The organism is Longirhabdus pacifica (assembly GCF_004115085.1).
In the GTDB taxonomy this organism is placed as follows: Bacteria; Bacillota; Bacilli; order Paenibacillales; family DSM-105158; genus Longirhabdus; species Longirhabdus pacifica.
Map to the genome: position 1 here is coordinate 1 of NZ_QXJP01000010.1, position 57,671 is coordinate 57,671.

Consider the following 57,671-nt stretch of genomic DNA (forward strand, 5'->3'; position numbering starts at 1 on the left):
CCACTCTCATAAAGTTTTACCATCTGTTGTTTAAATTCAGGTGTAAATGTTCTTCTTGTTCTTTTGGTCATTGTAGAACTCGCTCCTCTAATATATTAATTCTAGTCTACTTGACCTTAATTTTTCTGTCTAGCTAAGTGTAGCCGATCCAATATGTTGTTTATAAACAAGTTCATGTTTTTCTTTAATTTCATACTCCCATTCATTTTCTGATGATTGAATTAATATTGCGTCCTGTGGAATTGAAAAATTATCTTGTTCTGACAGTTTCACAAAATTAATATATTTTTCTTGACTACATGCTGTTATGATCCATATCATTGTAAAAATAAATAAACACATTTTAATTTTAACGTTTGTCATAACATCACCTCATCATCATTGTCGTTTAGTTAGAAAGAAGCAAATGAGACAGCATCTCCACTGGATGATCCGTAGTTAATTTTTTTGTTTTAGTAATGTCATTGGAAATATTTTGAAATTTAAAAAGCTCGAAAGCCGTTGTGTGAAGTGGCTTCGGAGCTCTTTGTTGTTTATTTTTTTAAATTCATAATTGCTTTTTCTGAAAGTCCTGTAACTTTCTTGATAACGTTAATATCGACATCTTCTTTCAGCATATTTTCAGCTGTCTTCAAAATTCCTTTTTCCATACCTTTTTCGATTCCTCTTGCGATCCCTTTTTCCCAACCCTTCTTTTCAATCGCCTCATAAACTTTATTCATTTCCATCACCTCCAAAAATTCGTTTATTTGTTCATCGGATAAAAATTTATGTGACATAGCTAATATCATCGCCAAAATTCTAGATTGCATTTTCTCGCTTTTTTTTGTCTATTATATCATTTTCATTTGCTATTTTTTAGACATACATTAATATTATGTTTAACACGCTGTTTTTGCATTTGAGTCATAGCCTTGTAGCTCATAAAAGTGGCTAAACCTTTAAAACCATCCGGATTGTTTTCAAGATGTGCCCATCAAAATGATCATCAAACTCTTCTATTACTTCAAAGCCTTTTGCTTCATAAAAGCTTTTACCAATGGTATTCTCTTTTTCAACATTGATGTAAATTTCTTTTACATTATTCAGGTTTTTAATTCCTTCTTGTAGTAATGCCGAACCTATTCCTTGTCCTTGATACTGCGGATAAAGATAAATGGCAGCTAGCTCGACTTTACCTTGTTTTTTTACTGGTGAAAAATTTGCAAAGCCTACAATTTCTCCTTCCCGTTCAGATATTAGCATAAGGGTGTTATCTAAGCGTTTTTGCATCATTTCATCGCTATACGCAGATTTTAAAAAATTCTCTTGAATTTCGAAAGGAATAATCCCTTCATAAGTGGCATTCCAACTTGCTTTAGCAACTTGTTGAACTTGCTTTATATCTTCTTGTTTCATTTTACGAATGTTGTATTTTTCTGTGTCTGATATTCTCATGCTAAATATGTTGTGTACAAACGCTTCTTTGGCATCGGTGTACTCATTTATATTGCAAGCTGAATTTTCAACAAGAGATATTTTTAATTGCTCATACTCTTTTTTAAGTGATTGGTTACTGTTCAAACAGTCTCTAAAAAATTTTAAATTGCACCATTTTTCTCCTTTATATGGGACAAGGTGAACAAAGTGCGTCTTTACTTGATAGGTGTCGTCTTTAAATTTTGCTAGTACAATCTCATCCTCCCTCTCTACTTTTAATAATCTGTGAAAGCCAACTTCTTTAAGATTTGTGAAGAATGATGTAGAAATATTATGTATGTTGTTAACACCAACCATAATATCAATGATTGGCTTTGCTACGATGCCTTTGATTGCTGTACTTCCAATATGTATTATCTTCTCTTGATCTACATGTGTTGCTGCATGGATACGCTGCTGAACATGTTTGAATTCATTTTCCCACTTTTCATCCTGTGGTTGTACTAATTTGACTTCGCCTTTTTTTAGTCCTAGTTCCATCTCATAAGCCCCCTTTAAATTTAATTTTTTTCACTATGTAGTCATAGCGTTTCTATTTCATTGTTGGTCACCTTAGTAGTCCTTTTCCTTTTATTATATAATAACGGAGTTTACACATCACAACTCATTTTCTTTAATCTTTTCAATAAATGAAATTAGGATTTTATTTCCCTCCAGGTCTTTGCGTCGAACAAATTGTGTAGGCATATTCCGATATTTTTCTGGTAAAAGGGTAACGTGGTATGCTTCTCTTTCATCGTTATTAGTGATGACGGATGTAGGCAAAATGGCTGAAGCTAAGGCTAATTTAACACAGTTTAACAACGTGTGTAAGGCGTTTACTTCTATCACATTAGCTGCTTTCTCTCCTCTAACTTCTAGCCATTCCATCAATACACTTCACAATGGACATCCTTCTGGAAAAACAGCCCAAGTGTTTTTTCTAGTCTTTCCGCTGCTGGTGTAGATTATATTCACACTACACAATATAGAGCGTATAAACCAGCATTTGGGGAACATGGTCATACACTTGCTTATCTTGCGAAAAAGTATGGTAACGTACCTGTTATTGCAAATGGACATTTAGGAAACCCATCCAAAGCAGAAGAAATGATTGCAAATGAGAATACTGATTTTGTTGCATTAGGAACAAGTGCTTTAGTAAATCCGGACTGGCCGAATAAAGTAAAAGAAAATGAATCGCTAACTGCCTTTGATCATCGTGTGCTTGAGACCATTGCGGTTATAAGAGATGAGGAGCTGGATTCATTCTGATTTTTGTGTTTCACCTTATATTAATGGATGAAGAGCCCCCATTTTTCTTCTACATTAAAATATTTCAACGATAAAAGACAATCTCCTGCATAAAAAGGATACACCGAAGTGTATCCTTTACTATTGATTCCTTATGACTTTTTAAATGACTGTGAATGTTTACACATTATGGATTCACTTTGAAATTCACTTCGGGGTACTTCTCTCCTAGCTGCTGTAATGTATCTTCATCCTTACCTTTGATATAACGATCAAAAAATGCAAGCGTGAATTCGTTGATTAATCGATGATTGTACCTCGCATCTTCACCTTCTGCACGTATCATAGATCCATATAAGGTCATATCAGTGAAACTGCTATGTGTTGCATATGGCATGACTAATGACATGCCTCCATTTTCAACACTATTTTCCCAATCTGTAATTACTTTATAGTATCGTTTTTCTACCTCTTCCCGAGGTTCGCCCGTCTGTTCTGCTATCTTCAACCATTCTTCAAGACTATGAGGGATAGTCATAAAGAAAAATGGTTTATCTACACCTTCTTCAGGCACTGTTCCTCCGTACAACCCACCGTCCATGTTAATAGCCGCTTTCACGCGATCATCTTGTTCCAACATCCAAAATGATTTAGCTCCTCCAAAGGAATGTCCGAACATCCCTATGGAATCCATAATTAGCTTCCCTGTGAAACGATCATCTAAATTTCCATTGTTAAGTTGTTCAAGCTGATCAAGTACGAAGGAAGCATCTTCTTTCCATATGGTCATGAAAGTATTCAGATCTTCATCAGATGGTCTAGCCTCAACTGGCATTTTCACCGTTCTCCCATCTGGAAATACAGTTGCCAAAGCATGATACGTATGTTCAATGGAAACGACAATGTAACCATGACTTGCTAGTTCTTCCATTTGAAATGTATTTGAGTTGCGATACACACCCATACCATGAGAGAAGATGAGCACAGGGTATTGACCTTGCTCTAGGGAAACGGTGGCTTCTGGATAAGAGTTTGTTTCGATAAGATTTAGATGACTCATCGATCCTCCAACTGCTTGTGCCAATACTTCTGTCAATTGTTGTGTTAGGTAATGATCAGGATTACCGATTTCTGCTTCAGCTGGATACCATACCTGTACCATCAATTCACGTTTTGCGTCTGGATCATCGCTAAACGTTTCTGCGCGACTCTCATCTATCCAATGATACGTTTCCGTTCCTACTGGATATGTTCCTGTAGGCTCCTCAAATGAAAACATTGGGAATGGATCTTCAACAACTTGTCCGCCAATTAGATCATCAAAATGAGTAAAGTTTATGCGAATGGATTTCCCATTCAAAAAGTCAGGACTATCTGAAACTTGAAAGTGAAGGTGTGGTTGAGTAGATTCTCCTGAATTGCCTACTTGTCCTATTAAATCACCTACTGTAATCTCATCTCCTACATTCACCGCAACTGATCCTTGCTTTAAATGGACATAATAGCTGTATTCATTATTTCCATGATCGATAATCACGTGATTTCCTAATAGCTGTTCACTGTTTAGCTCCCCTGGAACGTTGTCTACAATGCCATCTTCTGCAACTACAATTGTACCGTTTGCTGGTGCGATGACATCTTCTCCAAAGACAAAATAGCTTTCATTGTTTTTGGCATCACCTTCATACGTCCATTCGTCTTCGACGATGATAAAATCATATGCATATCTGTTTAACTCGAAATTGCCGTAATGATGATTGTCTATGGCATTAGCGCCTCCACCGCTTACAAACATTTGTCCTGTAAAAGGAAGTTTAAAGTATGTTTCCGTTCGAATGGCATCTGTATCGGAATGTTGTTCACCAGATAACGGTAAAATATCTTGAACATATTGATTTTTATCAAAGAATATATACAGGACTTTCTTTTCTGATGAATCACTCCATCTATAGGATGATTCTCCGTTTAGCGTCATCGTTTTGCGCAGGTGATATTTCCCCTCCACTCCTTCATTAAGATAGTTTACGACTTCTTTCCAATCTTCATAAGGTATTACATCTTTGAGTTCTGTAGATAACTGAGCGTAGGTCTTTTTGTATTTTCCTTTCAGCATGGCATTTGCAAAATGTATCGGTTTAATAAGTTTCCCTTTAAACATCTCTTCTTTCGTTTGTTGTATTTGATCATCATCGTTACTTTGTATCTCTTCTGCTGCTGAATTGATTGGACTTACTATACTAATAAAAAAAGCGATGATGAGCGATATTGTTAATAAATTCTTTTTATTTAGAACAAACAATTGATTTAACACATACACATCTCCTCAGTTTTATTTTTATATAAGTGGAATGAACTTTTTCAATCAACTTATTTTGAACTAAAAGTTGGTTACAAATCAGATCTATAAAAGAATTACATGGCAACCTCCTCCTTTATGTGATATAAAACTATAATAATCGTTTGTATAATACAATTCTATAGACTATTGTCCAGTTTTTTCCTTAACTATGGTCTAGTCATTGAATTAGAGTAATATCAGTGTGTTTTAATAACGAGTATATAGAAGTGAGGGACTGAGAACCATCGATTTATATTACAATTGTGGGTTTAACCTTACAATTCTGTCATGTCATGTCTCGATGAAAAATGTTAACAATATGCCTTTATAAAAAAAGCTGTTCGCCAGCAGGATGTTTACAATCTGCTAGACGAACAGCAATCTTCTTTAACCTCTACCTCTTCCCCTTCTACCCGTATTTCTACTGTTTGCACTATTTCGCTTGTTGTTACGGTTTTGTTTGCGATCTTGAGAAGATTTAGATGTCGTGTTATGTTGATTTGACTTACTTTTTCGTGCGTTTGTTTTTGTTTTTGATGGCGATGTACGTTTTGTTCCACTGTTGTTTGGTTTATTTTTATGAAATGACTTGGATTTATCTCCAGCTGTTTTTCTCGGCTTACGGTCTGCCTTCTCTCTGTCTTCATTGGCGTCGTTTTGCTTGTTTTTGCGCTTCATGTTTTGTTTGATGGCCGTTTCAATTTCTTTTAAACGGTGTCGATCTCTTGAAGTTGCAAGTGTAATTGCGACCCCTTTTTCCCCTGCTCTTCCTGTTCTTCCGATGCGATGAATATATCCTTCCGTGTCCTGTGGCATGTCATAGTTGAAAACGGTAGTTACACCTTCCACATCGAGCCCTCTAGCTGCCACATCCGTTGCTACCAGTAGTTGTATTTTCATTTCACGGAAGCTTTTCATGACTTTTTCTCTTTTTGCCTGAGAAAGATCACCGTGTATCGTATCCACTAAGTATCCTTCTTCAAGCAAGGCTTCATATAGTGTCTGTGCTCTTCGCTTTGTTCTACAAAAGATGATGGCCAAAAATGGACGATATTCATCAATAAGATGACGAAGTGTTTGTTGTTTGGCTCTGTCTGTTGTTTCTACGACAATTTGACTAATTTGCTTTAATGTTACTTGCTTGTCTTGGGCCTGAATATGAATGTGTGCAGGTTTCTTCATGTAGCGCTCTGCCAGTGTACGAATTTGCGCTGGAATGGTTGCTGAAAACAGCATGGTTTGCCTTTTATCTGATGTATGTTGAATGATTTGTTCTACTTCTGGTAAAAAACCCATATGTAGCATCTGATCCGCTTCATCTAACACGAGTGTTTGCACTTTATACAAATGTATCGTTTCTCTTCGAAGGTGATCCAGTAATCTTCCAGGTGTAGCAATGATGATTTGTGCTCCACCCTCTAATTTACGAAGTTGTTTCTCTACATCTTGTCCACCATAAATCGCTAACACTTTTATTTTCTCTTGAAAAGCAGCATATTTTTTGCACTCTGCTGTAATTTGTAAGGCAAGTTCTCTCGTTGGTGCGACGATAAGCGCTTGCGGTTGTTTAGATGATACATCTATTTTCTGTAAAATAGGCAATACAAAAGCTAATGTTTTTCCCGTCCCCGTTTGTGCTTGTGCAATAATATCGTTGCCTTCTAAGGCTAATGGTATACTTTCTTTTTGCACAGGAGTGGGCTCAATTAGCGCATTTGCCTTCAATTGTTCATGTAGTTCAGTTTGAATGCCTAAGTTTTTAAATGTGCTCATGTTGACACCTCTTTCTTTTTCCATTCCTTCATCATATCATGTGTGAGATGAAAGTACGATATACAATTTGAAAAATAATGTGAATAACCGTACTTCTTGTTAGTTCAGGTTCACAAAGCTATTCTTTGTTAATTTTTTTGATTTGTTAACTTATTGTGGTCAGATAAAAATGCATGTAGCTTATTTCATAATGCTTTCGTGTCAATCCAAATACCTATTTAGTGAAAGAGGTTAGTTTGTTTATACTATTTATGATGTAAACTATTGTTTTATATATTTAGATTTAATATAATCTTTTCATGCATGTTAAATTAAAATATGTATTTTATGCATTTCAAACACATTTAAAGAGGTGAGGATAGTGAAGAAAGGTATTATTTTTGGTTTTATTTTGATGTTGAGTATCGTGTTAACTGCATGTGGTGGTAGCGAGGGTGTGTCCGTACAAGATGATTTAATATCTTTTGTGAATGATGGTATGGCCAAGTATGAAGAGGAACAAAGTGAAAATTTGGAAAAATTTGAGCAATCTACTGGGAGTGCTTTAGTATTAACAGATGAAGAATTTACTGAACTTAAAAAAGTACATGATGATATTATTTCACTTTTAGACAATATTGAAGTACCTGAGACCGATGAAGTAAAGAGTTTACATAAGAAATATGTTGAATTCTCTAAAAATACATTATCCGTTTCACTCGGTGTATTTGAGAGTTTTAAAAATGGAGATAAAGAAAAAGTTAAAGCTGAAACAAAATTAATGAATACATTAAGACAAGACTTATTTAACTTTATGACAGAGTTAAACATGTTAGCGGAAGAGCATGATGTATTTATTGAACAAGTAGTAGATGGAAATGCACACTTGAAAGCTTATAAAAAATAGCGAAGATAACATGACTTTTTTGTAAGACAATGCTATCCCCAGTTGGGGATTTTTTTATTTTTCAAGTTATGGTGTCTGAGGTAAAATATAATTAATTTACTGGTATATTATAGTTATTAGTAAAAATTATTTCATAAAACTTATTATTTAGATCTAAATACCTATTTGATTATATTATCTGGTCTCATTATACTATTTTTTATATAAACTATTGATTTAATATGTTTCGATCTAATATAATCATTTCATGCATATTAAATTGTTTTTTAAAGTGTGGGCTGTAGAGGATGAGGTGCATAGAGAGAGAACGTCATCTCAAGCATGATCGTGCTTAAATTAAAATATGTATAACAAACACATTTATAGGGGTGAGCATAGTGAAGAAAGGTCTAATTTTTGGTTTTATTTTAATGTTGAGTATCGTATTAACTGCATGTGGTGGTAGCGACGAGGTGTCTGTACAAGATGATTTAATATCTTTTGTGAATGAGGCGGCTAAGATTGATAAGGAACATGTGGAGAGTTCTGCTAAATTAGAAAACTTAATGGAACCAGTTCTAGCTACAGGTGTTTTTGATATAACAGAGGAAGAATACGATGACCTTGTCAAAACACTGGAAGAAATGATTTCATCACTCGATAATTTGTCAGAGCCTGAGACAGAAGAAGTAAAGAGTTTATACAACCAACATGTTGACTCTTCTAAAAAAATATTTACAGCTACACTAGGTATTTTTGAAGCAATGAAAAATGGAGATATGGTAAAAGTTACTGAAGAAACAGTAGTGATGACAGAAGCTACAAGTGAACTTTTAGATACGACATTGAAACTGAATACTTTAGCTGCAGAACATGATGTAATATTAGAGTTAGACGAATTAGGTGTAATAACGAAAGCTTCTAAAAAATAATTTAAACTACATTATTTTAAGGATACTATCCCCTTTTTAGGGGATTTTTTATGATTGTAACATAGTAGTGTGTGAAATGAATACAGTGAATCTGAATACCTATTTGAGAATATTTAGTAGTCATTAAATACTAAAATGTGTATAAAATATTGTTTAATTTATATACATTTAATATAATCATTTATGTACACTGTACCCATTTTTAAGTAATTAGATTAAATACATTTATAGGAGTGAGCATGGTGAAGAAAGGTTTTATTTTTGGTTTTATTTTAATGTTGAGTATGGTTTTAAGTGCATGTAATGGTGGGGTTTCCATCCAAGATGATTTGATATCTTTTGTAAATGACGGTATAGGAAAAGCTTCTGAGGAACAAAAAGAAAATCTAAAACAAATAGAAACTATGCAAAGCATTATAGAAGAGGTAAATGCTGGTACTATGGAGATAACAGAAGAACAATATGTAGAATTCGAACAAATAGCAAGTGAGGTTATTTCGTCTTTAGATAGTATACCAGTACCAGAAACAGAAGAGGTAAAAAACTTGCGTGAGGAGTATATTGAAATCACGAAGAAAGTATATTTTTCTACAGTAGGTATGGTGGAAGCAATAAAAAATGAAGATCAAGAAAAAATGTCAGAAGAAACAATGGTAGCGACGTCAGAAGCGATGAAAATAATTAGCTGGTTCTCAGAATTGAATAAGTTAGCGGAAGAAAATGAAGTATTGATCGAACAAAAAATGGTAGATGGATTAGGTACAATGACAGCTACTAAAAAATAATGTAAGCTGTATTATTTTAACGACACTATCCCCTTTTTAGGGGATTTTTTTATGATTGTACTATTTGTATCTTGTTCAGACTATTAAAATACATTTAATAAAATTATTGCTAAATTATGTATAATATGATATGAATATAGTATCTGAATAATTTATAGTTTGCTAGATAAGTTGAATTAGCTTGTTCAACCAACGTATTACCGATATGTTTAAGATGGGAAAATCTCTGTGAAATTAGTTGGTTATGAACTATAACACTTTAATTATTCAGAATATTCAAATTAAATTTAAAATCGAAAGGGGAATTTGTTATGTTTCATCATTTTAATCGTGTTAAGTTGAAAGCGCTTTTATGCTTGCTGGTATTGGCTCTACTATTTTCATTCCCATGGCCTTTACCTTCCATGGCAGCAACCGACACTTACACACTAGAAGCAAAGGAAACGATGTCATTAGATGTGGATTTTTCTCTATACGATTCTACTGATTTTTTAAGTATTATGCCACCTGGACAAAATGGATTTGTGAACACAGGAGATTTTCTCAAATATCAAATTTCAAAGAAATATCCAGATCATTTTAATGATCAGACAGCGATGTATAATAACTTAGCCGCTCGAGAAAGTGTAACAGAATCTGAGCTGCTGCAATATTTCAAAGTAGCTGCTATCGAAAATGAAGTGAGGTTTGAGGAAGAATATTCGCCAAAATCTGGTGTCGTTATTAAAAGAGATATTTATGGGGTCCCTCATATCTTCGGTAACACGAGAGAAGCAACATTGTATGGTATCGGTTATGCTACAGCGGAAGATCGCTTATTCTTAATGGACGTATTACGAAATTTAGGTAGAGGTAAATTGACAGAGTTTCTTGGCTCTAGTGAAAGTAATGAAGCACTCGATCGAGAACAATTGAGAAATGCACCATACAAAGAAGAAGAATTAACTGCACAGATAAATGCTATCTGTAGTCAAGGTGCAGACGGGAAACAAGCTTGTGCGGACATGGATGCTTATACCGCAGGGGTAAATGCTTATATTGATATAGCAAGAAGGAAATTAGGAAAACGACCAGTAGAATATGTCTCCATGTTCAAAAAACCACAACCGTGGAAAAATGAAGATGCTGTTGCCATCGCCTCTTTTATTGGTGGAGTGTTTGGTAAAGGTGGAGGAAATGAGGTCGCAAGTGGACTATTTTTATCTTCTCTCCAACAAAAATATGGAGAGAGCAAAGGTTTACAAATGTGGGAAGATTTTCGCTTTGCTAACGATGATGAAGCACCCGTTGTCACTTCTACCTCCTTCCCCTATCAAGCAGATATGGCACAAATTAATCCATCATCTACTGCTTTGTTAGATGTACCACTCTCTGCACTAGAGATGCAACAACAGATGAATGCTCGGAAAGGCATTCAAGCGGACGGGCCTTTTGGTCCAATGAATATTGCTATTCCTGATGAAATGAGCAACGCACTCCTCGTTGCTGGTGAACATACATCAAAAGGTGTTCCTATCGCCGTATTCGGTCCACAAACTAGTTATTATAGCCCACAGCTATTAATGGAGTTTGCTGCAAAAGGACCTGGTATAGAAGCACGAGGTGTTGGATTTGCAGGTATTAACTTTTATGTGCAAATGGGAAGAGGAAAAGACTATGCATGGTCTGCGACTTCTTCTCAGGCAGATAATGTGGATCAATGGATTGTGAAGTTATGTGAACCGAATGGTTCCTCCCCTACTCTACAATCTACGCATTATGAGTACAACAATCAATGTATGCCGATGGATCAATTCAATCATTCACAAGTAGCGACGTTGCTAGCTGGACAACCAGAAGTTGAAGTTGCTGACCAACATATGCAGCTCAATATTAACGTACAGCGCACCATTTATGGTCCTGTCGTTGGTAGAGGTACAGTGGATGGAGAGCCTGTGGCTATCACGAATCAACGTTCTACTTATGGCAATGAACTCAGTAGTATATTTGGCTTCATGAAAATCAATGATCCCGATTTCATGGCTGGTGGAACTCAGGCATTTTTACAAGCATTTGATCAAGTGGACTATACATTTAACTGGTTTTATGTTGACAACAAAGATATTGCTTATAAGCATAGTGGTTTAGTTCCCATTCGTGATCCAAGGAGTCATCCTGATTTGCCAACTTGGGGAACGGGAGAATATGATTGGGTTTCTTATTTAACACCGGAACAACAACCACAAGAAGTGAATCCTAGTCAAGGTTACTTCGTTTCTTGGAATAATAAGCAGGCCAAAGATTTTAGAGCTGCGGATCATAACTTTAGCTTTGGTCCTGTGCATCGTTCGGATTTGCTAGAGAAGAAAATACAAGCAGCGATTGATGCTGGCCAGCCATTAGATCGGGCAGATGTACTTAATGTTACTATAGACGCTTCCACAGCGGATTTAAAAGCGCAAGAAGTGCTGCCTTATGTGCTAGAAGTGCTCGGCCCAACAGCACCGAATAACGATAATCAACTGCAATTGATGCGGAATTATTTAGCAGACTGGGTTGCATCAGGCGGTCATCGTAGAGATGTTGCACCGCGAGATGGTTTATATGATCATGATGTAGCTGTTGCTATCGCTGATGCATCATTTGAGCCTATGCTGAAAGCAGCTTTTTCCAGTGTGTTGAACGGCACGATCCTACCGTTTACTTTTGTAGATTCTCCTACTAATCGAGTTGGATCCGCTTTCCAACAAGGTCTTTATGGTCACTTGCAAAAAGACTTGCGACAAGTGTTAGGGAAAGAGGTTGCTAATACCTGGAATCAAACATATTGCGGAAATGGCAATTTGAATACATGCAAACAGTTACTATGGGGTGCATTAGATCAGGCCGCAGATACATTAACATCACAATACGGCTCCAGTTCTCCACATGCATGGAAATACAACGCTGACCGAGATGATATCATTTACTCCGAGTTAGGTGCACTCGCTCCGCCTGTTTTAGAATGGGTGAACCGACCTACGTTCCAACAAATTGTACAGGTAGGGGTTCCCCTCCCTTAAGTATTTATCGTTAATAAAAAGAGTCTATCTCCTATCGTTTCCATTTCAGGAATGCTTCACGATATGTCAGATAGACTCTTTTCTCTTTTATTTTAATTTATAACATTATCATAATGATAGGATTAATTTTTAGTTTCCGCTAAGCTTGTTTGCTTTTTCAAGCGCACGATTAATTTCACTGGCCGCTTGATCTAAAGCTTGTTGTGGATCTGCACCTTGGTATAAACTTTCCATTGCACTTACCACTTTTTGACGTGCTTCAGGGAATACAGAGATTAATGCCCCTTGTGTTGCTGTAGAAGATTTAGTTTCACGTAATTGATTTACTGTAACTTTTAATTGTGGGTACGCTTCCCATACTTCTTTTACTACATCTAAGTCATAAGCAGCAGGGTTGATGGCGAAATAACCCGTTTGTAAATGCCAGTCTGCTTGAACTTCTGCAGAAGAAACATATTTCATGAAGTCCCATGCTCCTTGTTGAATCTCTTCGTCTAATCCGCTAGACATCCAAAGCGATGCACCACCGATGATGACGCCTTCTCTCTCTTTTCCATCTGGTATAGGTAAGTAAGATACGCCAACTTCAAATTCTGCACTATCTACCATGGCTTTTACACCTGCAGAGGAGTCTAAGTACATTGCCGTTTTACCAGAAAGGAATGCAGCGCGAATGTCATCCCAGCTCGTACCACTGTTGTAATATGTTCCGTCATTGTACATATCACTAATTAAAGTAAATACATTTAATCCTTCATCTTGATTGAAAGTCACTTCCTGTGCCGATGCAGTTCTTCCGTTATCATTATCTACGAAATGCCCACCTTGAACCGCCACTAATTGCTCAAAAAACCAACCATAGTTAAGAACGGAAAATCCATATTGTGTTGTGTTGCTTCCATCTTGAATCGTTAACTTTTGAGATGCTTCTTTTAATGCACTGTAAGTCATAGGAGGGTTTTCAGCATCTAATCCTGCTGCTGTAAAAGCATCTTTATTATAAATAAGAACAGGAGTAGAGGAATTGAACGGCATAGAATATTGTGTGCCATCTACATTATAGTAGTTAGAGATGTTTTTTTCCCATTGGTTAATATCATAACTATCAGCATCAATGAACTTTTGAACGGGTTGAATGTTTCCGCTCTCTACCATGTACTTTGTTCCAACTTCAAATGTCTGCATGATCGCAGGTGCATCGGATGTTCCTGCTACCGTATTGAATTTAGTTAATGCTTCCTCATAAGAACCTTGGAAAATAGCTACGACTTCGTAATCAGACTGGGAAGCGTTGTAGTCACTCACGATAGTAGTTAACGTTTCTTCTAAGTTCCCCCCCATCGCATGCCAAAACACAACTTCTGTCTTTCCAGACTCTGTATCTTCTTTTGTTTCTGTCGCATCGTTGCTTGACGTTTGCTCTGCATTGGTGTCTTCTGTTGTATCGTTGTTATCACTATCTGACTCGCTTGAACATGCAGTAATCAATAATACGAACATCAACATAAACGTGAACATTTTTTTCATGGTAAAATACCACTCCTTTATTGATGGTAAAATTATTTTATAGCACCTTGTGTTAATCCTTTTTGCAATCTCTTCTGACTCATGTACAACAACAGTAGCGTTGGAATGATGATAATAACAACAGCAGCCATGACGATACCCCATTCACTTGCTACTTCTTGTGACTGCAATTGCTTAATTCCAATTTGCACCGTTCTTACCTTCTCATCATTTGTAATTAACAATGGCCATAAATACATATTCCATGTCGTTAAAAAGCTGTAAATCGCTAATGTGATTAAACTTGATTTTGAAACAGGCAATACAATGTGGAAGAAAAAACGAAATCTTCCCACTCCAGAAACTTGTGCGGCTTCGTGCAGTTCTTTCGGAATCGTTTTAAAGTGTTGTCTCAACAAGAACGTACCAAAAGCAAGTGCGAAAAATGGTATCGTTAAACCAGCATAACTATTTAGCCAACCTAGATTTTGCACGGTAAAAAAGTTCGGTATCATCGTCGCTTCCCAAGGGATCATCATCGTAGATATAAATAAAAAGAAAATGATGTCACGGCCTTTGAAAGGGATAAACACAAATGCATATGCAGCCAGACTGGAAACGATAAGCTGCCCAATGGTAACGGTAATGGAAACAACAAAACTATTCGTTAAGTATTTAAATAATGGTACTTGCTCAAATGCTTTTTGATAATTACTGAAGTTAAACTCACTCGGCCATAAGTTACCTTCTAGTACTTCACCACTCTGCATGAAACTAATAAGGAATGCATATACAATCGGAAACATCATGACGATAGTGAAAAAGATTAACAATGCATAAAGTGATATTTTTTTGAATGGTATCATTGATAGTGCACCCGTCTTTCACCAATTTTGAATTGTAAGATGGTCACAAACAAAATACAGAAAAATAACAGCACAGCTTGTGCACTTGCTAACCCAACATCGTAATTAATGAATGCATCCTTATATATTGCATATACAATGACGTTTGTGGACTCCATAGGCCCACCACCTGTCAAAATGTCAATTTGTCCAAACGATTGAAAAGCACCAATGATACTAACGGTAACCACAAAAAATAGTGTCGGTGATAACATAGGCAACGTGATGTTTCGAAGTTTGTACCACGTACCCACCCCAGCAATTCTAGCGTTTTCGTATAATCTCTCATCGATGTTTTGCAATCCACCTAGTAGGATCAAAAATGAAAAACCGGTGTTCATCCAGATAGTAGATATCGCTACAGAAATGAGCGCATAATCTGGATCTAACAACCATTGTAGTTCTGGTAAATGTATGGCAGATAGTATTTTGTTGAATATACCAATGGCCGGATTATACATGAGCATCCAGATTACAGAAGATGCAGCAACACTCATACCAATCGTAGAAGAAAACATCGTTCGAAAGAAACCGATACCTTTGACATTTTCGTTAGCTAATAGTGCAAGAATAAGAGCGAGTACAATGCCCACAGGTACGGTATAAAGTACAAATAACAATGTTGCCTTTATACTCGTCATAAAACTAGGTGACTCAAACAAATACATAAAATTTTCTAATCCTACATACTGCACTGGATTTCCTTGTGTATCCGTCCAAAACAAACTCAAATATAATGTTTTAAACATCGGATAAAACAGAAAGATTCCAAACAATAAAATAGATGGTAGTAAATAAAGCATCCCTGCACCGAATGAAGAGCGAGTTATTCTTTTCTTGTTTATCTTTCGCTTCATAAGAGCTTCTCCTTCGGTAATGCATCTTTAACTTGATAGGACGATACAGCTTTTTTCTTACTTTGAAACATGGTTTGACCATGTTCATCAAATAGATGTATGTGATGTGATTCGATGGATAATGGTACTTTTTCTCCTATTTGAATATCCCACTGACCGTTGAGTTTAGCTAACCATTGATTTTTTTCATCGATGGCAAAGGTGAGCAAGGTCTCTGTACCTAAAATTTCAACATTTACGATTTCCCCTGTAAATAAATAATCATTTTCACTTGCCAATGTAATATCTTCGGCTCTAACTCCTATTTTTGCATAGGAAGCTGTAGGATCTACATCATGAGGCAATGGAATAGTAATATGATCCGATAGGACACAGGTATGGTCTATTACTTTCATGTTAGCTACGTTCATCGGTGGTGCACCAATAAATGTCGCAACAAATTCGTTGTTTGGTTGGTTGTAAATTTCAAGCGGTTTACCAACTTGTTGAATTTGTCCGTGATTTAAAATCATCATCCGATCCGCCATCGTCATGGCTTCCGTTTGATCATGTGTGACATACACCATCGTGATACCTAACAATCTTTGTAGCTGCCTCAATTCAGATCTCATTTTAGTACGTAACTTAGCATCTAAATTAGATAATGGTTCGTCCATTAAACAAATAGGAGATTGCGTTACAATGGCTCTAGCCAGTGCGACTCTCTGTCGCTGACCACCAGATAGCGCTTTCGGTTTTCGCTGCAAATATGGTGTTAATCCTAACATTTCAGCCGCTTCATCACATCTTTTTTTCTGTTCACTTTTACTTAGCTTTTGTTTGTATAAACCAAAAGTGATGTTCTTTTCTACGGTCATATGAGGATACAGCGCGTAATTCTGGAACACCATGGATAAGTTTCGTTCATGAGGTAACAACGATGTTGCTTTGTTGCCGTTAATGAATAAATCACCCTCTGTAATGTCTTCTAATCCCGCAATCATACGAAGCATGGTGCTTTTTCCACAACCGGATGGACCGACAAGAACGAAGAACTCTCCTTCTTGAATCTCTACATTAATATCTTCTACTACTTTTGTTTTACCATCGTAAGATTTTATAATGTTTACTAAATGAATGGCACTCACGAAGGGACCTCCTTTTATAACAACTCTTCTTTTATCTGTATGCTTATCCTTTTTGCCTGTATGACATTCCCCTTATTTTTCCCTCCACATCATTGTGATTTGTTTGTTACTTTTTTAATATGATGTAAATGTGCTCATCATTCATACAGTATGTATTATTTTTTTTAACGTAATATCAATGTAAATGAAGAAGTTTGTAAAAATTAAAATGATTTTCATTAAAAAATACTATAAATAATTAATGTTGTTAATTATTTATAGTATTAATGAAATAGATGTCGGTTTTTTCAAAGATAAGCATCATACCCATATCCTTTACATGAATGAACATTAATCTCGTCGAATAGTGTGAGCAATGGTAGGTTAAATGTAGCGACACCCCTCGAATTTTGCGCTTGCCCAGGAAATATAGGTATACACCGTTGTACTTTTTATCACCTTTATACCCATGAATTGCAATGCATCATGTTAAAACTCTATTTTTTTAGATGCTAATAGTTTGAAAGCATGAGGTTTTTCCATCCTATGTGGGATGAAAGAGGGCCCGTTATGATATTCATGGTGTTGTTTTGCATCTTTTATCGTACTTTTTTGCTTTTGAAGTGTAGTTGAAACTTTAGAAACGTTATGATTCATGGTCAGGTACTCCTTTCTACTTATTACAACTAAACATAAGGTGGAGAAATTTCAACATCATCACCTTTACGCCTGGCTACTGAGGTGTAAACTTGCATTCTATCATTTCTTCATATTATTTAAAAACATATGTAGCGTATGAAGAAGCACTTTATTTTGCATATAAACGAATTCTAAAATAATGTTAGGATCGTAATCTGGTTCGTATTCTGCCTCTACTAAGAAATGTATCGTCATCACATATTGGTTCCCTATCGGTAGACAGACGATCTTTTCCACTTGATCGTATGCTGTTATATTTTCAAGTAAGATAGACTGCTGGCGATGTAAAGCATCCATCATATAATTACTATCTTGATTCATCTGCTGTAAAGATTCACAGGGCGTATCCCCAGCACAACCAACAAGCAGCATGAACTGCTTCTCTTCATCGTAACGATATAAAGTTGCGCCTATAGCAGTACTTAACAAGACGATCGGTTGAGGTACGTAGTCTTCTGTAGTAACCGTTCCTGATTTTAGTTGATGAATTAATATAGATAAAATACGATCAAAGGAAAGCTCTGGTGTCATCAGGGAAGTGACAAATCGATAGTAAGCTTGATGCTCTTCTCCTTTTTTAATATATTGCTCCATATGATGGGGAGTTTGATTGAGCTCTAAATAACTTTTAAATATGTTGGATAATTGTGCTCTTATATAGTAAAAGGCTTCTTCTGATGAAGAAAACGCACATATATTTCTTCTGAAATTTGCACTTACTTCATCAATGAAATCCACAATACTACCATGGAGTCGGTCCGATGACTGCTGGTATAGGAACCATGTTTCTTGCACAATCAGTGTGATAATCGGTTTGCGGAGTGCTTTCGCTTGTCTGTATTCTGCACGGGTGATACTGATCCCATTTTCCGAAATGTTTGCACCGCTGCGGTTTCCGATGATCAGGATAACAATGTCTGCTTTGCTAACCGCTTGTAGGCAACTTTTCACGATATCCTCATGTGACCAGTCAAATGTAATGGATTCCGACATGATGACAGTGTGTCCAAGATGGTTTTCTATTTGATTACCCAGCGTTTGACGTACGAAATACAAGTCTTTTATCGTGGAGCTGATAAAAAGATTCAACATCGAAACCGACTCCTTGTAGTATGATATGAGATAGATTATTTTCTCGGTTTTCATTTTTACTTGCACTCTTTTTTGTCGGTGAAGGCATGGATAACGTTTTTTGTTCCGCTGTGGATTCCTACTGCATTTGCAGCTAGTAAAATGCCAATAACAAGTCCTTTTAAGGTGAATTCAATCATAGATAGTGAAGAGGCAATGCCGAGGATAAGCGCGAAGATAGGTAGTAACTTAGCTGGAATGCCTTGCTTACCTAAAATCCAAACGATAAACATAATCGCAGGAATAAGTGAAGTTTCATAAAGGGTGATGTCAATAATCATCGTAAGTCCCCCCTTCCTTACCATGTCACTACGTTAAACTTAGCAATGTTTTCATCGTAGATAATGCGGATTCTCCACTGCATTCTGCTTGTTCATATGATTCTTGTTTCATACACTGTATAAATTGATCTACCACGCCAGAATGTAAGCCCTGATCTTGACGAATGGCGAGGTTGACTTGTTCTTCGATGACTTGTCCGTCATGCAAATGAATGCGCAAGCTATTCATCGATTCACCAAAAATTAAGTTGCCTTTTGTCCCATAGAACACCGTGCGATGATCTTGCAGTGGATTGCTCCAGCTTACACTAATGCTGCCTATCGCTCCCTTTTTCATTTTGGCGATGATAACGGCGTTATCTTCAACTTCTACTTGCTCTCTTTGGTGGTGTGTATACGTACTTACCTGCTCCATTTCATCTTCAAGTAACCAGTGAATGATATCAATTTTGTGTATACCAAGATCACCGAGCACACCGAAATATGCAAATTTCTCTCGTAAAAACCAACTGTCCTCCCCTTCTATACTCCAGTGCTCAGGACCTCCGTGATGAAAGTTCGTAGTGAATTGTGTGATGTTTCCTATGATGTCAGATTGCAATATTTCTTTTGCTTTCTGATAGACGGGATGTAGTCTTTGATTGTGAGCAACAAGAAAGATTTTGTTTTGTTTTTTTGCTTCTTTTACCATGCGTTCACAATCTTCCATTGTGGTAGCCATCGGTTTTTCAAGCAAAACATGCTTGCCGGCTTGAAGGGAATGCATGCTGTGTGTAGCGTGAAACTGATTCGGTGTGCAAATGATGACACCATCTAATTGGGGGTGGGCTAACATCGGTTGAATCGATTCATATAGGTGTGGTACGTGGTAAGTGGAGGCAATTTCCGCTGCTCTAGCGGCTTTCGTGTCACATAATGCGAAAAGATGAACGTCAGGGTGTTCGTATAGTTCTGGGATATGCCTTGTCTGAGCAATTTTCCCACATCCGATCACACCGATATTGAACTTTTGTTGCAAGGTTATCAACTCACTTTAATTTTAATTTATGGTGCTTGATGATCCGCGGCTTGCTTATGTTGTTATTCGTGTTACTGCGCTGTATCGGGCTCGATGATCGTCATCATTTGATCACCAGCAACGTCCTGCATGGTTTGCACTCTTCCGCTTGGCCATTCAATGGTGAGTTGATCTACTTGTGTGTGACTGCCTAACCCAAAGTGAATTCGCGGATCACTTTGCGCTCCATGAGAGCTTGCCCCATCTCTTTGTATGACTGTAGTCACACCATTTACTTCTAATGTTACTTTTGCTCCGACTGCATCCGCATTACTAGGATACGTTCCAATTAAGTCAAGTTTTATCCAGTGGTTTCCTGTTTCATTTTTGTTAATATATAAATTCGGTGTTGCTGCTTGATTAGCAAAAATGAGGTCGAGCATTCCGTTGTTCAAGACATCCAACTCTGCTACCCCTCTACTATCACTATCGAAGGTAATTCCAACTTCTTCTGCAATGTTGGTAAAGGAAGACCCGTCATTCCAAAACAAAAATGATTTCTCATAACCAGATAAACTTTTATCTTGAAAAGGAATCCAGTTTTTTGCGTCTTCTACAATCTTACCAGGTGTCGTTGCCAGTGTACCTAAATCGAACCAGTAGTCATGTTTTTTACTAGCAGATAAAAAACCAGTAGCCACGCTTAAGCTATATTCTCCACTGTTATCGACATCAAAAAAATGCGCTCCCCACGAAAAGTCAGCAAGATGTACTCCCATTTCAGGTGCTCTGTCGATATACCGTCCCTCTTCGTCTATGTGCCATAGCTGATTTCCTTCTAAAATATACAGTGGTTTACTCACATTACTGACATACATCGCTAAATCTCCGTTATGAAATACATCGGCAAAATCGATATTCATCCCTTTAAACGTATCTTCGCCAATTCCTCTGGATTGCTCCACTTCAACAAAACGTTTTCCTTCTTCATTGATGTACAACGTATCTGGCCCAAAATCATTCGCGTTATAAATATCTGGCCAACCATCATGATTTAAGTCTGCACTGCCTGTTGCCAGCGTCCAGCCACGATCTGCTACGCCGAGTTCTTCTGCGACATCAGTGAATACCCCATTATTGTTTTGTAATAGTAAGTTTTTACCCCCGTTTTCCGCTTTTTCAAAGTCGTTGTGCATAATTTTGGTTGTGGTGAGATTGAACATATCATGTTCTTCGTGAAAATAGGCCCCAATATACAGATCGAGATTTCCGTCACGATTGTAATCCAGTGACATTGCTTTGGAAAAGTTGCCTACTACAGTGTCGATGCCAGAAGCAGTTGTGACATCCGTAAATGTGCCATCTTGATTATTCTCAAACAATTTGCATGCTCCACTCCATGTGCCGACGAACAAGTCAGGAAACGTATCGTTATTGTAATCAAACCATAGCGCGGTTTGTGACACACCGGTCTGATTCACATCGACCACACCTAATGCTTCCCCCACTTCATGAAATGTTCCGTCACCATTGTTGCGATATAATGCGTTGAACGTTCCTCTTTTTGTATTGGTGAAATAGAGATCCACAAAACCATCTTGGTCGTAATCTTCAATATATACTCCGGCCCCCGTAGTAGCTAACCAAGGCATAATATTGTCTACTTTGGAATCGTAAGTTGGTTTTTCATGTAAAAAGGTGAGGTTTGCTTTTTCCGTTTGATCTTCAAAGGAAAATCCATAGTCTCTGCCTTCTCCCTGTGAAGGTGAACAAGCGCTAACTACTAAAACAAAACATAAGATGATACTGCATTTTACCCATGATTGAACGCTCATGATTGATTCATCTCCTTTTTGCATATCCAGTTTGTTAATTTGCTTCACTTAAACGGGCTCTCACTTGATCTAACCACGTTAAATAAAGTTGCTGTTTGGATTGGTGGTACAATTGATCGTATACGTCATCTATAATGGTAAGCCATTGTTGTATCTTTTTCTCGGTGGTATCAGTTAAATGGGATATAGTGGAGGGAAAATCTGGGGTTTGTAACTTCCTTGCCTGCAAGCCAAAGGCAAGCCCTTGGCTGTAAGCAGGCAGAAGGTGTGCTGGTATGGAAGCACGGGTTTGGAAAATCCATGGAAGTCGGTCAAAACAACTATATGCGGCGGCTAGTCCAACACCACTCATGATATCAGCATGAAACCGGCGATGAAACATCGGTAGTGCTTGTATAATCCGTTGGATATGAAATTGATGTTGGAACCATAAACATCTTCCCAGTCCTTGGTAGCAAACTCGTTCATGATCTGGACCGAAAGCAGCGTACTTTTTGACTATGTCTTGTAATGGAGTTTGAAATAAACTAGTATGAAATCCAACGCCATCAAAGACGATCGATTGGTATACGGGATGAAGATGTAAGAGCCATTTACGATAACCCTCGGTACGAAAACGATACCTTACGAAGAGCCACCAACCTAAACCAACGTAATATTGATACAAATAGGCAGGGGATAACGCATGGATATGATGTTCAAAAACCTTCTTCTCGCTTCTCTTGTATAATGTTCTAGCTCCTAATCCCATTCCCATTCCTTCATATGCAAAACCACGAAAGAAAACATCGTACTGCGCATTCACTTTTCTTTTTGTTTGTTCCATGTCTAACTTAGGCTGTAAAACGGAATGGTAGCCATACAGAAAAGCTTGCAGTATGGTTTCAAATCGTGTTACAAAAATAGGGTCAGAGCTATGTTTAAGGATGGTCACCTTCTTTTTCACTTTCGACTCTTTTTGATGAAGCCACCGCCATAGCATTACCCTTTACCTTTTTCTTCTACTGCATGTACTAAATCGGCAAGCGTTTCTAAATTAGCGAGTTCTTTTTCTTCCATTCTAACGCCAAAATTTCTTTCTAGATGCACCGCTAATTCTAGTGCACTTAATGAATCTACACCCCAATCTTCTAGTGGTTTTTGTAGACTTTCTTCTATTTGATCTGTTTCAGGCATTTCGCCTTCCCCTGTCACTTCCATCGTGATCTCAATAAGTTTGATTTTTACTTCATTCATATCTAGCATGATAGGGACACTCCTTTTTATTTTTAGTACATGCCTCCATCTACTACGAGCGTAGATCCTGTCGTGTAAGAGGCTGCATCAGATAACGTATATAGGACACTTTGTGCAATTTCTTGTGGCAAACCAAGTCTACGTAGGGGTATATCTCTTTGCATTTTCTTTTTCACTTTATCTTGAATGTCTTTTAGCATGTCCGTTTCGATATAACCAGGGGCGATCGCATTGATCCTAACGCCCATTGGACCTATTTCTTTAGCTAATGACTTCGTGAAACCGATCACCCCTGCTTTTGCTGAAGCATAATTGACTTGACCAGCTTGTCCACTAATACCAGATATAGATGCGATGTTGACGATATTTCCTTGTGTCTTCGTTAGAACGGGAATGAGTCGTTTGCAAATGGTAAACAACGCTTCTATGCTCACTTGGTATACTTGCTGCCAATCTTCAGGATCCATTTTGTATAAAGGACGATCGCGCAATAATCCGGCATTGTTAATGACATAGTCTATCGGCATCTTTTCCATTTGAGTCATAACATTTTCGATATCTGCTGGTTTGGTAAAATCTGCTTGAATGGCATACACTAGCTCTGTTTTCTCATTACATGTTGCTACTAATGCCTTCGCTGCTTGAACGTCTTTTGCATAAGTGAAATACACACGCGCACCTGCTTTGGCTAGGGCTTGAACAATCGCAGCACCAATACCACGTGAACCTCCTGTGACAATGGCGGTTTTTCCTTCAAAATTCCATATGACTTGACTCATTTCTTGTTCTCCTTTATGTGCAGGATTTAAATATACCAGCAGCCTGAAATCCAGCAAACGCGGGAACGGCTTTCATTGCTGTTTTTACTTTTTTCTCCTTTGTTGCTGTTACAATGGGTAGGTTCAGTTTGGGATCGCTGTTGTTGGAAAATAACGTTTTCGGTACGATTCCACTTTTCATGGCATGAATGAGCAATATCGTTTCAATCATGTTGCAAGCGCCTAACGTATGTCCGGTGTAACCTTTAAATGCTGTGACGTCTGGAATGTGTTGGCCTTGGAATACCGAATGAATTTCTTTGGCTTCATACAAATCCCACATCGGACTTCCTGTGCCGTGAGGGACAATTAAATCAATATTTGCATCTGCAAAACGTTGCACTGCGTCGGTCATGACTTTGCTATATAAGTGTTTACTCACATCGGGCAGTGTCATATGCCATGTATCTTGCGAGAAGCTTCCACCGGCATATTCGCAGTATGGCTCGGCCTGGCGACGCTCAGCATGGGCATGGGATTCCAATATAATCGCTCCTGCTCCATCTCCCAGCACGGAACCGCTGCGCTCCAGATCAAATGGTTTAATTTCTCCTATATGCGACATTGCTCCTCGTTCTTGCAACCATAAATGTTCGGACACGTGGGCATAATCAGAGCAAGCGACGATAGCGACGTCCGTTGTATTGCTGGCAATGAGCTGTCTGCCTAGTTCGAGTGCGTACAACCCTGATGCACAAGCATTGTTGGTGACGTAATTGTGACCATGGATGTCGAAGATATGAGCTAAATAAAATAAATAAGGAAATGTTTGTAATTGATACAGTTGATCTACGTATTCGTCATATGCACGAATAAACGTTTTGTTTTCTCTATGTTGTGCCGAATTGATATCTTCTGTGAGTCGCTCCACATACTTCACCATACCTAAATTCTCATGTCCAATAATAATGGATACAGTACTTTCTTTTGTCAGGTTCAGCTTGGCATCTTCCAATGCCATATGAATCGAAGCAAGTAAATATTGAAAATCACAATCATGCAGTAATCCCCATTCTTCCACTCGTTCCAAGATGTGAGGCTCAAACCATTGTGATAAATCTAATTCCCCGATTTGAAAGCAAGGAAATTGATCTGTTTCATCAAATCCAATTTGGTAGGGGCGATGGGACATCACTTCTTTCTCTTGTAAAACAGCGTTCCAAGCTTGTTCGTTGCCGATGCCTCCTGCCGTAAGCATCGACGTTCCTGTTACGATAGCTTTGTTCAAAGGGTTTCGCCTCCTGTTCCATACAGATGGATATGACTTTGTGGTTGCTGGTCTGAAGTAATGTGATATTGTTTCACCTGGCCTTGTTGTATTTGCTCTGCTGCATAAGTTAAAGCAAGAGGAAGATAGCACGGTTTAATGTGAACAGGGTGTATATCTCCTTGGATTTTCTGTTTATCTGCATCGTGATCTGTCCACCATTTTAAGTAGACCGGTGAATCCGTATCGTTTTCTTCTACGACACTGAGCCTTATGGCACTGATGGATTCACATTGAAAAGTGTACGGGATATTTTTTGCATCAAATGATGATGGTGGAAATAAGTTAATCATACAGAGTACGATTTCATCGACGCGATGCTGCTTTAGCATGTCATGTGCATAGTGCACCATGTTGATCCCGTTTCGATCTCCGTCAGATAACGTTACGTTCACTCCTGTCATATGAAATTTTTCTGCTAAATGCCCGCCGATAGCATTAAGTACCGTCTCTGGAAATATACCGGGACTCGTGTTATTTACACCAAATTGCTTGGCTTCCTCATCTAAACTTACAATGGAATGTAAATTGGAAACGGTTGTACCGACGATACAACCGATGCGATCTGGAGGTACAGCAATGTCTTTCTGTAGTGCTTGTTTCACAGCGAGGTATGCATACTTTGCAGCTGTGGACCACTTGTGCAATCCTTTGAATTTCGCATCTTTCAGGTTTTCTGCAATACTGCTATCATAGTATTGCTCCATTTGATTCAAATTTTCTATATGTGACCATGCTTTGTTCTGTTTTGGCATAACGGTACCGTAGCCTGTCATTTTAAATTCAACCATGAAATTTCTCCTTTAAACTTTAAACTGAAATAAATCTTTAATGCATGCGTTGCATAGTAAATAAGACAAATATGCTAACCGTCCGTATTGGAGGATGTACTTAGAACGATAGAGGAGTTAATGCCGCCAAAAGCGTAAGCGTTAGAGAGTACGACATCACTTTCACATCGCATAGGTTGTTGAATGAATTGTATTTCATCACATTGACACTGCTCATCTACTTTTTTTAAATTTGCTGTTTGTGGAAAAAGACCAGTTTCCAACGCCTTTGTGCACATAATGGCTTCGATTGCGCTCGCTGCTCCTAGTGTATGACCAATATGTCCTTTGATCGAACTCATGGCAATTTGATGCTGACTTCCCTCTAATAAATGTTGGATCGCTTTGGATTCCATTCGATCGTTAGCCATCGTTCCTGTACCGTGTGCACTGACGTATTGTATTTGTTCTGGTGAAACGTTTGCCATGGCTAGTGCTTCTCTCATCGCTCTAACTGCACCTTTCGCATTCGGATCTGGTTGCGTAATGTGATGGGCATCGCAGTTAAATCCGTAACCAAGGACATGCGCTTTACTTTTCACTTTTCTTTTTCGGTAATGATCTTCTCTTTCTAATATGAGGACACCTGCACCTTCCCCTAATAACAATCCTTTTCGATCTTGCTGAAAAGGGCTACAATGGTCGTTGGACATCGCACGTAGGCTGCTAAAACCGGTAAAAGCAACCCAAGACATGGCATCTACACCGAGCGCAATCATAATATCTGCATGCCCTGATTGTAGTGCTTCCATACAACGCGCAATAGCGAAATTTCCTGCTGCACATGCGTTCGTAAACGTCCATTTGGGACCTTGCAATGAAATGAGCTGCTCCATGTTATGAATGATGGCATGTGGTCCACCCATCATGGGATTGTCTTTTTCATGACGCAAAGCCTTTTCCAAAGGTTCAATTTCTCCCATGGTCGTTCCCACACATACCCCTACTTTATATTGCTGAAAATCTTCTAACGTTAAATTAGCATCCTGCCATGCTTCTTCTAATGCAGGCATCACGATGTTCGTTGCTCTACCCATTTGTTTCATTTCATGGTCAAAAAAATGTGAAGTTGGAATGTCATCTATTTCACATCCAAACTGATTACGATGCTCACTAACGTCAAAACCACGAATTTTATTTCTACCAGATTGTCCCTCTAGTAGTTGATCCCAAAATGTTTGGGTATCATTGCCGATGGAGGCAACGACACCTGTTCCCGTAATTCCAATATTCACTCATTCCCACTTCCTTTAATATCTGTTTTCCAAATGACACTAATATCCGTTAAATCTTGTGATGGGCGTTGAAACTGTTCCATACCACGGGTAGCAGCTACAAGTTCTAACGCTTGGTCTTGCTGCTTTACTCTCTGTTGTAGCTCCTCATACTGGGGGTACGATTCCAATCCTTCTTCCCACACTTGAATACCTTGTTCTATTTCACCTTTTTTAACTAGTGCGTCACCAAGTGTCGTATAGGCCATCGGCCATAACACCGTCGGTTTATGCTCATACGCTCGCGCTATCGCTACACAAAACTCCAAATCTTGGATAGATTGATCTATTCTTTGCAGTCCGACAGGCCAATACAAGTTGTTAATCCCTCTCGCATAATGTGCCATCCAATCATATGGATTTTGCTCCAATGTTTCATTGAGCGTCTCAATAGATTGGAATGAAATCTGTCCAAGTGAAGCTGTACCGAGGGACGGATCTTGTAAGTAATCCACATATACTAGTGCGATTTGCAATTTCACTGCTGGCAGTGACGTATCTAATTGTTGTAAATGTTCAAGTAGCTGTTCCCCTTCTCCTGCTGCATTCATTTGCATGCGTAGCGCTGTACTATATCCGATGTGGGAAGGGTTATGCTGCACCGCATGTAGTAAGTAAGTTGTATCCCCACTGAGAACTCCGTATGCATAAGCAGCATCAGCACGGATGTCATCTTTAATCGGCAAGGTTGGGGGTTCTATGTCTTTCTGTGTTGTTTGTTCTAGCATTTGAAAAGAATCTCTTTCCTTTTGAAAATCAAGATTAAAGTCAGACCAAGTTACGTCATCCGTGATTTCTGGTAAAGGATAAGGTTTCGTCCATTGCCAGTAACCCCAAATTCCTACTGCCACAATAGCCACTACACTGATCCATATCCATGTCATCCATTTCATGTTTTTTCGTGCTCCTTTCACACCCTTAAATGTAATATTTTTTATAATGTGATGGTGTCATGCCAACTTTTTTTTGGAAAATTCGCCCGAAATGAGTTAGATCCCCATATCCCACGGCATAACAGACACTTGTTACAGATTCATTGGAAAGCAACAATTTTTTTGCTAATAAAATTCGTTCATTAATGAGAAATTCTCGGAATGTGATGCCGAATTTACGCTTAAAAATTTTCGAAAAGTGCCATTTTGATACGTAATTTTGACTTGCCACTTCTTCAAGCGATAAATCATTGTTATACAGATGATCACGAATGTATTGAATTGTTTTTTCCCAATCAATTTCGTCTGTTGATGATGAAATTTCTTTCAATATGGGATCATTCTCTCTCTCATTTTTAATGGAAGCTAAGTAAAATAACATGAATTTCAAAATAAATTGTGTATGCTTGTCCACTTCGGTTACGACATAGACAGGGACAATCGTCATAAGTGATGACAACGTTTCTGTATGCTCTAAGTGGGGCTTTGTGGTAAAAATAAAGAGTGCGTCATACTGATGATGAACGTGTAAAACTTGTTTTTCTACTTCATCTAGAGAGTGTACGACTTGTATATCATCGTTTTCGCTTTCATCCACTAACGTTGTCAACTGTTCTTGCATTTCATCTACCATCCATATAACAATCAACACATTCCCTCCTTCGTTATGGTAGATGTAAAGACAACAGTAGATAAGAAGAAATAGTGAGATATATGTTTACGACTCAGTAGCCAGGCGTAAAGGTATGGAAAATATGAAGTAGATGCATTCATGTGTGCACTCATCCATACGTATCTCTATCTATTATCATAGTCCCATTGTTGTCCTACATCTCGGCTTTCGTTTCCATGATCTTAAGCAAGAGGTTAATAGCCCTACTGGCCTCCTAAACATCATGTTTGAATTGTTTACACCTTTTTCTTTCCTGAAATAATCGCTCCACATACGCTGCTTCCTGCATTGACATGTACGTGAATATCTATATATCCGGCTTGTTCCATAAAATATTTCCAATCTTCACCTGACCAAAAGCCATAGCAAGGGATGGTATGGTCGATAGTGTCCTGTTGTTTCGGTAATAAGCGAAAATGTGGAAGGAGTGAAAAAATAAATTCTTGATGCAGTTGCACTTGATGATCTTGTCTTACACATTCGGAAAGAACAAGCATGCCGTCTTCCTTTAGCAACGCTTGCATATTTGCTAAGGTATCTACGATCTGTTCCGCGCAGTGCATGACGTTTACAGCATATATATAATCAAAAGTGTGGCTCCATTTCGGTGTGGAGTGTTCAATATCGAATTTTCGGGAAGTAAAAGAAACGGAAGGGTATTGCAGTGCAAAGTGTTTTTTCACTTTGTTGGCTAGTGCAGGACTAACGTCTGTAATAGTATATTGGTCAATTGGTTTGGCGTAGGTGATCGCAGATTGCAGCATCGCCGAAGTTGCGGAACCAAATCCAACACCAAGTTCTAACATGTGAATGGGTGTAGCTGTTTCATGTAGGTTACTGAACACATATTCCGCTGTCCCGTAATTATGTACAGCATATAAATGATGGTCATTGCTGAAGTAGTGTTCCCATAACGAGAGACCTTCGTGATGAAATAAAATGTGTTCCGCTTTGACGTTGTTTTGGATAATGGAAATCCAATGTTTAGCGACATAATCAATGAGATCGATGGAAGGTTGAATGTTGAAATGGGAAGGAACGGTTTCTGAGATGGTTTTTTTGTCGAAGAAAGGCAGTGGTGACGGCAGTGTCATCCATTGATCTTCATTCCATGTGAGATATTGTTTGGCTTTCAAGAAGTACAAAGCCCACGCTACATGATGTTCGTAGCGGTGATGACATTGGAGGTGCTGTAAGATTTCGCTTAATGATAAACCGTGTTGGAATTTCTCATTAGATAGACCAGCATCTTGCAACATATGCCAGATCGTATGCGCTGTATATTGGCCTACAGCTTCATAAGCGATGAAATACGTTGAATCAAACAAATGGGAACCTAGAGCATTTTTCACCTTTTCCCCTCCAAATTCCGTTTAGTCTGTTTTTGGTCGTAGTTCAAATTGTGTCATATCAAAATCAACATAGATAAACATGATACAGCCATGTTCACTGTAGACGTCATGCGATTCTCCTAATCCAGCTGTTAAAAAGTCGCCAGCCCGCATTATGTCCTCGTTCAAGCGCACTTCTCCTTCCGTCACGATTGCAATTTCTCGATAAGGATGGTCGTGTAATGGTATGGTGGAATCGGGAAGCATTTTCAAGTAAAAACAGCGCCTTGCTGTTTCCTCATCACTCCACAAGTAACACATTTCTGTATTGTCATAAATGCCTTTTTCCCATACTTGTTCGTTCGTCGGAATGATCTGATGTTTTTTTAACTCCATCGTTTACCCTCCTTTATTTTTTTTGTGATAGTATCATCAGTCTTGGACTATCCATGTGATAGCTGCTACGATCTAAACCGCCGTATATGTGTTGTACTTGAAGCCCTGCTGATGTCGTCATGTGCATGAGTTCGGAAGCAGTGTATAAGGTTAGCTCTAATTTTGCTTGCTTCTTCTCCTGCTCTTCAAACCAAAACATCTCTTCACTCCATCTGCTCGTCGTCAGATCGAACTGTCGTCTAGAGAAGACGATGTTATTGTGCATGACGTTCCACGTTGGGTACAGTTGTTTTATTTTATTTTCACGGTTTTCTAACTCTTGTAAAAAGTAACCTCCTGGCTTTAACGCTGCATATACACGTTGTAATATATGCTCATCTTCTTCCCTACTGGGCACATACCCGAAGGCGGTTCCAATGTTAATGATGGCATCATATTGTTCGCTTTCGTCCAGCTCACGCATATCCCCGAGTTGAAAATGTAAATGCGGTAAGTCAGGAGCTCTTCTTTTTGCTTCTTCCAATAAAGTGGGGGAACCATCATAACCTGTAACCGTCATCCCTCTTTCCGCTAGTGGAATGCTCATTCGCCCTTGTCCACAACCGAAATCGAGCACATGATCTCCAGTTTGTAGCTGCAAACAATCGATAATGGCTTCACACTCTGCTACAGTTCGCTCTGGTGTTAAAATCACTTCAGAAAAAGAAGCGTACGTTTCATCAAAAAAATCTTTCCATCTTTCATCTTTCAATAGTGTTCATCCTTTCTTTCTTCAAGGCTTACCTCTATTTTTGGTATGGATTTGCCACTCATGCTGATCTACAATGCAGTCGAGACTAATGGTGTCTAGGGCGGATGAGCTTGCCAGAAGGAGTGCGAGGAAGGCTCTCTTTCCATTCGATGATGTCTGTGATCAAGCGATCATCATGTTTTTGCTGGTGAGAGATGATATTGTTGTACGCTTCTTGTTGGGTTAAGGCAGGATCTTTAACTATCCACGTATGCACTTTCATTCCCCCATTCATTTCTTTGGCGAATGCAAGTACTTCTATAATGCCTTCTATTTCAAGTAGCGAAGATTCAATTTCCGTGGGATGTATATTGACCCCTGCACGAATAATGAGTTCGTCTTCCCTTCCGTGAATGTGAAGTTCTCCGTCCTTTATACTTGCAAGATCTGCCGTATAAAGCCATTCACCTCTCATCTTCTTGTTACTTGCATCTCGGTCTTGGAAGTAACCTTTCATGATGTTTGGCCCCGTTACCATGAGCACGCCTTTCTCCCCACTTGCTACTTCCTCTCCTACTTTATCCACGATCTTGATGTTCACTTTGTTTAAACACGCTCCTACGTTATCGATAGCAGCATTGGCAATGTCTAATTTACAACTGATGCGCGGCGATGCCTCCGTTAAGCCGTACGCATTACCGATAGTAGCACTAGAAAAAGATTGGAGTATGACGTTTTTTTGCGAGGGTAATAACTTTTCACCACTGATCATCAACGTACGTAAAGAGGACGTGTTGTATCGCTCTGTAAAATGAGCAAGATGGGTAGCCACTGTAGGGGTCGTACAGCAAAAGGTAATTTGCTGCTCCGCTATCCATTGCACCGCTCGGATGGGGGAAAGTTGTGACGATTTCATCATAATTGTACTGCCATGATACAGCGCAGGAAGTAATTCTCCAGTGATGGCTGAAGCGTGGGTAAGCGGACGAATGAGCAACATGCGATCTTGTTTCGTCATGGGTAAGTAGGCGAGGATATCTTGTACATTACTCCAAATATTTTTATACGTTAACATGACGCCTTTAGGAAAGCCTGTCGTGCCTGATGTATATAAAATAAAAGCGGTATGTTCTAACAGTGCATGGGATGCAGTAGAAAGTGATGTGATATGTTGAAGGTTTGCCTGAGCATCGAGTGACGTTTCCGTCACATACAGAGCGGGTTTTATTTGCTGTAGGATGGTGTTGGTCATGGTAGGGTGGTGAAACGGATCGACCGGAACGATCGTCATTTTACAAGCTAAGGCAGCAAGCATAACGGGTATCGCTTTCCATCCTATCGCAACATCAATGGCGATAGCACATGGCGTGTCCTTACTGGATGGTAACTTTAAGGTTTGAAGTTGCTGCATGTTATACGCTACCGCTTGCATGCATTGCGCATACGTTATCTCTTCTTTGAGCGGGGTAATAAAGCATATTGCATCAGGATCATGACGGGAAAGTGTGGAGAGGAATGCATGTGTGTGCAAGGTACGACCCCTTTCTTCTATTCTGTTTCAAATCTTGATTCTCTAATCTCGATTAATGATCTGGTCGTAATATTTTGCTTCGTGGAATTCAAACAAGTTTTCTTTTGTTTCTACAACACGCGGGTTAGCGTTCAATCTTCTTCTTGTTTTTTGCCTATTCTTATCCATTAAATAGTTGTAATTCAACGTAATTTTTTCTACGCTTTCTCTTGCGTAGTGCGTCACAATCGCGCGACGAAATTTCGTTTTTGAATCATTATCTGTGGAGCCATGTAAAATGTTCCCGTTAAAAATAACGACATCTCCTACTTCTGTTTCAATTTCTTGTGCTTCATATCCACTTGGCACAGGAATTTGCTTTCCATAGACGTTGACACTTTCCGGGACGACATCTGGCTGTTGAATAGCAAACGTATGTGAACCAGGAACAACGACTAGCCCCCCGTTGTCTTTTCCAGATGGATCTAAGCTCACCCAGATAGCGTATGAAGTGTCTGGCGTCGCGCCGAGGCTGTAATTATCTTGGTGCAGCGGCAACCCTTTTGCACCTGGAGCTTTAAAATAGTAACTGGTTTGTATCGCAATGATTTCTTCTTGGATCATCCCTTCGAGGATGTCGATTGCTTTTTGATTAAAAATAAAATCCAGTATGGCTTCATTTTCAAAATGATAATCTCTTAAGCGGGGGAATAAACTATCGAATGGACGATTCGGTGCTTGTATGACCTTCCCTTTCGCCATTAACTCTTTCCATACTTCCCAGTAGGCATCGTTTAAGATGTTTACTTCTTCTTCCGTAAACAACTTTTTGATATGAATGTAACCGTCTTTCTCAAACTGGTCTTTATATTGTTTGGTTTGTTGTTGTGTCATCGTTATTTCATCCTCCTAGCACATCATGTCTTGATCGACGTATTCTTTACCGTTGACTTCGGTTAGTAAATGAATGGCCACTTTCGCTCCATCCCCTGCCGTGACAGCCACATGCATGCTTTTACCTGTGACGATACCTGCTGCCCATACCCCTTCGATGTTCGTTTTACCGTCTTGATCAGCATCGATGATGGTCACTTTGCTTTCATCGGAGATTGGTTTCATATTTACCCCTAATTGGTTGGCAAGCTTTTTGGATGCACCAGTAGCAAGAATAATATAGTTTGCCTCGTACGTTGCTCCATCATTTGTTTCTACGGAGAAAGAGGTTTCGTTTTTCGTTATTTGTGTTGCTTCTGTAAGTTTGATTTCTGCCCCTGCTTTTTCTGCTTGTTTCTTGCCTGTTTCAAAAACGTCATAGCCAGTAATGCCCATAACGGCGTAGTGATTTTCAACCCAAGCTTTTTTCGTTCCGCTTTTGTCATTGTCTAGGATGAGTACTTTTTTCTTGGCTCTGCCTGCAAAAATACCTGCACTTGCACCAGCAGGCCCAGCACCTATAATGATGATGTCATATAGCAACATACTCACGCTCCTCTTCACGTTCTATATTGGAATAAGCCTATTTAATTTGAGGTGTTTCGTCTTCACTATGTTTCTGCTTTAAGCTTATAAAATTAGCGTGAGAATGACTCGAACTATATTGTTAATGATCCATCTCTTTTTGTCATCATGAAAAAGCCTGAAAACACTAGGTTCTCAGGCTTGTAGTATTCGCTATTCACTTTTGCTTATTGTGCTGTGATGACGTTGGCATCTTGCAGAAAAGCATAGAGTTGTTCTTCCGTTAATGTTCCGACGGCTCTATTAAATTCCACTCCATTTTCATAATGCAAAAGCGCCGGTATGCTCTGTAATTGTATTTGCTGGAAAAAAGCTTCATCCTTGTTCTCTTCCACATTCGTATTCAAGGCAATGATTTCGATCTCATTGTCTTCAATCGCTGTATTTAAAGTTGGTTTAAATTCCTGACAATGACTACATTCGGGAGAGTAAACATAGATGACGAAACTTTCCTTGTTATTTATTTTTTCCTGATACTGTTCCATGCTGATGTCTTGATAGAGCGATCTAGCATCTGTTTCTTTATCCTGACCTGTGTCCTGTTGAAAGATATCCGTAGTCGTGAATAATATCGCTACGACAAAAATAATGCCAATCCATAACCATTTGTTCATGAGGAACCTCCGAGTTGTATTTGAACATGGAAGCAACTATATAAGTTAAATGCACTTTTTCAACCAACTTATTACCGCTACATGATTCTTAATAAGTCAAAAATATTTTTTTATCCTGTTCTAAAAAGTAATCATATAGTATGGATACAAAGTAGTCAATACAGTTTCGGAGTTGTAACAACATATTACCAAGTTCGTCATACTCGTTCAATTTTATGTCATATTAAAAGCTAAGATCTAGTTATATTACTTGATACATCTTAAGCTTATATTATTTAATCCATTCTCTCAACTGACTTGTCATTTCTGCTGGGACAGTATAAATCGTATGTGTATCCTCAACGTTCATCAAAGTGCTAATTTCTCCTTCTTCCCCTAGCCATAAATAAAACTTTTGCTTCGTCTCATCTGCAAATATAATTTCTAAGTAAAACTCCGGATCAGCTATATTCACTATACCTGGTTCTTTTACCGCATTAGAAAAAATATTTTGAAATGCTTCAAGTACTTCTGTCTGGTCATAAGAAATAAAAAAATCTGAATGTGATTCAATTAAACCTTTGATGTTCACTTGTGATATTTTTTCATCTACTAATGCTGTATGTTCTTCTGTCTTCATTAATTCTCTCAACTGACTTGTCATTTCTTCCGAGACGGTATAAGTGATGTTAGAGTTTTCTACATTCATGATGATGCTTTTTTCTCCTGCTTCGTTTATCCACAGATGATAACCTTGCGTTGTTCCGTCTTCATACATATATTGCATATCGTATCCAGATAAACTGATATCCACTATACCTGGTTCTTGAACAGCACTTGATATAATCTGTTTGAATGTTTCAAGTACGTCCCCTTCCTCATATGTCATAAAGAAATCTGGATTTACTTCACCGAAACCTGTGGATTCAGAAACACTGACGCTTGATACGTTCTCATTTTTTAGTGCAAAACTATCTTCATCAGACTGACAACCTAAGAGCATAACGCTAGTTATAGCTACAGAAAAAATAAGCCATACCATTTTTCGCATTGACATGTGTACCCCCAAATATATCTATTATTATATTTAGACGAGGTGTATACACTGATAGTTGCTGTCATTTTGTATTTTTTATGTTGACACATTATGGAATAAGCTGATAAAAGTATAGTAGAGGCATTTAACTAGGTAAGTGCATGTCTGGTTAGCCATGGCTATTAAACTAATAAGATGCTGAATCATGTTACACATATAGGAGGTTTTCAACATGCTGAAACTATTAGGATGTACATTTATGTTTATAGGGATTTATACCATGATAAAATCGCCAAATATGGCGACCGTGTCAGGTACTATGTTTAACATGGGGGTTGTGTTCACAGTGACTGGGGCTGCACTAGCGTTAGGTCCTTTTGCATATAAAGCTTATGTCATAACAAAAAGAAGAAAGTTAATGTTATCTGGTAAGACTGTGTTAGCTGATGTGAACAAAGTAGTAATTAATTATAGTATGAAGTTGAAAGGATATGGTGCTTGGAATACAAGTACTGGACAATCTCCTTATCAGATCGTGGCAACATGGACTGATCCAGACAGTCATAAAAAATATGAATTTATTAGTCAGAACATATGGGAGAATCCATCACAGCATCTCCCTAGTCAAGTAGAGATGTACATTCATAAAAGATATCCAGAGAAATTATACTATATGAATGTCAATTTCCTAGCAAAGTCATTTTTAGTGCTACCTAGGTCTAGTTTTAAAAGCAATCTGATATGGATTGTCTTTCTTGGCTTTATGTTATATCAATTTGTGAAAATGATGAGTATATTCTAAGACGCTTTACAATTATCTGAAGGTCCTCCTTTAGTGAAATACCTGCTAAAATACTAACGTGTGAACGTATTTTTAACTCTTTTAGACACTAAAAAATATGGAATCCATATCGCACAAAGCACTGTATTTAAATTCGTATGATGTAAACTGACCATTAATAATAAGAAGATGTAGCAACCAAAATGAAACAACAATTAACCAGCTAAGTATGTAATATATAAGGAACGAAAATAGAAAATTGGAGTAGGTGTAAAATGTCTGATGTTAAAATGCATCGAAATTTTGGGGTATATGGTGTTTGTATGAGTGAAGGAAAATTACTAGTTATCAAAAAAACACTCGGTCCGTATTATGGTAGATATGACTTGCCAGGAGGTAATATCGAGCTGGACGAGACTATCTTTGATTGTTTACATAGAGAATATGCTGAAGAAACGGGTAGTGAAATTCAATTTGTCAATCAAATAGGAGTTTCAGAATATATAGTTCCCTATCCATTACAAAAACGTGGTACTACCCATATTCATCATATTGCTATTTTTTATGATGTGAAGTTTAAAAGCGGTAATTTAGACAGTGATAGCACATTGAAAAATAATGATTCCTCTGGGGCTGTTTGGATAAATATTAATGAATTGAATGAGAATAATGCTTCACCTCTAATACAAACTATGTTAAATTGGATCAAAGATCCTTCGAGACCTATTTCAGTGAGCGTGCAAAATCTATCCAATTGGAAAGTGAATGCATAAATTTGTGATCGTTGTGAACGGATTTTTTTCCGTTATCTAAATGAAAAACCTACGAGTTAAATGTTTAACGGTTCATATTTAAGTAAGTTTGTAAAATAATTCTGTATTGAAGCGCGTGCATCTCTTCGGTTGCGTTTATATATTGCAGAGCTTCCATGCTTTTGGTATAGCTGCTCATCGCTTTATCTCGTAAACCTTGTTGCATTTGGAAGTTCCCTTTGTATTCGTAGTATTGTGCAATAGCAAAATATTGAGGTGGGATACGTGGATTTATAGGTAAAAAGTCTTTTTCTTGTTTCAATAGTTTGTATAAGTGATCTGAAGCAGAAATTTTTATGTATATGCGTATTAGATCATTAGCGGCATAGATCCGTTGTTCTTGATTTGATGCCTCTATAGCTTTCACTAACATTGGAATTGCACCATCGTAATCTTTCGTAACGACTTTTAGATTTCTGTAACAAGATCTAACGAAACTTTCAACAAAATGATATTTATATCTTACAAAAATATGAAGGTGCACTTTAACTTCATTATAATTTTCTAATTCAAAGTAAGCATTAATCATTGTACCATATGCTCGTGCTTCAATTTCTGTTTGGACTGTGTGAGGCAAGCTCAATCCTTCTTCAACTAATTCAATACAATATTCATATAATTTTAATGCATAAGCTTGTATAGCCATTTTAAAATAATATTCACTTTGCTCTTCTTCATTTAAAAAGTTAATATAGTGTAATAATTCTTTCCCTTCATTAAATGTTATTTGATCTTTTTGGATGTCAAGACGCTTAATAAAATAAACTTGCAGCAATCCTTTTGCAATGTATGGTGGAACACCTCTTAATCTAGCATACTCCGTAATGATGCCGTAAAGTGCCAGCTTTATATCACGTTGGTCTATTGTCGAAGTAAATGTATAGAGTGATGCAAGGGCATCTTCTGTTTCGTGTCTATCACATTGTAAGTAAGCTAATGCCACTTTTTTTACTAGATCCAAATTTATATTGTTCTCAATCGATATACTTTTCACTAACAACGTTTGAAGAATATGCGGGCGTTGCTCTACATTGACATAACGATCTATCACATCATCATGAGGGATGTGCAATGCATCTGATATAGTAAAAATAGTGTTGAGTTCGGGTCTTTTTGTTTCTCCATTCTCTAACTTACTAATCACCCCTTTACTCATTCCTGTTATTTCTTGCACCTGTCCCATCGTCATGTTTTGCTGCTTCCTATGTCTTCTAACTAGCTCTCCTAAGGTTTCTTTCTTCATTTCCCACAGCTCCATTAATCTTTTCTATCATTGTACATAGTTTATTCTGTTTATCAGGTAATTAAAGGTGTCTTAGCCCAGTTTTCTGTTATGATGGGCATTTGGCATCTATCGTAGTATGTGTAGAAATACCATTCAACGGTTGATGCACAAAGTTTGCAAAATAATTTTATATTGCAGTGCATTCATCTCTTCGGTTGCATTTATTTTTTCATACGTTTCCATACTTTTCGTATAACTGCTCATGGCTTCATCTATTTGGCCTTGATTCATTTGAAAATTACCTTTAAATTCGTAGTACATCCCGATATTTAATTGTTCGTTCGTCGCTTCTGGGTGTTCTAAGAAAGATAATATTGCTTCTTCTTTACTAAATAACTTTTGCATCGCTTCTTGATGATGCAACTCGGTATATATGGTCAATAATTCATTAGCGACGTAAAGCCGTTGTGGCTTGCTAATTTCATTTAATGTTTTTTCTAATAGTGGTATAGCTATTTCGTATTCTTTCTTTTTCACTTTCACGATGGCTCTTGTGTACAATGCACATTCATGAATAAAATCATGCTTGTAGTGTTCGAATTGATTCAAATGTTTCTCTACTTCTTCGTACTCTTGTAATTCGAAATAGGCATTAATTAACGTCCCATGGGCTTTGGCTCTCAATTCAGTATCTTCTGTTTCGAGTAGTAGACCTTTTTTACAAAATGCAATGGATTGTTCATATTTTTTAATGCCATAGGCATGTAACGTCATGCGGAAGTAAAAAAGAATTTTTTCTGCATGAGAGAGAAAATCTATGTAATACAAGATCTCTTTTGCTTTATCGAATGTTTTTTCTTTCGTATGTAGATCTAATCGAGTAATAAAATAAATTTGCAAAAGTCCTTTCGCGATAAAAGGTGGAATACCTCTTAATCTTGCATATTCTGTTATGCTGTTATACAGGACAAGTTGTATTTCTTGTGTATGGATTGTAGAGGTAAATTCATATAAAGTAGCGAGTGCGTCTTCTGTTTCGTGCCGATCTGATGATAAATATGCCAAGGTAACGGTTTTTATCAGGTCCATGTTGTTTCCAAGTTTTATACTTTTAACTAGTACCTCATGAAGCATTGTTGGACGTTTTTCTACTTCTACGTACCTATAGATAACCTCATGGAGTGGGATATGTAAGGCATCAGAAATGGTAAACATCGTTTTTAATTCCGGTCTTTTTGTTTCTCCATTTTCTAACTTACTAATCACTCCTTTGTTAATGCCAATCTTCTCTTGCAACTCATTCATCGTAATATGTTGTTTTTTCCTATATTGTCTAAATAATTCTCCTAAAGTTTCTATATACACGACAACACATCCCTACAAAAAAACCAATATATGTAACTAGTATACTATCATTTTTTTGTAGAAGTAAAGATGATCTATTCCAGAAACACCTATTTTGTTAGTTGAAAATAAAAAAGCCATAAAACAGAATATTACATTCTATTTATGACTTTATTTTAATATTTCATATTTTGTGCTAAAGCACGACGATCAAGATTAACGAACGATTAATCTACCAGAAAGATAGATCCACTCTTCTGTTACCCCTATCACATGGACTTCATTATAATAGCCTTGTTGCTTCATTGTTAGCAACGTTTGTTGCTCATCTTGATCCACATCGTATAGCATAAGTTTTACAACATCTTCATCCATATTATTTTCCAAATAAACAAGATAGTGTGCATTTTTTACCCAAAATAAATCGTATTGATCAGCAATTTTATTTTCGTCACCTTGATCAGCAATTTTATGTTCACCACTATAAATGCCGTAACCCCAGTACAACTGATATTTTCTATCGTCAGACTCGGAAAACAAGATATTGTCATATAATTCAGCTTCAAAAGGGAATGACTTGATTGTTGTGTCTTGGTTTTCCCAACTGTAATCGTAATATATTCTATCCTCTTCATTCATCATCGTAATAGTAACGACTTCTCCGTTATCATAAATAGAAACTGGATACTTGTATCCATAAGCCACACCTAAAGGAACTTCTCCTGCAAGTGTAGTTTCTGGATTGACCACTTTATTTTCTTCAATAGAATAAATGGCTAGCTTTAAATCGGTAACATCTTCTTTGGAATCCCCAATTACCATAATAATATGTTCTTTATTTTTGCTAAATACAGCGCCATGAATAAATCCATTTACATCAATCTCAACGTCATTATTGCTTTCATTAGCGGAAGATGCTTCAGTCTTAGCGTAGAAAAATCCTGTCTTATTGGCCATGAATGGACTACTGCCTACATAATTGGTCATGACATTATAATATTTTATTTCTTCATGCGGATATTCAGTCTTTTCTTCTGTAAGAAAATTGTAAACATAAAAAGCATGAGGAAGTTGGACATGGCAGCATACATATTCTAATGGATTAGCTAAAATGATAGTTTGATCGTCTATGATGCTGGTGGCATTATTTGTTTCTTCCCAAGAAGATACTTGCTCTACTGTTGTACCGTCTACAGAGACTCTCCAAAGCTGGGAATGATCTTCTACTACAAATGCTTGAAAAGTGGGTGACTCTGGTAACATAGTTCCTGTTTTCGTTTTCGCTCCTGTCACGTTAATTTCATACAATGGGGCTTGATGAAGTTTTGGTACTTCGAGCATATCTTCAATAGATAAAGATAATTCTTTTTCATCAGTCCAAGTAAATTGTAACGTTGCTTTTTCTTTAATCGATGTTTTTTCCTTCTTTTCCTCTTCAGCAATATTGGTATAGTTTGAAATATCATTGGATAAAAAATTGTCTTTAATCGTATTTTCAACGGATTCCGTATCCATTGCTTCTGCAAAATATAACTGAAATGTTTGTTTACCTAACGGGATTGCAGTTTCAACAGGACTTATATATTCAGGAACTCCACCTATATCAGAAGGTTCTAGTTCCATGACATATTGAATTTGAACCCAATTTTTTTCAACTACCATTTCATCGTTTTCTTCCTTTACCTCTTCTACTGGAGGTACATTATCGTTGAGATCATTTTCCGTCTTGCTGTCATCTGCATTACATGCACTAAATAAAAATAAAGATACCATCAACATACTACATAAAAATAAGTTTTTCTTCACAGTCTTCACTCCATCTTCGTAATAAAATAAATATCTTTTTTAATTTTATCACTAGATGACTATTTAGTGTAATATTTTCTTTGTTTCTTTTCACATACAGGAGAGGAAAAAAATGAAATGAAAAAGCACCTAACTACTTCTTTCCGTACGAAGTAATGAGGTGCTGCGTTTCTTTCATTTCGTTTATTTGGTGCATGCATTATTTACTTTGCTTCACTACGTTTCATGAAATGAAAGCATAAAGCGACAAATAGAATGGCGATAGCGACAATCCAGCTAGTGTAGATCAAACTATTCGGATACCCTTCATAGTTATGTTGAATATCTCCGATAAGCGTCATGATCGCGTTGTATCCTAACACGAGTGGTGTTAAGACGACTAAACATACACTCCACCATCTACCTAGAGAAAAGTCAGATACTTCGTTTACGTAATGTCGTGCTGTTGGAATCAGTCTGAGCTTCCAACTCATCATGACAACCATCATTAATCCTGTTATGCTGAGACTTAATACAGCGACGCTTCTATCGATGGAATCTAATAAATGCAATCCTGATCCAGTAGCAAATAAAATACTAATGAGTGCAGTAGAACCGAGTGTCCAATTCACAGCATGTTTCCGCTTGATGTTAAATTTATCTCCCAACGCTGAAATAAACGGCTCGGCCATAGAGACAAGAGAAGAAATACCGGCAAAAAGCAACGATACGAAAAACAATACCCCAATGATGTTCCCCATTGGCATTGCATTGATGATTTCAGGAAAGACAGAAAAAGCAAGAATAACGCCACCTGTCGCCACTTCATCTAGTGGCATCCCTTTCTGTTGTGCAATAAACCCTAATGCACCGAATACAGAAATTCCCGCAAGAAGACTGAATCCGCAGTTAGCTAATGCCGTCATGAACGCATTATTCGTAATGTCCGATTTCTTAGGCAAATAACTTGCATACGTAATCATAGCTCCTAAACCAATACCAAGACTAAAAAATATTTGCGTATACGCACTGATCCATGTAGAGGAATTCAATATTTGTCCCCATTCTGGCGAAAATAGTGCGTTGAGACCTACTGCTGCTCCCTCTAACGTTACACTGCGAAATAAAATAAGAAGAATAATAGCGAACAGCATCGGCATAAAAATCTTGTTAGCTCTCTCAATTCCTTTGCGAACGCCACCATGTAATATGATGAAGGCTAAGCCCCATACGACAGCAAGGGCGATGAGAATATGCCATTGAAACCCACCCAAAAAGTTGCTGCTCCACGTTTCCGTATTTGTAATCCCAAGAAAATCATTCATTAAATAATCTTCGGGCTGACTTCCCCATGATTTTGTTACAGCAAAAAATGAGTAAAGTAAAGCCCAAGCGATAATTACGGAATAGTAAGTAGAGACAACAAAAGAAATAACAATTTGCCACCAACCAAGCCAACCGAATTTACCTAATTTCTCAAAAGCGCTAGGAACCGAAGTCCTCATGCGATGTCCAATGTAAAATTCAAGAATTAAAATTGGAATACCAGCCGTAATAAGTGCGAAAAAATAAGGAATTAAAAATGCTGCGCCACCATTCTCATAAGCCATGTAAGGGAACCGCCATATGTTGCCTAGCCCAATTGCAGAACCAATTGCTGCTAAAATAAATCCCGTCCTTGTCCCCCACATTTGTTTTGATTCCATTAAAGTGTACCCCCTAGATGCATTTGTTGATTAACGGTTTAAATGAATAAAGAAGAAAGTGATGTCTAAATAAGTTGAATGAACTTGTTCAAGCAACTTATTACCACTATACATAAGATGGAGAAATTTCAACATAACAACCTTTACGTCTGGCTACTGCGACGTAAACTTGCGTCTAATTATTTCTTCATCCTTATATACAGTGTTGTGAAGTTTATATTTTAACACAGGATGTATCATTGAAAAAGAAAAATATAAGACATATTTTGAGAAAAGTATTGCTTTTTATGCATTTTCACCATGAAAAAGACATGTACTATACTGAGATACATGTCAAAGTTTTCTTTTGATATTGCTTTGTAGTTCACTCGCTTACTGTGGAATTATCTTCACTACTATAACGATAATTTTTTAGTTGTGGTTGTACTATGGCAATACCAGCTGTCATGAGGTAGAGACCAGCCGCCACCATAAATACATATTGGATGCCTATCCATTCTGAACATAACCCCATGATGATAATAGCTAAACCATTCCATGGTGAAAGAACCATATTTCTAGCAGCCATCACGCTAGCTCGTTGATTTTCTGGAATGACATCTTGTAAAATCGTGGATTGTGCAATATCTCTAATTTGATACATCGGCCCCATTAACACACATAAAATGACAGCGATCAATGGGGATGTTGAAATGGAAAATAAAAAAGTAAGTACCCCCATAGCGACAGCGCTTATTGCGATCATGGTTGTTATTTTATTTTGCACAATCTTACTGTATATGACCACGACGAAGCTTCCCAAAATAGCACCGATAAAATAGCCAGAGTTAATGAAGCCCCACCACGCTTCTGTCTCTTGCAATACAATTGTAGTAAATCCTAATAGCAATGCCGATGACCAGATTGCGTTGGCAAGTCCTTCTACCATATCCATTAGCGTGATAGAGCGAATAATGGGAGATTGCAGCGCTATTTTCCAGCTAGGTTTTGCTTTCTTTTTTATTTTTGGAGCTTGTTGATCCTGTTTATGGAACTTTAACCAATGAATCAGCATTCCAGATGCTACAAACATAATACAAGAACATAACATAAGTTGTGTAGTAGACAAGAGGAGCAAAGAAGCTGATCCTAAACCCCAACCGGCAGTCATAATGAGTTGCTGAATCATGGTGATTGTGCCATTCGCTTTTATGTATTGTTGACGAGAAACAACTAACGGTAATATAGCAAACCTTGCTGGACCATACCACGACCCCATAAAAGATAGAATGAATTTTAAAAGAAGAATAAGAAAAATATACACACTATTGGATATAGATAGCAGTGAAATAAAGATAAACAGAATCATGATGAAAGCTCTTATCCAGCCGATGCTATACAATAGTTTTTGTAAATGAAATTTATTAATATGGTAGGAAGCGAATAAACTTCCTAAAAAAACGGAGATGGAAGTTAAAGCAGGCACTAATGAAGCACCAAGTACAGAATTGGTCATATAGTAAACTTGGGAAATTAAAACAACCTCAAGTAAAATTTGTGCTAATAAATTAAACACTTGGGATAGCCATAACTTTATGAAGTTAGGTTGTTTCCAGAGTGATGTTGAAGCGATTTCCATATGTATGTACCTCATTTAGATCAAAGTTTTTTGGTAATGAGCATCATCCTATTTTCTATTATTCTATCGATACTGTTTAAATTTCACAATAGTATTATCATTATTCTAAAAAAAACTACCATTACAACGTTCTAATGGTAGGAAACATATATTCATTATGATCGCGGATCATAACATGTTTATCTTGATAGATAAGGACTTCTCTTGGAAGACGGTGGCTGAGAAACAGTATAGGGCTAAATGTTAAACCGTAAGCCCCTGAATGTGTGATAGCGATATAGTCTCCTACACGCAGTTCAGGCAGTGTAATGTTTTTTGCCACTACATCATCCGGTGTACATAACGGTCCCGCGATATGATAGTCTTTATGATTGGACCTGTCTCTATCATTTTCTGTAAGCAACTGTATAGGAAAATGTTGCTTTCGAATCATCCCCACACCACCAGCTGCCGCATGGTGATGAATCCCCCCGTCGATCATGGCAAAATGCGTAGATTGAGATTGTTTGAGATAGCGTACTTGAGATACATACGTACCGGATAGAGCAACGAGAAACCTACCTGATTCTGCTAACAATTGTGTGTTAGGGTATCGCTGTAAATAAGTTTCTATCTCCGGAGTGATTTGTTTTGTAAGTTGGGCTAATGGAAGTGGTGACTCTTTATCGTAATAAGGTATGCCGAAGCCGCCGCCAAGTCCAACATATTGCAGCTCAATATGCTGTTCCACTTGCAATCGATCTGCAATGTGCAAAATATTTTTCATGTTGTCGGCAATCGTGTCTGCGTTTAAAATTCGCGTTCCATGGTAGCTGTGTAATCCGCAAATGTGAACATGTGACAACGATTTTGCCGTGCTAATGGTTTGCACCAGTGTCGTTTCATCTATGCCAAATTGCCTCGCAGTCCCTCCCATCTTTAGCCTTGCCCCGTGTGCACTACTTTTTGGGTTGAACCGTATACCGATACAAACCGTTATGTTTTTATTTTTCGCAATGCGTTGTACCGTTTGTATTTCTTGTATGGACTCAACGATAAAGTATTTAATATTTTTTTCTATAATACTCGTTATTTCTTCTTCACTTTTATTCGGACCGAGATACATCATGTGACGTGGTGAAACCCCTGCTGCAAGCGCAATCTCCAGCTCATAAGGAGAACAAATTTCTACATTGACTTGCTCTTCATAGATCGTTTTTATGATAGAAGGATTTGGATTGGCCTTCATGGAGTAAAATAATTGCACTGCGGGATGAAGATGCTGTTTTAAAGAGTATATGTGTTGTTGTATGACAGATTGATCGTATATATAGAGCGGAGTACCGTATTCTTTTGCGAGTTGAATGTAATGCGCTGTATTGAACTTCATGATTGGATCAGTCACGGGAATCATCTCCTTCAGTAAGAACGGATGCACAAAACTGTTTCAACATGTCACATTCTTCTATTGAATCACCAATGAGCATGGTTAATAATTTCCCTCTATTACTTTGTTTTACATCTAGTTGTGGATTTACGGAAGCAAAGGAACAGATGAGAATACCAGATTTTCCAGGTGTAAATAATTTGGGTTGTAGCCGCTTTTTTACTTCAGCAAAAGAGAGCTGACCAACTTTTTGTAATGCAAAAGGTAGGATTTGAACGTGTTGATCTTTTCTAATCCATTGGTGGAATATTGTAGTGTAGTAGGTGGACATATTCATTCTGGCGTTAATTTCTAAGCAAGGATACAGTGTTCCATTTTCATCGATCATGCTGTCTATACCAATCACACCGTAGTATCCTTCATTATATAATGCTTTCGCTATTTTTTTTGTTTGTGCTTCACACGCTTTTTCCAATGCAGGAGGTAGTCCATGTGGATAGACGTGACCTTGGTGTGATCCATTTTGTACGATGGCAGACAAGATGACCATGTCGCTGATCTCTCCATCTTTATCAATAATGCATTGAATATTGAGATCTTGTTGCTTGTTGATCCACTTTTCAAGAACAAATTCGATTTCCGCTTCTTTATGTTTAAGCACCGCTTGTTTTAGCCAACGAATCATTTGCTTGAAATGTTGCTCTTCTTTAATTTGTAACAAGCCTTTTCCTGACACTCCCATACTTTCTTTTAGCACAAGGTGTTGTTCTGGTAAAAAAGCATGCATTTCTTCGTAAGCACGTTCCAATTCATCTATAGAAGTGATGAGACGTCCCTCCACTTGTGGAATAGCCAGTTGATGACATAACTTCCGACTGTAGCTCTTGCTGTTCACTTCCGCAATCCTTTCCGTAGTCGGTGCTAAGAGAGGCAAGTCCCACTGCGCTGCAAGTTGCTGTTCATACATGGATACCCCGTGTGATAATAAATAAGGTTGTTGTGCTTGTTCCCTCCACGCTTGCAAAACGGGGAAATGAGCGATATGTTTATGTAAAAAATATGGGGTAAGCGTAGAAAAATGCTGATTTTCTGTAGGTATGACCTGAATGTGTGGGAGCTGCCAGCCAAGGGATTGCAAGTAATCTAGAAAATGTGGGTCTGGCTCTCTTGCCAGTAGCACGATATCTTGAGGAGCTGCTAACCACAGCGCCATTTCAGCCATGAGTAGATGGTAGTTTGTTTTGGATGAAAAGGTTGGGAGCCCGATGACATGATCACGTTTCCAACTGTCTTCCACTTCAAAGTTTGCAAGCCACGCTATACTTGCAGCATCATCATCGACATGGAATGCTTGTAACATATTTTTACGAAAGGACATTAATCATTCACTCTCCTTAACATCATGCCCCCTACTCCAAAATGCTCGTCTACAAACAAAAGCAGTAGGATGTTGGAATCGGTAGGTAAGTCTGGTAATGGTAATGTGGCAAGATGATACAATGGATCTGCTGTACCTCGGTTTATAGATGCAGAAGTGGTATACACGTGGGGATACAGTGAAGTTAAATCAGAAGTAAAAACAGGCGAAAGTGTTTGTGGAATGATAGTCACTTGCTGCTTTTCTAAGTTCCCTTTTGCTAGCATGTCAGTAATAAAGGAAGAAGTATGCGTGAATAAGGTGGATGGCTCATTTCTTATCTCACATAATGTTGTATGGTCCCACTGTTCCAAGCCATAGTAAAGCACCTGCCACGCTGCACCATCTCCAACATTAGGCGTGAACTGTAGTAATGACAACGCATCTGCTTTGGGATAAGCTTGCGGAAAGTAAGACGGTTCTGTCGTCGTTATTTGTTCCATACATATCATCCATATGTTTTGTTGTACTTTTTCTGCAAAATGCAGCGCAATAAGGGGACTAAGGTTTCCACTGTCACTAAAAGATAACGGGGTAGTTTTATGCGATTTCATCTGTTTGTGCATATACAACAGGGCGTTTAGTTTATCTGTTAGCGGATAGGCGGCATAACAGCATATGAGATAATGTGGAGATGCTATGGATGCTTGTGCTTGTTTCATTTTGCTATGTAACGATGGAATGTGTTCACAAGGTTCATGTGGGAAATAAAGCGGGGCAGCTGTTGCTGTGGAATCTGAAGGTGAGGAGTTGGTGTCGCTGGTAAGATCTTTTCTAGAGTCCTGTGCATCGAAAGCGTATTGATGTAGTATTTCAGCATATAACGTTGTTTCCACATTGGAAAGGTTTCGTTCATGTTGGTATTGCTCGTATAGGTGGACTTCACTCATATACAGTGTCCCCTCGCTGACATATCGCACAGCAAATGACCCCTCCATTCCCTAGCGTTAATAACATGTAATAGTCATGTTCTTTCAGTAGTTTCTTGCTTCTTACATCATGTAAATTGTACAACAAATCTGCATTGTTCATATGTCCTCTTTCTTGTAATCCATCGGTATAAAAGCGTTCCGTACTTATTTTCATCATCCGTGATAATAGTGGCCACGTGCTTTTTGTGATGTTGTTTGGAATAATAAGCGCAATATCGTCCATCGTTAATGACGCTTTACGCAGTGCGTATTTCATATTTTTAGTCAGATTAACGTAATAAAAATAATCCGGTACGTCGTCCCTGCCATTTTTCATCTTCCCTTGTTGAATCGTACGGGTATCACTAACAGCATGAAAAGCAATGAACGTATCTCCAGCAAGTGCTTTCCCCATGCTTATCCCTGCTGCCCCATCGGCGGTCATAAAATAGCCTCCACCGTATCTTTGATCAGCTAACATCGTTTTTTCTACTGTCACCATCAACCCGATATCTTCGTCTGAGGATGTGGGAGAAGACAACATTTCTGCTGCAACATGAAGCGACATCAGTACGTTTGCACAGAGCAAATCTCTTAGCGAGAAAAACATAGCATGATGCAGCTGGAATTTTTCGCGAAGTTTTGAAAATAGATTGAAAGAGTGTGGAAAGGAGAAATAAAGATAAGGAACCATCACATATTGAACATTTTCCACCGCTATGTCTTCATGTTGTAGCATGTTCTCCACCGTTTGTTCTAGCATATCATAAGCCGTAACATCGGAAGCCATAGGGATGGAATGGATTCCAGCTTCTATTAACGATTGCTTCTCTGCTAAAGTAATGTGTTGCTGCTTGTAGTACTGTTCTACGGTTAAGCGTTGTTGTGGTTCGTATATCGCTAATTTCCCTATCTGCATCTATTCTCCTCTCCCCTCTTCTATAAAAAATGGTTCATCTATGCATATGATGGAGATATTTCTACATCACAGCCTCTACTGTTGGTTACTGAAGCGTAAACGTGTATACTATCATTTCTTTATCTTATATAAATCTGATCCAGTTCTGTTCTAGTTCTGTTCTACTTCTCTTCTAGTTCTTTTAAGTAATTGTAAATATCTTTAACGGACAGCATTTCATATAAATTAATATTAGAATCTAAAATGTCCATATCCATGACCATTTCGACTTCAATTAGTATTTCGACAATGTTGGTGGAGTCCATATTCAGTTTTTCAAACGTACTGTTCATGGTCACTTCAAGGTCTCCGCTTACTTGTTTTACGATATCCACCATTTGTTCTTGTGTTATCATGTTTATCACCTCAACGTTTTAATTTCGTGGTTTTATTTGTAGACATTGTTGTTCCATTAGGTTTGCACTGGCTTCATTGCCTTCTTCACAGGACGTTACTTTCAGTGATTTAAAATGGTTCATTTCTTTGTTCTGATTCCATACATGATGTACCGCGGCATGTAATGTAAAAGGGGTTAGTTGTTCTAACTGTAGTAAGGATGAGATACCGATAGATTCGCATTGTTTTGCAATAAGATGGTGATCTTCTCCGAGTGGAATGATGACGGAAGGTACGTGATGCTGTATCGCTTTTTGCAACGTGCCTAATCCTCCGTGGGTAATGATGATATCTGCGAAGGGGAAAATGTGATGATGGTTTGGGTTTGCATCGTTTACCCAATGCACATTACTTGGGAGAGAAATGTTTGGAGGCTCATGCTCCAATATAGTTACCTGTACGGGTTGATGTGAGAAAGCATCTATCGCAGTGATAATATAACGATCCATTCCTTCTCTGTAGCCGTCTTTAGGTGCAGACGAAGTACAGACGACAATATGTGGATGTTGGGATTCATTTATTTTTTGCTTCCAGTTAGTAAGGGAATGAGAAGATGAATGAGGTGGCATATAAGCGCAAGGGCCTACGATTACACTGTGAGGAGGCAGCTCCATATTGGCAGGAAAAAGTGCTGGTAAACACATCAATACATGTAGATAAGGAGATAACCCTGCCCCATCTCCTCTTGTACGAAATGGATGATCTAGCAGTGGAAGTTCATGCTGTTGCCGCAATGTATTGAGTTCTTTCTCATATAACGTCCGCATGCGATGATTAAAGGCTGTTTTACCAGGCATCGTTTGATCAGGCCAAAATATGGATGTCTGATAACTGACCCAAGGAATGTGATGTTTCTCTGCCCAATACGCTGGCGGTGCTAACGCAGAATCACAAATGACGAGATCAATGTGTGTATGTTGTAGTTTTTCTTCACATTCTTGCAACGTTCGATCCATAAACTTTTGCGGATATCTTCCTTGTTCCACTTCGATAAATGTCATCCCTGCTTGTTCAATAACGGCTTGAAAAGTTTCACTTGCCATCATCTTCACCTTGTGCCCTCGTTTCACTAACGTGGCTCCTACACCAGCAATAGGGATGACATGTCCCATTAACCATTGGCTTACAATTAGGATGTTGGCCATTGAAACCTCCTTTCCCCTTTTTTTAAAAAAAATTCGCCTTACATGCTTTTAAAAGGTTATTGCTATGAACTGCTATGCTCAATTCAACGGTTTTTTATGCTTTTTCCTCTACTACAGATTGCATGGTGAGAAATAACATTTGCTCATCATCCAATACTTGATGCAGTAAGCTCACGAGCTTCGGTTTGTAGTCTTTGTTCGTCTGTACTTTCCATTTGATAAGCAAACCAACGATAAAAGCCCAACTTTGGCACACTTGTTGTAACAGTATGGCTAAAGGTTGTAAGTGATTGTTGTTAGGTAAAACACGTTGTTCGATTGCGGTAGACCATAACTCTCTTAATCTACGAAAATAATGAATATCAAATTCTAGCATGTCCAAATGAGAGATAAGTTCTGTGGAAGAGGTTTGCGAAACGGTATGGACATAAGCTTGTAATTGTTGCAATCCGTCTTGATGCATCATCTGCTTTACCGATTGCTGTAGTAGTTTGTTTATATGATCTGCATCAGACATCGTGACTTCCGTTTCCCTCACAATAGCCATGCCCCCACTTACGATAGGGTCGGTGAACGTGTCAAAAAATAATGAGGTTGGAATTTTACCCATATGATGAGTGAAGAATGCGCTACTTCCAGCATCGTCAATTATCGTAATATATTCCTCATCCATATCTATGATCAGGGCCCAATGGATGACATCGTGTTTTTTATAATAAGATGAAAAAGGAGCGTAGTACGCTTTATAATGTACGAGTGCGTACCCTTCCCCATCCATAAAAGATCGCAGTAGATGTGGTGTTTGTTCTCTTGAAAGTGAGGGATACTGGATCATTTTAAAGCCGTGTTGAAGACATGATAGTGTTCGTCTTAAAAGGAGCCCATCTGCACGACAATCAAAGGCATCAAGGAATATAGGGAATAAATTGCTCTCCCCTTTCCATTTTAGTATTTCTAATATAGAGAGCTGAAGACAGTCTAAGTTTCTTTCACTGAATCCGTATTCGTCTGGATAACGCCAATCTATTTTTTCCCTGCGACGCAATTGTGCTAACAACGTATTTGTCATTTTACCTCCTCCAAAACAAAGCTAAGATTTCGATGTTTTATCTTTACAAGCATGATGGTTGCATTGGCACTGACATGCTGGTTTAAGAATGATAGAACGAATGATTTCAATGGCCTCATCCATGGCTGCTGGGTGTTTGAAAAAGTGAGAGCCATGCGAGAACGTATAGCAAACTGCGTGATCGATGTGGGAAGCTGGTTCGTACTGCTCAGCAAGCTCACTGCCGTATATAATATGAATGTCGCGTTGGTGTTGATGAAACAAGTCAATCGGATCTAATGCATCTAATTCTTTTATTAGTGTGTGGGACAGACATTGACCGTGTAAATATAGCAAGTGTGCACCTAGCTTCGTAACGTAGTCCAAATGTTCTGCTTTAAAATCACTCAACGTGTAGTAATCGTCTCCTGGGATAAGCAATTTAGAATCCAAAAAGCCCTTTTCAGCTAGTAGGGATAATGTTTCTTCAGCGAAAAGATGTTTTGAATGCGGTAAAGGAGCTATTGGCGGGGATACCATGATCGGATAACAAGCAATGTTGTTTTTTGCTTCCCATTGTAAAGCGACGTTCTGTGCAACAATACTACCAAGTGCATGACCGACTAAATAAATGCAAGGTGGGGATGCTCTTTGCGTTACATCTTCTAATACTTCTAATGCATCTGCTACCATAGAGGAAATGGATGCACTTCCTAGTTCTCCTTCGCTGTCTCCTCCTCCGACATAATCAAACTGAACAATCCACTGTTCATCTTCTGCCAACCTTTTTCGCAAATTGGAGAAAAAGTAATTTTTTTCGCTCATTGCTTGACCAAGGCCAGGAAAACTGACAACTAGAGGAACAGATGAGGTCAGCGTCGTTGGTTGTTCCACTATCCCGACAATGCTTTGATCTGAACCGAATCTAGCTTGTCTCCACATATATATCACTCCTCAACTCATACCTGTATTACGATCTTGCATATCGTCATGTTCTAGATGAAACTTATGATCCATTTATCATTCCTATCTCATCACTTCCATTGCTCCTGAATCCACTGACTAGAGAAGTCCATAATGTTTTGTTCTAACGGAACGGAAGTGAATAAGTGTCCTGCACCTGCTACACAGTAAACAGGATGTTCATGATCATTGGCATAAACAGCATATTGATTTGTTTCCATTAGTTTAAATTCCTCTTGAATAAGCGGGTCGTTATCTCCATAAATGACGATGGATTTTCCTTTGTACCTCCGCAATTCATCGTCTAAATCAATGGAAAATAAGTGTGAATAAAAGTCCATACTGATCCACATGCCTACCCATGGCATCACTAAATATTGTAAAGCGCGGTGATGACGTTGAAAACGAGGCTTCTTTTTACCAGGAAGATTGCCACTGAACTCGTAAAACAGCGGACTCCAAAGCATAACGTGTTCGACATTACAGCGATTGGCGGCCATAAGGGCAATCCTTGCTCCATCACTAAAACCTAAGAAAGTTATTTTTTGATTATCGATTTCTGGGCAAGTCTGCAACCATTCATATGCTGTAATCACATTTGATATTTTCGTTTCTGTTGTCATTTCATAATAATTTCCGTCACTTAATCCAAGTCCGTAATAGTCAAATCGTAAAAAAGCGATGCCTTGCTTCGCTAATACACGTGCGAATTTGACGGCAAGTCGATGCACTTCGTAGCGTTCCCCATTTTTTCCTGGGCAGTATACGATGACGGGACACGGTCGGTTGACTGTATCTGGCAAATGTAATACACCTGCCAACCTCCCCCCCATATCTTCGATCTCTACAAAACGTTCTTCGCTCACGTTATCCTCCTCCTTCTTGACACAACGATAAGGTGACCTGAATGACTTTACTTTCTTTTACCCACCCTTCAGCATGAATCGTAATGACTTGTTCATCATCGTCATGATCTTCTATTTTCTTCTTAAACACGTAATGGACCTGATCTCCTGGCCCTACGGGAAGTAGAAAACGTGCTTTGATCTTTTTTTCTATCCACTTTTGTGCTTGTGTACCGTCTCCTTGACTTAACCACATTTGAGCAGACTGCTTCATTCCTTCTACAAGCAGCATACCTGGAAAGATGCTATATGAAGGGAAGTGACCGATTAAAAACATGTCGCTACTGCTAATGTTTTTTATACTTATGGTTTCCGGTAAGGACTGGAGATCCGTCGTAAGCAGCTGGTCGAACATGATCCAAGGCTTCTCGAATGGTAATATGGCTTCCCCTCTCATGATAATTCCACTCCTTTTTTTCCAATCGCTACCCCAAGCGTAGCTGTAATGATGCGCTGTCCATCACTGTCTGTTACTAAACCAGAAAAAACAGCTTGTTTACTGAGTATACGTATTGGTGTTAATGCATAATTAACGGTCTGATCCCAGCGTAATGTGCTAATAATGTTTGTATCTATTTTTCCTAATAAGGGAAATTCGTTATCTTCCAGCGGCTTGGTTTCCATTTGTGCAAATAACACGGAAAGTTGAGCGAGGCCTTCTATCATGATGGTCGATGGTACATCAGGTTGTTTCCCGAGATAAGGATACATAGAGGATGGATCAAAGTGACCGTTCATTTTCTTCATTTTTATGTATGTTGTGACTTCATCCACGAAACGGAACGGAAATTGATGGGGAAGCATGTCCGTCATATGTTTATTATTCATGATAAAGCAAACACCTTTCTGTTTTAAAAATTTTGAATACGTACAAAAGACTGCTGATTTGGATTTAGCATCGGGATAGCATGTTTCACCTCTTGTGCTGCTAGCTCTTCATATTGTTCTAAGCTTAAAGTCCCTAACATGAAATCAAGCAGTTTTGCTATGGAAGTCGTTGCATGCTTCTCATAGAAATAAGCATGGCTTTGTTTTATGTGTTGGATATACATGTCGTTATTTCTGTGATGAGCAATATGGGTGTTGATGGCTTGCTTACAATACACGAAAGAGGTGTGCTCCAAGAACGCTCGGTATCCAAATTCAAAATGTTCAAATCCCCATTCACGAAAAAGAGGATCGAATCCACCGATGTTTTCCCATAATGCACGTGCACAAGATAAATTGCCTGTCAACGTGCTTAACCATGCAATTGGCGAGGTGGTGTTACCGTGTTGATCAAACAGATTATATATTAATTTACAATATTGCGGAGTGCGACGATGTCGCTGATTTATTGCATTTTGTCTAGCCTTATCCATGTTTTGCTCTAAATGAGAAACGTACATTTCATCTACTTGTCCAACGACTAGGAGTGACTGATTTTTGTCCTGTGCTTTTGTTTGTGCTGTAACATGTTCTTCTATAAACGTTTCACAAGGAATACGGTCACCGTCACAAAAAATGAGCATTTCACCAGTACCTTTTTCAATACCTGTGTTTCTAGCAACTGCTCTTCCACTTCGAGGTAGAGCAAAGTATTGTAGCGGTAGTGTGGATTGAAATGACTGTATGATGTGGGATAGATCTTCTTGCGATCCATCATCAACGACGATAATGTTGACGTTATCCATGGATGCGGTTTGTCTCGTAAAACCTTCTAACGTTAATTGAAGGGATAGTGACTGGTTATATATCGGGATAACGATATCGACACTAGGCTTCTGCATGGGACACCATGGTAACGATATCTTTTAACGTTACATCTGCACGAATATCTAGCATTTCATCTGGAACCGTAATCTCTAACGTTTCTTCTAGTAGTACAATAAATTCCATATAGCGTAAGGAATCAAATCCGATATCATACATATTCTGATCGTCATGTATTTGCTCATATGGTAATGTGCCGCAACCGTCCTTACTGAGCAATTGAAATATGATCTCTTTTTTGTCCATGTTTCGTTAATCCCTCCTATGATTGCAAATGGTGAGGTGCGATGATTAACCACATTATAGTCTCGTTGTTGTTTGTATTACTCAGCTTTCATTGCCGCGAGATGGTAAGCTAATTCCTAGTATGTAAGCGGCTTACTACTACATAATAAAGAGAATAGAATGAATGGGGGTTGAAATCATGTTAAAAAATAAGAGTAAGTTTACTACTTCTATATATATTGAATCTAGTATAGATTTTATTTGGTGGTATATCGCTACACCAGAAGGAATGAACGGATATTTGACGGATAAAGTGACAACAAAAAATGGAAAAGACTGCATTGAAGCTGGTGAACAAGTGGAGATAGTTATCGGAGATATGATTAATGAAGCGACCTGTATCATTAGTGAAGCCCCGCATGTGTTTCGCTTAAAAGACCACTTCCGAACGTTATTTGCAGATGACACTTATTTTGATTACGAATTGACCACCACATTTTCATTATATGAAATGGATCAAATGACAAAAGTGGTCGTGACGGTGGAAGGATACGATGAACAGCATGAGTTAATGCAGTGGCTAAAAGATTGCGGGGAATTAGGCTGGAAACAGTCTTTATTTAATTTAAAGAATGTATTGGAGCTAGGATTAGATTTACGTTATGATATTTTCGGTTATCCTCGATTGGGAGTTTGTAATTATACTGCAAGTGCACAACAATTAAAGAGACAAGGGCTAGATCATGAAACGATACAAGGTAATGTGTTAATGGAAGTATTTTCAGATGGGCCTGCTGCTAAAGCAGGCTTAAAAAAAGGAGATATCGTCATCAACATTGGTGATCATACTGTTCCTACTTATCACGCATTTGTAAAAGCACTTGCCTTATCTTTTCAACAATCCAAACATATCGATATGGTGTATTATCGAAATAGAGAAAGAAAAGAAACGACAGCTGTATTATCCGAAGATAAGAAATTTACAGGGTTAGTTACTCCAGATGATGACTCCATCGAAAAAATTAAACAGAGAAAGTAATGTAATCCTATCTTCATATGACTAAGGATTCTGCTAAATTCCTAACAAGATGAGAAATAAGTACATGATTACTGGTACTCCTCCCATTACCGTTCCAATGATACCGAATACTTTTTTAGTGTTTTTTATTACTAATGAAGCTATCCCTAGCCCTAATCCAGTAATGGTAAGGAGGAAACCCATTAAGAATAGAATGATAAACACAAATCCAGTCACAATGTAATCTGTTTGTTGTTCTTCTGGCTGCATATTAATAATTAATTGCTCCTGAGAAGTAAAGTACGTTGCAATACTTAAAATAATCATAATAACGATAGCGTTAAGCACGCCTAAAATAAATGAAGCTATCCCTAATTTGGAATGTTTTA

At 38.1% G+C, this 57,671-nt stretch carries 58 protein-coding genes and 1 pseudogene (1 of these 59 running past the window's edge); 8 read left to right on the forward strand and 51 right to left on the reverse strand.

The window, feature by feature from the left end:
* Positions 1-129: 129 nt before the first annotated feature.
* The 4 genes from D1Z92_RS09255 to D1Z92_RS09275 all read right to left on the reverse strand — a co-directional run bounded on the left by D1Z92_RS09255 (position 130) and on the right by D1Z92_RS09275 (position 2,349).
* Positions 130-363: a hypothetical protein gene (locus D1Z92_RS09255; RefSeq protein ID WP_128895388.1), complete on the reverse strand. Its 234-nt coding sequence runs from the start codon at positions 361-363 to the stop codon at positions 130-132.
* A 170-nt stretch (positions 364-533) separates the two neighbouring features.
* A complete protein-coding gene (locus D1Z92_RS09260) occupies positions 534-722 on the reverse strand; it encodes an Rpn/YhgA-type helix-turn-helix domain-containing protein (protein ID WP_128895389.1) in 189 nt (62 codons plus the stop codon).
* A gap of 211 nt (positions 723-933) precedes the next feature.
* Positions 934-1,959, reverse strand: a complete 1,026-nt coding sequence (locus D1Z92_RS17815; RefSeq protein WP_370741255.1) for a GNAT family N-acetyltransferase — start codon at positions 1,957-1,959, stop codon at positions 934-936.
* Positions 1,960-2,076: 117 nt separating this feature from the next.
* Positions 2,077-2,349 carry a LysR substrate-binding domain-containing protein gene (locus tag D1Z92_RS09275; protein ID WP_128895390.1) on the reverse strand — a complete coding sequence of 91 codons (273 nt, stop codon included), beginning with the start codon at positions 2,347-2,349 and terminating at the stop codon, positions 2,077-2,079.
* Positions 2,350-2,424: 75 nt separating this feature from the next.
* On the opposite strand from D1Z92_RS09275, the pseudogene D1Z92_RS09280 reads away from it, so the two are divergent.
* A pseudogene (locus tag D1Z92_RS09280) lies at positions 2,425-2,733 on the forward strand (oxidoreductase); the annotation flags it as partial.
* A 166-nt stretch (positions 2,734-2,899) separates the two neighbouring features.
* Here the strand turns inward: D1Z92_RS09280 and D1Z92_RS09285 are convergent.
* Positions 2,900-5,023: a peptidoglycan DD-metalloendopeptidase family protein gene (locus tag D1Z92_RS09285; RefSeq protein WP_128895392.1), complete on the reverse strand. Its 2,124-nt coding sequence runs from the start codon at positions 5,021-5,023 to the stop codon at positions 2,900-2,902.
* A gap of 414 nt (positions 5,024-5,437) precedes the next feature.
* On the reverse strand, positions 5,438-6,823 hold the full coding sequence (locus tag D1Z92_RS09290) for a DEAD/DEAH box helicase (RefSeq protein ID WP_206099734.1): 1,386 nt from the start codon (positions 6,821-6,823) through the stop codon (positions 5,438-5,440).
* Positions 6,824-7,184: 361 nt separating this feature from the next.
* Here D1Z92_RS09290 and D1Z92_RS09295 point away from each other — a divergent pair, with 361 nt between their 5' ends.
* The 4 genes from D1Z92_RS09295 (at position 7,185) to D1Z92_RS09310 (ending at position 12,446) form a co-directional block, all read left to right on the forward strand.
* Positions 7,185-7,709, forward strand: a complete 525-nt coding sequence (locus D1Z92_RS09295) for a hypothetical protein (protein ID WP_128895394.1) — start codon at positions 7,185-7,187, stop codon at positions 7,707-7,709.
* 377 nt (positions 7,710-8,086) lie between these two features.
* Positions 8,087-8,620, forward strand: coding sequence for an Asp-tRNA(Asn)/Glu-tRNA(Gln) amidotransferase subunit GatC (locus D1Z92_RS09300; protein ID WP_128895395.1), 534 nt, complete (start codon positions 8,087-8,089; stop codon positions 8,618-8,620).
* Positions 8,621-8,859: 239 nt separating this feature from the next.
* Positions 8,860-9,405 (forward strand): hypothetical protein, encoded by a 546-nt coding sequence (locus D1Z92_RS09305; protein ID WP_128895396.1) that lies wholly within the window; start codon positions 8,860-8,862, stop codon positions 9,403-9,405.
* Between the two features lie 311 nt (positions 9,406-9,716).
* Complete coding sequence (locus D1Z92_RS09310; RefSeq protein ID WP_128895397.1) at positions 9,717-12,446, forward strand: penicillin acylase family protein; 2,730 nt, start codon at positions 9,717-9,719, stop codon at positions 12,444-12,446.
* Between the two features lie 129 nt (positions 12,447-12,575).
* Here the strand turns inward: D1Z92_RS09310 and D1Z92_RS09315 are convergent, their stop codons facing one another.
* The 25 genes from D1Z92_RS09315 to D1Z92_RS09430 all read right to left on the reverse strand — a co-directional run bounded on the left by D1Z92_RS09315 (position 12,576) and on the right by D1Z92_RS09430 (position 35,928).
* Complete coding sequence (locus tag D1Z92_RS09315) at positions 12,576-13,973, reverse strand: ABC transporter substrate-binding protein (RefSeq protein WP_128895398.1); 1,398 nt, start codon at positions 13,971-13,973, stop codon at positions 12,576-12,578.
* A 32-nt stretch (positions 13,974-14,005) separates the two neighbouring features.
* Positions 14,006-14,818: a carbohydrate ABC transporter permease gene (locus tag D1Z92_RS09320; protein ID WP_128895399.1), complete on the reverse strand. Its 813-nt coding sequence runs from the start codon at positions 14,816-14,818 to the stop codon at positions 14,006-14,008.
* Positions 14,815-15,714 (reverse strand): carbohydrate ABC transporter permease, encoded by a 900-nt coding sequence (locus D1Z92_RS09325; RefSeq protein WP_128895400.1) that lies wholly within the window; start codon positions 15,712-15,714, stop codon positions 14,815-14,817. The genes D1Z92_RS09320 and D1Z92_RS09325 overlap by 4 nt, the downstream gene beginning before the upstream one ends.
* The gene (locus D1Z92_RS09330; protein ID WP_128895401.1) at positions 15,711-16,841 is read right to left on the reverse strand and encodes an ABC transporter ATP-binding protein; all 1,131 of its coding nucleotides are present in this window, start codon (positions 16,839-16,841) and stop codon (positions 15,711-15,713) included. The genes D1Z92_RS09325 and D1Z92_RS09330 overlap by 4 nt, the downstream gene beginning before the upstream one ends.
* 468 nt (positions 16,842-17,309) lie before the next feature.
* Positions 17,310-17,477, reverse strand: a complete 168-nt coding sequence (locus D1Z92_RS17295) for a hypothetical protein (protein WP_164931533.1) — start codon at positions 17,475-17,477, stop codon at positions 17,310-17,312.
* 102 nt (positions 17,478-17,579) lie between these two features.
* A complete protein-coding gene (locus tag D1Z92_RS09335; RefSeq protein ID WP_164931534.1) occupies positions 17,580-18,611 on the reverse strand; it encodes a DUF4062 domain-containing protein in 1,032 nt (343 codons plus the stop codon).
* A 56-nt stretch (positions 18,612-18,667) separates the two neighbouring features.
* Positions 18,668-18,931, reverse strand: coding sequence for a hypothetical protein (locus D1Z92_RS09340; RefSeq protein ID WP_128895403.1), 264 nt, complete (start codon positions 18,929-18,931; stop codon positions 18,668-18,670).
* Between the two features lie 28 nt (positions 18,932-18,959).
* Positions 18,960-19,949 carry a Gfo/Idh/MocA family protein gene (locus tag D1Z92_RS09345; protein ID WP_164931535.1) on the reverse strand — a complete coding sequence of 330 codons (990 nt, stop codon included), beginning with the start codon at positions 19,947-19,949 and terminating at the stop codon, positions 18,960-18,962.
* Between the two features lie 71 nt (positions 19,950-20,020).
* The gene (locus tag D1Z92_RS09350) at positions 20,021-21,763 is read right to left on the reverse strand and encodes a CRTAC1 family protein (protein WP_128895405.1); all 1,743 of its coding nucleotides are present in this window, start codon (positions 21,761-21,763) and stop codon (positions 20,021-20,023) included.
* A 34-nt stretch (positions 21,764-21,797) separates the two neighbouring features.
* Complete coding sequence (locus tag D1Z92_RS09355; protein WP_128895406.1) at positions 21,798-22,745, reverse strand: DUF1702 family protein; 948 nt, start codon at positions 22,743-22,745, stop codon at positions 21,798-21,800.
* Positions 22,745-23,008, reverse strand: a complete 264-nt coding sequence (locus D1Z92_RS09360; RefSeq protein WP_128895407.1) for an acyl carrier protein — start codon at positions 23,006-23,008, stop codon at positions 22,745-22,747. The genes D1Z92_RS09355 and D1Z92_RS09360 overlap by 1 nt, the downstream gene beginning before the upstream one ends.
* A gap of 23 nt (positions 23,009-23,031) precedes the next feature.
* Positions 23,032-23,778 (reverse strand): 3-oxoacyl-ACP reductase family protein, encoded by a 747-nt coding sequence (locus D1Z92_RS09365; protein WP_128895408.1) that lies wholly within the window; start codon positions 23,776-23,778, stop codon positions 23,032-23,034.
* A gap of 13 nt (positions 23,779-23,791) precedes the next feature.
* Positions 23,792-25,045, reverse strand: coding sequence for a beta-ketoacyl synthase N-terminal-like domain-containing protein (locus D1Z92_RS09370; protein WP_128895409.1), 1,254 nt, complete (start codon positions 25,043-25,045; stop codon positions 23,792-23,794).
* Positions 25,042-25,875 carry a beta-ketoacyl synthase N-terminal-like domain-containing protein gene (locus D1Z92_RS09375; protein WP_128895410.1) on the reverse strand — a complete coding sequence of 278 codons (834 nt, stop codon included), beginning with the start codon at positions 25,873-25,875 and terminating at the stop codon, positions 25,042-25,044. The genes D1Z92_RS09370 and D1Z92_RS09375 overlap by 4 nt, the downstream gene beginning before the upstream one ends.
* A gap of 74 nt (positions 25,876-25,949) precedes the next feature.
* A complete protein-coding gene (locus D1Z92_RS09380) occupies positions 25,950-27,149 on the reverse strand; it encodes a beta-ketoacyl-[acyl-carrier-protein] synthase family protein (protein ID WP_128895411.1) in 1,200 nt (399 codons plus the stop codon).
* Complete coding sequence (locus D1Z92_RS09385) at positions 27,146-28,081, reverse strand: tetratricopeptide repeat protein (RefSeq protein WP_128895412.1); 936 nt, start codon at positions 28,079-28,081, stop codon at positions 27,146-27,148. Before D1Z92_RS09385 ends, D1Z92_RS09380 begins: the two co-directional genes overlap by 4 nt.
* A 25-nt stretch (positions 28,082-28,106) precedes the next feature.
* Complete coding sequence (locus D1Z92_RS09390; protein ID WP_128895413.1) at positions 28,107-28,769, reverse strand: helix-turn-helix transcriptional regulator; 663 nt, start codon at positions 28,767-28,769, stop codon at positions 28,107-28,109.
* 260 nt (positions 28,770-29,029) lie between these two features.
* Positions 29,030-30,145: a class I SAM-dependent methyltransferase gene (locus D1Z92_RS09395; protein WP_128895414.1), complete on the reverse strand. Its 1,116-nt coding sequence runs from the start codon at positions 30,143-30,145 to the stop codon at positions 29,030-29,032.
* A 21-nt stretch (positions 30,146-30,166) separates the two neighbouring features.
* The gene (locus tag D1Z92_RS09400; protein WP_128895415.1) at positions 30,167-30,520 is read right to left on the reverse strand and encodes a cupin domain-containing protein; all 354 of its coding nucleotides are present in this window, start codon (positions 30,518-30,520) and stop codon (positions 30,167-30,169) included.
* 13 nt (positions 30,521-30,533) lie between these two features.
* Positions 30,534-31,271, reverse strand: a complete 738-nt coding sequence (locus D1Z92_RS09405) for an SAM-dependent methyltransferase (RefSeq protein ID WP_128895416.1) — start codon at positions 31,269-31,271, stop codon at positions 30,534-30,536.
* Between the two features lie 85 nt (positions 31,272-31,356).
* Positions 31,357-32,781 (reverse strand): class I adenylate-forming enzyme family protein, encoded by a 1,425-nt coding sequence (locus D1Z92_RS09410; protein ID WP_164931536.1) that lies wholly within the window; start codon positions 32,779-32,781, stop codon positions 31,357-31,359.
* A gap of 42 nt (positions 32,782-32,823) precedes the next feature.
* Entirely contained in the window at positions 32,824-33,654 is an 831-nt protein-coding gene (locus tag D1Z92_RS09415; protein WP_128895418.1) for a phytanoyl-CoA dioxygenase family protein, read from the reverse strand.
* Between the two features lie 15 nt (positions 33,655-33,669).
* Positions 33,670-34,239, reverse strand: a complete 570-nt coding sequence (locus D1Z92_RS09420; RefSeq protein ID WP_128895419.1) for an FAD-dependent oxidoreductase — start codon at positions 34,237-34,239, stop codon at positions 33,670-33,672.
* 206 nt (positions 34,240-34,445) lie between these two features.
* Positions 34,446-34,892 carry a thioredoxin family protein gene (locus D1Z92_RS09425; protein ID WP_128895420.1) on the reverse strand — a complete coding sequence of 149 codons (447 nt, stop codon included), beginning with the start codon at positions 34,890-34,892 and terminating at the stop codon, positions 34,446-34,448.
* A 271-nt stretch (positions 34,893-35,163) separates the two neighbouring features.
* Positions 35,164-35,928 carry a YhfM domain-containing protein gene (locus tag D1Z92_RS09430; protein ID WP_128895421.1) on the reverse strand — a complete coding sequence of 255 codons (765 nt, stop codon included), beginning with the start codon at positions 35,926-35,928 and terminating at the stop codon, positions 35,164-35,166.
* 211 nt (positions 35,929-36,139) lie between these two features.
* Between D1Z92_RS09430 and D1Z92_RS09435 the strand changes: the two genes are divergently transcribed.
* Positions 36,140-36,709, forward strand: a complete 570-nt coding sequence (locus D1Z92_RS09435; protein ID WP_128895422.1) for a hypothetical protein — start codon at positions 36,140-36,142, stop codon at positions 36,707-36,709.
* Between the two features lie 53 nt (positions 36,710-36,762).
* On the opposite strand, the gene D1Z92_RS17820 is transcribed toward D1Z92_RS09435, so the two are convergent.
* The gene (locus D1Z92_RS17820) at positions 36,763-36,864 is read right to left on the reverse strand and encodes a DUF2569 family protein (RefSeq protein ID WP_370741261.1); all 102 of its coding nucleotides are present in this window, start codon (positions 36,862-36,864) and stop codon (positions 36,763-36,765) included.
* A 99-nt stretch (positions 36,865-36,963) separates the two neighbouring features.
* Between D1Z92_RS17820 and D1Z92_RS09445 the strand changes: the two genes are divergently transcribed.
* Entirely contained in the window at positions 36,964-37,461 is a 498-nt protein-coding gene (locus D1Z92_RS09445) for an NUDIX hydrolase (RefSeq protein WP_128895424.1), read from the forward strand.
* A 64-nt stretch (positions 37,462-37,525) separates the two neighbouring features.
* On the opposite strand, the gene D1Z92_RS09450 is transcribed toward D1Z92_RS09445, so the two are convergent.
* From D1Z92_RS09450 to D1Z92_RS09535, 18 genes are all read right to left on the reverse strand, one after another.
* Entirely contained in the window at positions 37,526-38,743 is a 1,218-nt protein-coding gene (locus D1Z92_RS09450; RefSeq protein ID WP_164931537.1) for a helix-turn-helix domain-containing protein, read from the reverse strand.
* Positions 38,744-38,878: 135 nt separating this feature from the next.
* Positions 38,879-40,090, reverse strand: coding sequence for a helix-turn-helix domain-containing protein (locus D1Z92_RS09455; protein ID WP_128895426.1), 1,212 nt, complete (start codon positions 40,088-40,090; stop codon positions 38,879-38,881).
* A gap of 195 nt (positions 40,091-40,285) precedes the next feature.
* Positions 40,286-41,875: a hypothetical protein gene (locus tag D1Z92_RS09460; protein ID WP_128895427.1), complete on the reverse strand. Its 1,590-nt coding sequence runs from the start codon at positions 41,873-41,875 to the stop codon at positions 40,286-40,288.
* Between the two features lie 203 nt (positions 41,876-42,078).
* Entirely contained in the window at positions 42,079-43,560 is a 1,482-nt protein-coding gene (locus D1Z92_RS09465) for a sodium-dependent transporter (protein ID WP_128895428.1), read from the reverse strand.
* 364 nt (positions 43,561-43,924) lie between these two features.
* Positions 43,925-45,178 carry an MFS transporter gene (locus D1Z92_RS09470; RefSeq protein ID WP_164931538.1) on the reverse strand — a complete coding sequence of 418 codons (1,254 nt, stop codon included), beginning with the start codon at positions 45,176-45,178 and terminating at the stop codon, positions 43,925-43,927.
* Between the two features lie 121 nt (positions 45,179-45,299).
* A complete protein-coding gene (locus tag D1Z92_RS09475) occupies positions 45,300-46,562 on the reverse strand; it encodes a type III PLP-dependent enzyme domain-containing protein (protein ID WP_164931539.1) in 1,263 nt (420 codons plus the stop codon).
* Positions 46,555-47,922 carry a preATP grasp domain-containing protein gene (locus D1Z92_RS09480; protein WP_128895431.1) on the reverse strand — a complete coding sequence of 456 codons (1,368 nt, stop codon included), beginning with the start codon at positions 47,920-47,922 and terminating at the stop codon, positions 46,555-46,557. Before D1Z92_RS09480 ends, D1Z92_RS09475 begins: the two co-directional genes overlap by 8 nt.
* Positions 47,922-48,851, reverse strand: a complete 930-nt coding sequence (locus D1Z92_RS09485) for a hypothetical protein (protein ID WP_128895432.1) — start codon at positions 48,849-48,851, stop codon at positions 47,922-47,924. Before D1Z92_RS09485 ends, D1Z92_RS09480 begins: the two co-directional genes overlap by 1 nt.
* Complete coding sequence (locus D1Z92_RS09490; RefSeq protein ID WP_128895433.1) at positions 48,844-49,791, reverse strand: 3-oxoacyl-[acyl-carrier-protein] synthase III C-terminal domain-containing protein; 948 nt, start codon at positions 49,789-49,791, stop codon at positions 48,844-48,846. Before D1Z92_RS09490 ends, D1Z92_RS09485 begins: the two co-directional genes overlap by 8 nt.
* 161 nt (positions 49,792-49,952) lie before the next feature.
* Positions 49,953-50,186 (reverse strand): hypothetical protein, encoded by a 234-nt coding sequence (locus tag D1Z92_RS09495; protein WP_128895434.1) that lies wholly within the window; start codon positions 50,184-50,186, stop codon positions 49,953-49,955.
* A gap of 18 nt (positions 50,187-50,204) precedes the next feature.
* A complete protein-coding gene (locus D1Z92_RS09500) occupies positions 50,205-51,371 on the reverse strand; it encodes a glycosyltransferase (RefSeq protein ID WP_128895435.1) in 1,167 nt (388 codons plus the stop codon).
* A 94-nt stretch (positions 51,372-51,465) separates the two neighbouring features.
* Positions 51,466-52,440: a hypothetical protein gene (locus D1Z92_RS09505; RefSeq protein WP_128895436.1), complete on the reverse strand. Its 975-nt coding sequence runs from the start codon at positions 52,438-52,440 to the stop codon at positions 51,466-51,468.
* A 21-nt stretch (positions 52,441-52,461) separates the two neighbouring features.
* Entirely contained in the window at positions 52,462-53,361 is a 900-nt protein-coding gene (locus tag D1Z92_RS09510) for a serine aminopeptidase domain-containing protein (RefSeq protein WP_128895437.1), read from the reverse strand.
* Between the two features lie 92 nt (positions 53,362-53,453).
* Positions 53,454-54,248 (reverse strand): alpha/beta hydrolase, encoded by a 795-nt coding sequence (locus tag D1Z92_RS09515; protein ID WP_240666645.1) that lies wholly within the window; start codon positions 54,246-54,248, stop codon positions 53,454-53,456.
* Between the two features lies 1 nt (position 54,249).
* Complete coding sequence (locus tag D1Z92_RS09520) at positions 54,250-54,684, reverse strand: ApeI family dehydratase (protein ID WP_128895438.1); 435 nt, start codon at positions 54,682-54,684, stop codon at positions 54,250-54,252.
* Positions 54,681-55,115: a hotdog family protein gene (locus D1Z92_RS09525; RefSeq protein ID WP_128895439.1), complete on the reverse strand. Its 435-nt coding sequence runs from the start codon at positions 55,113-55,115 to the stop codon at positions 54,681-54,683. Before D1Z92_RS09525 ends, D1Z92_RS09520 begins: the two co-directional genes overlap by 4 nt.
* A 23-nt stretch (positions 55,116-55,138) precedes the next feature.
* The gene (locus D1Z92_RS09530; RefSeq protein WP_128895440.1) at positions 55,139-56,056 is read right to left on the reverse strand and encodes a glycosyltransferase family 2 protein; all 918 of its coding nucleotides are present in this window, start codon (positions 56,054-56,056) and stop codon (positions 55,139-55,141) included.
* Positions 56,043-56,285 (reverse strand): acyl carrier protein, encoded by a 243-nt coding sequence (locus D1Z92_RS09535; protein WP_128895441.1) that lies wholly within the window; start codon positions 56,283-56,285, stop codon positions 56,043-56,045. The genes D1Z92_RS09530 and D1Z92_RS09535 overlap by 14 nt, the downstream gene beginning before the upstream one ends.
* A gap of 178 nt (positions 56,286-56,463) precedes the next feature.
* Here D1Z92_RS09535 and D1Z92_RS09540 point away from each other — a divergent pair, with 178 nt between their 5' ends.
* Positions 56,464-57,303, forward strand: a complete 840-nt coding sequence (locus tag D1Z92_RS09540) for a PDZ domain-containing protein (protein ID WP_164931540.1) — start codon at positions 56,464-56,466, stop codon at positions 57,301-57,303.
* Between the two features lie 33 nt (positions 57,304-57,336).
* Here the strand turns inward: D1Z92_RS09540 and D1Z92_RS09545 are convergent, their stop codons facing one another.
* A protein-coding gene (locus D1Z92_RS09545; protein ID WP_128895443.1) for a hypothetical protein crosses the window boundary here: on the reverse strand, positions 57,337-57,671 show its 3' portion. 127 nt of this gene lie beyond the right edge of the window; only the last 335 of its 462 coding nucleotides appear in the window; its start codon lies off the right edge, out of view; it ends in the stop codon at positions 57,337-57,339.

Bases quoted from the DNA above. Each gene is read 5' to 3' on its own strand.
- D1Z92_RS09420 (WP_128895419.1), bottom strand. From the start codon at position 34,239: ATGTTGCTATATGACATCATCATTATAGGTGCTGGGCCTGCTGGTGCA.
- D1Z92_RS09480 (WP_128895431.1), bottom strand. From the start codon at position 47,922: ATGTCCTTTCGTAAAAATATGTTACAAGCATTCCATGTCGATGATGAT.
- D1Z92_RS09255 (WP_128895388.1), bottom strand. From the start codon at position 363: ATGACAAACGTTAAAATTAAAATGTGTTTATTTATTTTTACAATGATA.
- D1Z92_RS17295 (WP_164931533.1), bottom strand. From the start codon at position 17,477: ATGAATCATAACGTTTCTAAAGTTTCAACTACACTTCAAAAGCAAAAA.
- D1Z92_RS09335 (WP_164931534.1), bottom strand. From the start codon at position 18,611: ATGTTGAATCTTTTTATCAGCTCCACGATAAAAGACTTGTATTTCGTA.
- D1Z92_RS09450 (WP_164931537.1), bottom strand. From the start codon at position 38,743: ATGAAGAAAGAAACCTTAGGAGAGCTAGTTAGAAGACATAGGAAGCAG.
- D1Z92_RS09375 (WP_128895410.1), bottom strand. From the start codon at position 25,875: ATGGTTGAATTTAAAATGACAGGCTACGGTACCGTTATGCCAAAACAG.
- D1Z92_RS09325 (WP_128895400.1), bottom strand. From the start codon at position 15,714: ATGAAGCGAAAGATAAACAAGAAAAGAATAACTCGCTCTTCATTCGGT.
- D1Z92_RS09340 (WP_128895403.1), bottom strand. From the start codon at position 18,931: ATGATTATTGACATCACCCTTTATGAAACTTCACTTATTCCTGCGATT.
- D1Z92_RS09260 (WP_128895389.1), bottom strand. From the start codon at position 722: ATGAATAAAGTTTATGAGGCGATTGAAAAGAAGGGTTGGGAAAAAGGG.
- D1Z92_RS09430 (WP_128895421.1), bottom strand. From the start codon at position 35,928: ATGTCAATGCGAAAAATGGTATGGCTTATTTTTTCTGTAGCTATAACT.
- D1Z92_RS09365 (WP_128895408.1), bottom strand. From the start codon at position 23,778: ATGAGTCAAGTCATATGGAATTTTGAAGGAAAAACCGCCATTGTCACA.
- D1Z92_RS09290 (WP_206099734.1), bottom strand. From the start codon at position 6,823: ATGAGCACATTTAAAAACTTAGGCATTCAAACTGAACTACATGAACAA.
- D1Z92_RS09320 (WP_128895399.1), bottom strand. From the start codon at position 14,818: ATGATACCATTCAAAAAAATATCACTTTATGCATTGTTAATCTTTTTC.
- D1Z92_RS09465 (WP_128895428.1), bottom strand. From the start codon at position 43,560: ATGGAATCAAAACAAATGTGGGGGACAAGGACGGGATTTATTTTAGCA.
- D1Z92_RS09350 (WP_128895405.1), bottom strand. From the start codon at position 21,763: ATGAGCGTTCAATCATGGGTAAAATGCAGTATCATCTTATGTTTTGTT.
- D1Z92_RS09435 (WP_128895422.1), top strand. From the start codon at position 36,140: ATGCTGAAACTATTAGGATGTACATTTATGTTTATAGGGATTTATACC.
- D1Z92_RS09525 (WP_128895439.1), bottom strand. From the start codon at position 55,115: ATGAATAATAAACATATGACGGACATGCTTCCCCATCAATTTCCGTTC.
- D1Z92_RS09355 (WP_128895406.1), bottom strand. From the start codon at position 22,745: ATGCTATGGCGGTGGCTTCATCAAAAAGAGTCGAAAGTGAAAAAGAAG.
- D1Z92_RS09500 (WP_128895435.1), bottom strand. From the start codon at position 51,371: ATGGCCAACATCCTAATTGTAAGCCAATGGTTAATGGGACATGTCATC.
- D1Z92_RS09535 (WP_128895441.1), bottom strand. From the start codon at position 56,285: ATGGACAAAAAAGAGATCATATTTCAATTGCTCAGTAAGGACGGTTGC.
- D1Z92_RS09495 (WP_128895434.1), bottom strand. From the start codon at position 50,186: ATGATAACACAAGAACAAATGGTGGATATCGTAAAACAAGTAAGCGGA.
- D1Z92_RS09305 (WP_128895396.1), top strand. From the start codon at position 8,860: ATGGTGAAGAAAGGTTTTATTTTTGGTTTTATTTTAATGTTGAGTATG.
- D1Z92_RS17820 (WP_370741261.1), bottom strand. From the start codon at position 36,864: ATGGTCAGTTTACATCATACGAATTTAAATACAGTGCTTTGTGCGATA.
- D1Z92_RS09360 (WP_128895407.1), bottom strand. From the start codon at position 23,008: ATGCTAGATATGAATGAAGTAAAAATCAAACTTATTGAGATCACGATG.
- D1Z92_RS09415 (WP_128895418.1), bottom strand. From the start codon at position 33,654: ATGACACAACAACAAACCAAACAATATAAAGACCAGTTTGAGAAAGAC.
- D1Z92_RS09385 (WP_128895412.1), bottom strand. From the start codon at position 28,081: ATGAAATGGATGACATGGATATGGATCAGTGTAGTGGCTATTGTGGCA.
- D1Z92_RS09540 (WP_164931540.1), top strand. From the start codon at position 56,464: ATGTTAAAAAATAAGAGTAAGTTTACTACTTCTATATATATTGAATCT.
- D1Z92_RS09485 (WP_128895432.1), bottom strand. From the start codon at position 48,851: ATGAGTGAAGTCCACCTATACGAGCAATACCAACATGAACGAAACCTT.
- D1Z92_RS09315 (WP_128895398.1), bottom strand. From the start codon at position 13,973: ATGAAAAAAATGTTCACGTTTATGTTGATGTTCGTATTATTGATTACT.
- D1Z92_RS09520 (WP_128895438.1), bottom strand. From the start codon at position 54,684: ATGAGAGGGGAAGCCATATTACCATTCGAGAAGCCTTGGATCATGTTC.
- D1Z92_RS09400 (WP_128895415.1), bottom strand. From the start codon at position 30,520: ATGGAGTTAAAAAAACATCAGATCATTCCGACGAACGAACAAGTATGG.
- D1Z92_RS09275 (WP_128895390.1), bottom strand. From the start codon at position 2,349: ATGGAATGGCTAGAAGTTAGAGGAGAGAAAGCAGCTAATGTGATAGAA.
- D1Z92_RS09505 (WP_128895436.1), bottom strand. From the start codon at position 52,440: ATGACAAATACGTTGTTAGCACAATTGCGTCGCAGGGAAAAAATAGAT.
- D1Z92_RS09470 (WP_164931538.1), bottom strand. From the start codon at position 45,178: ATGGAAATCGCTTCAACATCACTCTGGAAACAACCTAACTTCATAAAG.
- D1Z92_RS09490 (WP_128895433.1), bottom strand. From the start codon at position 49,791: ATGCAGATAGGGAAATTAGCGATATACGAACCACAACAACGCTTAACC.
- D1Z92_RS09425 (WP_128895420.1), bottom strand. From the start codon at position 34,892: ATGAACAAATGGTTATGGATTGGCATTATTTTTGTCGTAGCGATATTA.
- D1Z92_RS09510 (WP_128895437.1), bottom strand. From the start codon at position 53,361: ATGTGGAGACAAGCTAGATTCGGTTCAGATCAAAGCATTGTCGGGATA.
- D1Z92_RS09310 (WP_128895397.1), top strand. From the start codon at position 9,717: ATGTTTCATCATTTTAATCGTGTTAAGTTGAAAGCGCTTTTATGCTTG.
- D1Z92_RS09445 (WP_128895424.1), top strand. From the start codon at position 36,964: ATGTCTGATGTTAAAATGCATCGAAATTTTGGGGTATATGGTGTTTGT.
- D1Z92_RS17815 (WP_370741255.1), bottom strand. From the start codon at position 1,959: ATGGAACTAGGACTAAAAAAAGGCGAAGTCAAATTAGTACAACCACAG.
- D1Z92_RS09530 (WP_128895440.1), bottom strand. From the start codon at position 56,056: ATGCAGAAGCCTAGTGTCGATATCGTTATCCCGATATATAACCAGTCA.